A 57671-nucleotide genomic window follows, 5' to 3' on the forward strand; every position below is an offset into this window, starting at 1 on the left:
CCAGTTGCCAGGCCATAAGGTGTCGGAATACATCGCCAGCCTGCGCTTTTCCGTGCCGGGCGTGGGCTTGATTTCGCCGCCGCCGCACCACGACATCTATTCGATCGAAGATCTGGCGCAGCTGATCCATGACTTGAAGAACGCCAACCCGCGCGCCTCGATTTCCGTGAAACTGGTGTCGGAAGTGGGCATCGGTACGGTGGCTGCCGGCGTCACCAAGGCGAAAGCCGACCACGTGGTCGTCGCCGGCCACGACGGCGGCACGGGCGCGTCGCCATTGTCGTCCGTAAAACATGCGGGCACGCCGTGGGAGCTGGGTCTGGCTGAAACGCAACAAACGCTGGTCTTGAACGGCTTGCGCAGCCGCATCCGCGTGCAAGCCGACGGCCAGATGAAGACGGGCCGCGACGTGGTCATCGCCGCTTTGCTGGGCGCCGATGAGATCGGCTTCGCCACGGCGCCGCTGGTGGTCGAAGGCTGCATCATGATGCGCAAATGCCACTTGAATACGTGCCCGGTGGGCGTGGCCACGCAAGATCCCGTGCTGCGCGCCAAGTTCTCGGGCAAGCCCGAGTATGTCGTCAATTACTTCTTCTTCGTTGCCGAGGAAGCCCGTCAATTGATGGCGCAGCTGGGCATCCGCACGTATGACGAGCTGATCGGCCGCGTCGATCTGCTGGACAAATCCAAGGCGATTTCGCACTGGAAGGCGCAGGGGCTGGACTTCTCGGCCATCTTCTACAAGCCGGAAACCCCGGATGGCCAGGCCTGTCGCCACGTGGAATTCCAGGACCATGCGCTGGAAAAGGCGCTGGACCACAAGCTGATCGCGCAAGCGCGCGCGGCGCTGGAAAAGGGCGAGCGCGTCTCCTTCATTTCGCCCGTGCGCAACCTGAACCGCACGGTGGGCACCATGCTGTCCGGCGAAGTGGCGAAGAAATACGGCCATGCCGGCTTGCCGGACGACACCATCCACATCCAGCTGCAAGGCACGGCGGGCCAGTCGGCCTGCGCCTTCCTGGCGCACGGCATCACCATCGACCTGGTGGGCGAGGGCAACGATTACGTGGGTAAAGGTTTATCCGGCGGGCGCATCATCGTGCGGCCGAATACGGAATTCCGTGGCTGGGCGGTGGACAACATCATCATCGGCAATACGGTGCTGTACGGCGCCATTGCCGGCGAAGCCTTCTTCAATGGCGTGGCGGGCGAACGCTTTGCCGTGCGCAACTCGGGCGCCACCACGGTGGTCGAGGGCCTGGGCGACCATGGTTGCGAATACATGACGGGCGGCACGGTGGTGGTCCTGGGCAACACGGGACGCAATTTCGCGGCCGGCATGTCGGGCGGCATCGCCTATGTGTATGACCCGGCGGGCGACTTTGCCAGCAAGTGCAACACGGCCATGGTCAGCCTGGACAAGGTCGTCTCCGCGGCGGAACAGCATCTGGACCGCGACGCCTGGCATACGCAGCACCGCGACGGCGTGCCGGAAGCGGATGAAGTCATCCTCAAGCGCCTGATCGAGCGTCACTTCAAGCACACGGGCAGCACCCGCGCCCGCGTCTTGCTGGACGACTGGGCCGCGGCGCGCGGCAAGTTCGTGAAAGTCTTCCCGAACGAATACAAGCGCGCGCTGATTGAAATGGCTGCCGATGCCGCCATGGAAGTCCAAGCCGTCGCCGCCTGAGCCAGCCAAGATCAATCGCATAGAGCAATGACAGGGAGCGGCCCGGCCGCTCCCAGCCAGCAAATACAAAGGAAACATCGTGGGTAAAATTACCGGCTTCATGGAATTCAAGCGCCAGGACGAACACTATCTGGAGCCTGCCGCGCGTCTGAAGAACTACAAGGAATTCGTGCTGCACTTGTCCGACGCGCAAGCGACCGTACAAGGCGCGCGCTGCATGGATTGCGGCATTCCCTTCTGCACCACGGGTTGTCCCGTGAATAACATCATTCCCGACTGGAATGACCTGGTGTACCGCGGCGCCTACCGCGAAGCGCTCGACATCTTGCATTCGACCAACAACTTCCCGGAGTTTACGGGCCGCATCTGCCCGGCGCCGTGCGAATCGGCCTGCACCCTGGGCATCCACGAAGATCCGGTCGGCATCAAGTCCATCGAACATAAAATCATCGACATGGGCTGGGAGCACGGCTGGGTCACGCCGCAGCCGGCAGGCTTCAGTACCGGCAAGAAAGTGGCCATCGTCGGTTCCGGCCCTGCCGGCCTGGCGGCGGCGCAGCAGCTGGCGCGCGCCGGCCATGCCGTCACCGTGTTCGAGAAGAGCGACCGGGTCGGTGGTTTGTTGCGCTATGGCATCCCCGACTTCAAGATGGAAAAGTCGCACATCGACTTGCGCGTGAAACAGATGGAAGCCGAAGGCGTGGTGTTCCGTACCAGCGTACTGGTGGGCAAGGATTTCCCTGCCCACGTGAACAACTGGGCCAAGGAAACCATTTTCCCGGAAGACCTGGAAAAAGAATTCGACGCCGTCATCATGGCCGGCGGCGCCGAGCAGCCGCGCGACTTGCCCGTGCCGGGCCGCGAGCTGAAAGGCGTGCATTTCGCCATGGATTTCCTGCCGCTGCAAAACAAGGTCAACGCGGGCGACAAGCTCAAGGACCAGATCAAGGCCACGGGCAAGCACGTGGTGGTGATCGGCGGCGGCGACACGGGTTCCGACTGCGTCGGCACGTCGAACCGCCATGGCGCCGCCTCGGTGGCCCAGTTCGAACTGATGCCGCAGCCGCCGGAACAGGAAAACAAGCCGCTGGTCTGGCCGTACTGGCCGACCAAGCTGCGCACCTCGTCTTCGCACGAGGAAGGCTGCGAGCGCGACTGGGCCGTGGCCACCAAGCGTTTCGAAGGCAAGGGCGGCAAGGTGGAAAAGCTGATCGCCTGCCGGGTCGAATGGAAAGACGGCAAGATGAGCGAAGTGCCGAACTCGGAATTCGAGATGAAGGCGGACCTGGTCTTCCTGGCCATGGGTTTTGTTTCCCCTGTACAACAGGTGCTGGAAGCGTTCGGCGTCGACACGGATGCGCGCGGCAACGTCAAGGCGACAACAGACGGCGCCGGCTGTTATCAGACCTCGGTGGCCAAGGTGTTTGCCGCCGGCGACATGCGCCGCGGCCAGTCGCTGGTGGTGTGGGCCATCCGCGAAGGGCGCCAGTGCGCGCGCGCCGTCGATGAGTTCCTGATGGGGGCTTCCCTGCTGCCGCGCTAAAATTAACGAGCAATTGGTCGTTTTTTTGCCAGGGCCACGGCGCGGAATGCGGCGTGGCCCTTGTTATTTTTACTTGTCAAGTCAATAGCTGTGAACATCGCCGGACAGGGACGCGATGTGCGGGCCAAATTTCCACTACAATATCTGACTTTCGATTCATTAGTGTTGTATTCTTCCCCTTTACGGGGCTGTCCCGAGGGGTGTCTCAGCAGAGGTTGGCGTTTCTGCACTACAATACGCCATTAAAATAGTGAGCTTCGTCGTGCCAAATCTTGTTGAGATCCGTGATTTACACTTTGCCTATGGAGAACGTTCGATTTTATCGGGCCTTCAAATGGATTTCCCACGTGGAAAAGTTGTGGCCGTCATGGGTGGCTCCGGCAGTGGCAAGACGACCGTATTGCGCCTGATCGGCGGGCAGCTGCGTCCCAGTTCCGGTTCCGTGAATGTCGACGGCCAGATCGTGCATACGCTGGGGACCGATGAGCTGTATCAGCTGCGCCGCAAGATGGGCATGCTGTTCCAGCACGGCGCTTTGTTTACAGACTTGACGGCGTTCGAGAACGTGGCGTTCCCCCTGCGCGAACACACGGACTTGAATGAAGAGCTGATCCGTACCCTGGTGCTGATGAAGCTGCACGCCGTGGGACTGCGCAATGCGGCGCAACTGAAGCCGGCCGAGATCTCGGGCGGCATGGGCCGCCGCGTCGCGCTGGCGCGCGCCATCGCGCTCGACCCCGAACTGATCATGTATGACGAGCCGTTCGCCGGCCTGGACCCGATTTCCATGGGCGTGACGGCGAATTTGATCCGCAATCTGAACGATGCGCTGGGTTCCACGTCTATCCTGGTATCGCACGATGTGAAGGAGTGTTTCGCCATCGCTGATTATGTCTATTTTCTGTCATCGGGCAAGATTGTGGCGCACGGCACGCCGGCCGAGATGGCCGTGTCGACGCATCCGTACGTCAAGCAGTTCGTCAATGCCGAGGCCGATGGCCCCGTACCGTTCCATTACCCGGGCAAGTCGCTGGCCGACGACCTGGGCTTGCAGGCGGGGGGCGGCCGATGATCGCGCGTTTCCTGGCGGCGATCGGAGCATGGTTGCGCAATTCGGTACAAGACCTCGGCTTTGCCGTGCGCTCGTTTTTCATCATCATCGCCTCGTCGGGCGGCCTGTGGCGCCGTCCGCGCTTGGTGATTGAGCAACTGTTCTTTATCGGTAACCGCTCCTTGGTGATTACCGCCGTCTCCGGCCTGTTTGTCGGCATGGTGCTGGGTTTGCAAGGCTATTACACGCTGACCACGTATGGCGCCGAGCAGTCGCTGGGCTTGCTGGTGGCGCTGTCGCTGACGCGCGAACTGGGCCCCGTCGTCACGGCGCTGCTGTTTGCCGGCCGCGCCGGCACGTCGCTGACGGCGGAAATCGGCCTGATGAAGGCGGGCGAGCAATTGTCGGCCATGGAAATGATGGCCGTGAACCCGATCCAGCGCGTGCTGGCGCCCCGTTTCTGGGCCGGCGTGATCGCCATGCCGATCCTGGGCGCCATCTTCACGGCCGTCGGCATCATCGGCAGCTACCTGGTCGGCGTGGTGCTGATCGGCGTCGATGAAGGCTCGTTCTGGTCGCAGATGCAGGGCGGCGTGGATGTCTGGAAAGAAGTGGGCAATGGCACCATCAAGAGCCTGGTGTTCGGTATTGCGGTGACCTTCATCGCGCTGTTCCAGGGGTACCAGGCACAGCCGACGCCGGAAGACGTGTCCGGCGCCACCACGCGCACGGTGGTCATTTCATCGTTGATGGTGTGGTGGCTGGATTTCATGATGACGGCGTTGATGTTTAGCAAGTAATTGCCGATCAGCGACAAAACAGCGGGCCTGGGCAAGATGTTGCGCAGGCGGCAGCAAGTAAAAATTATTTAGGATTGTTTATGCAACGTAAATCTTTGGATGTCTGGGTCGGCTTGTTCGTCTTGCTGGGTGTGGCGGCATTGATGTTTCTGGCGCTCAAGGCCGGCAATATGAGCTCGCTGTCTTTCAGCAAGACGTATACCATTAGTGCCAAGTTCGACAATATTGGCGGCCTCAAGCCGCAGGCGCCTGTCAAGGGCGCTGGCGTGGTGGTGGGGCGCGTGGCGGAGATCCGCTTTGACGACAAGACGTATCAGGCGCTGGTGAAACTCGACATCGAAGATGGCTACAAATTTCCGAAAGACAGCTCGGCCAAGATTTTGACGGCCGGTTTGCTGGGTGAGCAATATATCGGCCTGGAAGCAGGCGGCGATCTGGCGAACCTGGCGGAGGGCGACAAGATCGCCCGTACTCAATCGGCCACAGTGCTGGAAGACCTGATCAATCAGTTCATCTACAGCAAGGCAGCGGAAGGAAAGGACAGCAAATGAGCGAGTCGACCAAACAATCCCAAGGCAGCCTGGCGCGTATCGGCCTGGCCCTGGCCATCGCCGCCAGCGTGAGCGCTTGCGCCACCGGCACCAATCCGCGCGACCCGCTCGAGGGTTACAACCGCGCCATGTTCAAGTTCAACGACACCGTCGACCAGGTGGCCCTGAAACCGGTCGCCACGGCTTACAAGACCGTCACGCCATCGTTCGTGCAAACGGGTGTGGGCAATTTCTTCGGCAACTTGTCCGATGTGTGGAGCGCCGTGAACAACTTGCTGCAAGGCAAGGGTGAGGCGGGCTTGCAAGACGTCGTGCGCGTCAGCATGAACTCGACCTTCGGCATCTTCGGCCTGATCGACATCGCGTCGCAGGCGGGCATTCCGAAGCATAACGAAGACTTTGGCCAGACCCTGGGCTGGTATGGCGTCCAGCCTGGTCCGTACGTGATGCTGCCGCTGCTGGGCCCATCGACCGTGCGCGACACGGTGGCCCTGCCGCTCGATATCACGGGCGACCCATGGCGCTACAAGGAGCCTGTCTCGGTGCGCAATATCGGCACGGTGACGCGCGTGGTCGACAAGCGCGCCGCGCTGCTCGACGCGACCAACCTGATGGAAGCGGCCGCGCTGGACCGTTATGAATTCATCCGCGACGGCTTCCTGCAGGCGCGCGAAAGCAAGGTGTTCGATGGCGATACGGACCGCCGCGACCGCAAAGTGCCAAAAAACGACACCAGCGATTACGAGCCGGCCTATGAGGCGCAACCGCAGCCTGTCCCAGCGGAAACGCCGCCTGCGACGGCCGCGGCCGATGTGGCGCCGGCGGACCTCGTAACATCTGGTAGCAATACCGTGGCTTCCCAGGCTAGGCCTCAGGAGTAAACTGCGGTAAAGAAACACCACGGCTGCGATCGACGCCAGCCGGTGCATAGCAACACCATGAAAGGTAGAACCATGAAATTGATGAAACAACTGCTGGCGATGGCCACCATCGCCTTTGCCACCGCCGCCCAGGCCGCTCCCGCCGTGGAAGCGCCGGACGTCTTGGTCAAACGCATCAGCCAGGACGTGATCGAGACGGCCAAGAACGACAAGGCCATCCAGGCTGGCGATATCAAGCGCGTCACCGAATTGGTGGAAAGCAAGATCCTGCCGTACGTGGATTTCCAGCGCATGACGGCCCTGGCCGCCGGCCGCTTCTGGCGCGACGCCACGCCGGACCAGCAAAAACAGCTGTCCAGCGAATTCCGTACCCTGCTGATCTACACGTATTCGGGCGCCTTGTCGCAGATCAAGAACGAAACCGTGGAATTCAAGCCGCTGCGCGCCGACCCGGCCGACACGGAAGTGGAAGTGCGCTCGCAGGTGAACGTGGCGCGCGGCGAACCCGTGCCCCTGAACTACCGCGTGGCGAAAACCCCATCCGGCTGGAAGATCTATGACATCAACGTGCTGGGCGCGTGGCTGGTGGAAACGTACAAAAGCAGCTTCGCCAGCGAGATCAGCAAGGGCGGCATCGATGGCCTGATCAAGACCTTGCAGGCAAAAAACAAGGCCCTGGCCAGCCGTCCCGCTGCCAAAGCCAAATAATCGGCTATCATATAGCTCCTGACCCAGCTCCAGACCAGCGCAGCCCGACGCCATGCCCGACTCTCTCGACACCTTGCAGTCCCTGACTTCCCTGACCGTGCACAATGCCACTTCGGCATTGGAGCAGGGTCTGGACGCCATCCGCTCGGGTCAGACGAAGTTTGACTTGCGCAACGTCAAGGCCGTCGATTCGGCAGCCGTCTCCGTCATGCTGACGTGGCAGCGCGCCGCGCAGGATGCCGGCGGCGTGCTGGAGCTGAAAAACCTGCCGGACAACCTGAAAAACCTCACCAAGCTGTATGGCGTCTGCTCGCTCGTTTCGAGCACGTTGACGACCGACGACTGCGCCAGCGCCGGCGGCCACGCCGAACGCAGCCCGTCCGACCTGCATCATCATTGATCCTGTCCCACTCCCCGCATCAGCAGTAGCTTTCAAGCCGGCAGGCCAGCAGCGCCGCCGGATTGATCTCCAAGTGTTCCACGAAGTTTCCAACTATAATTGACTGTTGCGCCACCCTCTGCGGAAGGGGCGCCCTGCACCGGCCAGCCGGCCTGCATTGCACCGGCAACTGGCGCATCACACCAGACGCATTACACTTGAAACAAGCACATGACCGCAATTCAAATAACGAATGTAGAAAAGAGCTATAAATCGCTCAAGGCGCTGGGCGGCGTGTCGCTGGCCATCGAAGAAGGCGAGTTTTTCGGCCTGCTCGGCCCGAACGGCGCCGGCAAGACCACCCTCATTTCCATCATCGCCGGCCTGATACGCCCCGACGCGGGCACCGTCAAGATCCATGGCCACGACGTGGTCACGGACTTCCGCAATGCGCGCCGCAACCTGGGCGTGGTGCCGCAGGAGCTGGTGTTCGACCCGTTTTTCACCGTGCGCGAAACCCTGCGCCTGCAGTCCGGCTATTTCGGCTTGCCGAACAACGACAAGTGGATCGACGAGGTCATGGAAAACCTCGACCTGACCGGCAAGGCCGACACCAACATGCGCGCCCTGTCCGGCGGCATGAAGCGCCGCGTGCTCGTGGCCCAGGCGCTGGTGCACAAGCCGCCCGTCATCGTGCTCGATGAGCCGACGGCCGGCGTCGACGTGGAATTGCGCCAGACCCTGTGGAAGTTCATCTCGCGCCTGAACCGCGAAGGCGGCCACACGGTCGTGCTGACCACGCACTATCTGGAAGAGGCGCAAGCCATGTGCCAACGCGTGGCCATGCTGAAAACCGGCAAGGTGGTGGCGCTCGACACCATGTCGGCCCTGATCCGCCGCATCGCCGGCTCGCAGCTGCAGCTGCACCTCAAGAATGGCAGCCTGCCGGCCGACCTGCAGCACCTGGTGCTGCACCCGGAAGAACAACAGGCGCCGAACAAGTTCAGCCTGCGCGTCAACGAATACAGCGAAGTCGAAAAAATCCTCGCCCGCCTGCGCGAAGCGGGCGCCGAGATCGATGAAATGCAATTGCAACAAGCCGACCTGGAAGATATCTTCTTGCAGATCATGGATAAAGGTACCGTATGATTTCGACAGGATTTCGCACCCTCGTCTACAAAGAGACGCTACGCTTCTGGAAAGTGGCGACGCAAACCGTGGCCGCGCCCGTGCTCACGTCGATGCTGTACCTGCTGGTGTTCGGCCATGTGCTCGACGGCCGCGTGGAGCCGAGCCCCGGCGTCAGCTACACGGCCTTCCTGATTCCCGGCCTGGTGATGATGAGCGTGCTGCAAAACGCGTTCGCCAATTCCTCGTCCTCGCTGATCCAGTCCAAGATCACGGGCAACCTCGTGTTCGTGCTGCTCACGCCTTTGTCGCACTGGGAAATCTTCTCGGCGTATGTACTCGCTTCCGTCGCGCGCGGCCTGGCCGTGGGCTTTGGCGTTTTCGCCATCACTTGCTGGTTCGCCGACCTGTCGTTCGTCGCGCCGCTGTGGATCGTCGTCTTCGCCTTTTTGGGCGCCGCCATGCTGGGCACCATGGGTTTGATCGCCGGCATCTGGGCCGAGAAATTCGACCAGCTGGCCGCCTTCCAGAACTTCCTGATCATGCCGGCCACCTTCTTGTCGGGCGTGTTCTATTCGATCCACTCGCTGCCGCCGTTCTGGCAGACGGTATCGCATCTGAACCCCTTCTTTTACATGATCGACGGTTTCCGCTACGGCTTCTTCGGCGTGTCCGACGTCAGCCCGTGGCTTAGCTTGTCCATCGTCGCCGGCTTCCTCGTGATCCTGGCGCTGGCGTCGATCCGCCTGCTGAAGAGCGGCTATCGTTTGCGACATTGATTACGACACTCATTGCGCCGTTGATTGCGGCACATCACATCACTACATTATTCAATATCAAGGACTTATCGTGACCACCACTCCAGAACTGATCCACGGCTATCTGTCAGCCGGCCTCGAATGCACGCACCTCGAAGTGGAGGGCGATGGCCAGCACTTCCAGGCCGTGATCGTTTCGCCCGCGTTTGCCGGCAAGCGCCTGATCCAGCGCCACCAGATCGTCTACGCGGCGCTGGGCGACCGCATGCGCGAAGAAATCCACGCGCTGTCGATGAAAACCCTGACACCTGAAGAATTCCAAGGATAAGCACATGGACAAGCTCCTCATCAACGGCGGCAACCGCCTGAACGGCGACATCGCCATCTCCGGCGCGAAAAACGCCGCCCTGCCCATCCTGTGCGCGGGTCTCCTGACCGCGGGCGACCTGGACCTGACGAACGTGCCGCACCTGCACGACGTGGCCACCATGTTGAAGCTGCTGGGCCAGACTGGCCTGAAAGTGCAGCAGGACGGCGACCGCGTCGTTCTCAACGGCAGCGCCATCGACACCCTGGAAGCGCCGTATGAACTGGTGAAAACCATGCGCGCCTCGATCCTCGTGCTGGGCCCCCTGCTGGCGCGCTTCGGCGAAGCCAAGGTCTCGCTGCCGGGCGGCTGCGCCATCGGTTCGCGCCCCGTCGACCAGCACATCAAGGGTCTGGAAGCGCTGGGCGCCGAGATCCGCATCGAAGCGGGCTACATCTACGCCAAGTGTGCCAAGCTGAAAGGCGCGCGCATCGTCACCGACATGATCACCGTCACCGGTACCGAGAACCTGCTGATGGCAGCGACCCTGGCCGAAGGCGAGACTATCCTGGAAAACGCCGCCTGCGAACCGGAAGTGACCGACCTGGCGCACCTGCTGGTGGCCATGGGCGCGAAGATCGACGGCATCGGCACCAGCCGCCTGGTGATCCAGGGCGTCGATACCCTGCACGGCGCCTCGCACGCGGTGATCGCCGACCGTATCGAAACGGGCACCTTCCTGTGCGCCGTGGCGGCCACCGGCGGCGATATCACCTTGCGCAACGTGCGCACCGATATCCTCGACGCGGCGCTCGACAAGCTGCGCGCCATGGGCCTGACGATGACCTTCGGCGCCGACTGGATCCGCGCCGAGATGTCGGCCCGTCCGAACCCCGTCAGCTTCCGCACCACGGAATATCCGGGCTTCCCGACCGACATGCAGGCGCAGTTCATGGCCGTCAACACCATCGCCAATGGCGCCAGCCGCGTCACCGAGACGATTTTCGAGAACCGCTTCATGCACGTGCAGGAAATGAACCGCCTGGGCGCCGACATCACCATCGAGGGCAACACGGCCATCATCGCCGGCGTCAAGCAGCTGCGCGGCGCGCCCGTGATGGCGACCGACCTGCGCGCCTCGGCGTCGCTGGTGATCGCGGCCCTGGCTGCCGATGGCGAAACCCTGATCGACCGCATCTATCACCTCGACCGCGGCTACGACCGCATGGAAGTGAAATTGTCGGCCGTCGGCGCGAACATCGTACGCATTAAATAACAAGGAACGAGCATGAACGGATCGAACACGGGCGACAATTCGCAGCTGATACTGGCGCTCTCGAAAGGCCGCATTTTTGAGGACACCATGCCGCTGCTGGAAGCGGCCGGCATCAAGGTGCTGGAAAACCCGGAGACCTCGCGCAAGCTGATTTTGGCCACCAACGATCCGAACGTGCGCGTCATCATCGTGCGCGCCAGCGATGTGCCGACCTACGTGCAGTACGGCGCGGCCGATTTCGGCGTGGCGGGCAAGGATGTCTTGCTGGAACACGGCGGCGAAGGCCTGTACCAGCCGATCGACCTGAATATCGCCTCTTGCCGCATGTCGGTGGCGGTGCAGGCCGGTTTTGACTACGAAAAGGCCGTGCACCAGGGCGCGCGCCTGCGCGTGGCCACCAAGTTCGTGCACACGGCGCGCGAGCATTTCGCCGCCAAGGGCGTGCACGTCGACCTGATCAAGCTGTATGGCTCGATGGAGCTGGCGCCCTTGGTGGGCCTGTCGGACGCCATCGTCGACCTGGTCAGCACGGGCAGCACTTTGCGCGCGAACAACCTCGTCGAGGTCGAGCACATCATGGAAATTTCGTCGCGCCTGGTGGTCAACCAGGCTGCGCTCAAGCTCAAGCGCGAGCGCTTGCAGCCGATCATCGAGGCGTTTGAACGCGCTTCGCAAGCCTAGATACCTTCAGTAGCAGAAAGCCGATTATGCCGATACAGATACGCAAGCTCGATTCAAGCCAGGATGGTTTCCAACAATCGCTCGATACGCTGCTGGCGTTCGAGGCGGGCACCGATGCAGCGATTGAAACGTCGGTCGCAAAAATCCTGGCCGATGTGAAAACGCGCGGCGATGCCGCCGTACTGGAATACACCAACCGTTTCGACCGCATCCCGCATGGCGGCGCGGCGGAAATGGCGGCGTTTGATATTTCGCAAGCCGAATTGCAGGCAGCCTTGAACGGCTTGCCGTCGGCCCAGCGTGAGGCGCTGCAGATCGCCGCGCAGCGCATCCGCGCCTTCCACGAACGCCAGCGCGAGGAATTGCGCGGCTTTACCTACACCGAGCCCGATGGCACGGTGCTGGGCCAGAAGATCACGCCGCTGGACCGGGTCGGCATCTACGTCCCGGGCGGCAAGGCCGCCTACCCGTCGTCCGTGCTGATGAACGCCATTCCCGCGCATGTGGCGGGCGTGGGCGAAATCATCATGGTCGTGCCGACGCCCGACGGCGTGAAAAACCAGATGGTGCTGGCCGCCGCCGCGATTGCCGGCGTGACGCGCGTGATCACCATCGGCGGCGCACAAGCCGTCGGCGCGCTGGCCTACGGCACGCAGACGATTGCCGCCGTGGACAAGATCGTCGGTCCCGGCAACGCCTACGTGGCCGCCGCCAAGCGCCGCGTGTTCGGCATCGTCGGCATCGACATGATCGCTGGACCGTCGGAAATCCTCGTGCTGTGCGACGGCACGACGGACCCCGACTGGGTCGCGATGGACCTGTTTTCGCAGGCCGAGCACGACGAACTGGCGCAAGCGATCCTGCTGTGCCCCGACGCCGATTACATCGCGCAAGTCGAGGAGAGCATCGCCAAGCTGCTGCCGACGATGCCGCGCCAGGCCACCATCAGCACGTCGCTGGCCGACCGCGGAGCGCTGATCAAGGTGCGCAGCATGGCAGAAGCGTGCGAGATCGCCAATGCCATCGCCGCGGAACACCTGGAAATCTCGGCGGAAAACCCGCAGCAGTGGGCCGAGCAGATCCGCCACGCGGGCGCCATGTTCCTGGGCCGCTTTTCGTCCGAATCGCTGGGCGACTATTGCTGCGGTCCCAACCACGTGCTGCCGACCTCGCGCACGGCGCGCTTTTCGTCGCCGCTGGGCGTGTACGACTTCCAGAAGCGCTCGTCCATCATCCACGTCAGTGAAGCGGGCGCGCAAACCCTGGGCCGCGTCGCCGCCACCCTGGCGTATGGCGAAGGCTTGCAGGCGCACGCGCGCAGCGCCGAACTGCGTCTGAAGCCGCAGCCATGACGAAGTTGGCGGAGCAGCCGGACTGGGTCAACCGGGTCTATTGCGAAGATGCGCTGGCGGGGCTGGCGCGCATTCCCGATGGCTCGGTGGACCTGATCCTGACGGATCCGCCGTACAACCTGGGCAAGGATTACGGCAATGCCTCGGACCAGCAGTCGGTGGCCGACTACCTGCGCTGGACGGAGCAGTGGATCGATGCGGCGCTGCCCAAGCTGAAAGCCAACGGCAGTCTGTATATCTTCCTGACCTGGCGCTATTCGCCGGAGATCTTCGTCATGCTGAAACAGCGCATGGCGATGATGAATGAAATCATCTGGGACCGCCGCGTGCCGTCCATGGGCGGCAGCGTGCGCAGCTTTTCATCGGTGCACGACACCATCGGCTTCTTCGTCAAGCGCAAGGATTACTACTTCGACCTTGACGCGGTGCGCATCGCCTACGACGCGGCCACCAAGAAAGCCCGTTCGCGCTCGATCTTCATCGGCGCCAAATGGCTGGAAGTGGGCTACAACCCGAAAGACTTGTGGAGCGTGTCGCGCCTGCACAAGGAACACCCGGAACGGGCCGACCACCCGACGCAAAAGCCGCTCGAAATCATCGAGCGCATGCTCAAGGCTTCGTGCCCGCCCGGCGGCGTGGTGCTCGACCTGTTCATGGGCAGCGGCACCACGGCCCTGGCGGCGAAGCGCTGCGGGCGCGATTTCGTCGGCTTTGAGCTGAATCCCGATTACTGCGCCATCATCGAACAGCGATTGGCGGCGCTGGCGCAGGAGCTGGCCGAACCGGCCGTGCCGAAGGCGGAAAAGAAGGCGCCGGCCAAGCGCCGCGCCGCCGCCGCCGTGCCCAAGGCCGCCAAGGCGGCCAGTAAAAAACCGGCTGCCGTGAAAAAACCGCCCGCCGCGAAAAAAGCGCCGGCCCGCAAGGCGCGCAGCGCCGCCGTGCCGGAAGACGTCGTCATTTAGTCTCCATTTAATTCCATCAGGAGTGTTTGCAGCATGTCTTTCCTCGATCAGTTAATCAGCAACACCGTGCGGTCCGATGTGCGGGCCGTCAAAAGCTATCAGGTAGCCGATGCCAGCGGTTACATCAAACTCGATGCGATGGAAAATCCGTATCCGCTGCCGGCGCAGCTGCGCGAAGAGCTGGGCGCGCGCCTGGCCGGCGTGGCGCTGAACCGCTATCCGCCGTCGTACGCCAGCCTGCAGGCGGCCATCTGCGCCAAGCTGGGCGTGCCCGCCGGCTTCGACGTCATACTGGGCAACGGCTCCGATGAGCTCATTTCCATCCTGGCCATGGCGTGCGCCCACCAGGAGCCGGGCAAGCGCGCCGTGCTGCTGGCGCCCGTGCCGGCCTTCGTCATGTATGCGCGCTCGGCGCAGTTCGCCGGCATGGATTTCGTCGGCGTGCCCTTGAAGAGTGATTTCAGCCTGGACATGGACGCCATGCTGGCGGCCATCGAACAGCATCGCCCGGCGCTGGTATTCCTCGCCTATCCGAACAACCCGACGGGCAACCTGTTTGCCAGCGCCGACATCGAACGCATCCTGGCCGCCCTGGGCGACACGGGCATCGCCGTCGTCGACGAAGCGTACGAGCCGTTCGCGCAGCACAGCTTCATGGGCCGCCTGCCCGAGTTCGAGAACCTGGTGGTGATGCGCACCGTGTCGAAACTGGGCCTGGCCGGCATCCGCCTCGGCTACATGTCGGCCGCGCCGGCCCTGCTGGCGCAATTTGAAAAAGTGCGCCCGCCGTATAACGTGAATGTGCTGACGCAGACAGCGGCCGAATTCGCGCTCGACCACCTCGATGTGTTGAATGCCCAGGCGGATCTGCTCAACAGCGCGCGCGATACGCTGGCGCTGCGCCTGGCGGAGCTGCCGGGCGTGACCGTGTTTCCCTCGAAGGCAAATTTTCTTCTGATTCGTGTGGCTGATTCCGACGATGTTTGCGCAAAACTGCTTGCCCGCAGGGTTTTAATTAAAAATATGAGTAAAATGCATGCTGCGCTGGCCAATTGCCTGCGCATCAGCGTCAGCACCCCGGAAGAGAATTCCCTTTTTTACGATGCCTTCAAGGCATCCCTCGTTTAGCCTATCGCCAGAGCCTCCCATGAACCGCACCGCAGAAATCACGCGCAACACCAATGAGACGCAAGTTCGCGTCGCCCTCAACCTCGATGGCACGGGCCAGCAAAAGCTCAATACCGGCGTGCCCTTCCTCGACCATATGCTGGATCAGATCGCCCGCCACGGCTTGATCGACCTGGATATCGAAGCGACGGGCGACGTGCATATCGACAACCACCATACGGTGGAAGACGTGGGCATCACCCTGGGCATGGCCGTGGCCAAGGCTATCGGCGACAAGAAGGGCATCCGCCGCTACGGTCATGCGTACGTGCCGCTGGACGAGGCGCTGTCGCGCGTGGTGCTCGATTTTTCGGGCCGCCCGGGCATCGAATACCACATCCCGTTTACGCGCGCCAGGATCGCCGGCTTCGATGTCGACCTGACGCTGGAATTTTTCCGCGGCTTCGTCAACCATGCGGGCGTGACATTGCATATCGACAACTTGCGCGGTACGAATGCCCACCATCAATGCGAAACCGTGTTCAAGGCCTTTGGCCGCGCGCTGCGCATGGCTGCCGAGCTCGACGAGCGCGCGGCCGGCATCATTCCATCGACCAAGGGCAGCCTGTAAGCGCCGCTCTCGCTATATTGTAGATTCCGGGATCAAACATGAATAAAATTGTGGTGGTGGATTACGGCATGGGCAACCTGCGCTCGGTGGCGCAGGCCCTGCGCGCCGTGGCGCCGGAAGCCGACGTGCGCATTTCCGGATTGGCGCAAGACATCGACAGCGCTGACCGCATCGTCTTGCCGGGCCAGGGCGCCATGCCCGACTGCATGCGCAGCCTGCGCGAATCGGGCGTGCTCGAAGCGCTGCTGCGCGCTGCCGACAGCAAGCCCGTGCTGGGCGTGTGCATCGGCGAGCAAATGTTGTTCGACGGTAGCGAAGAGGGCGATGCGGCCGGTTTGGGCTTGCTGCCAGGCAAAGTCGTGCGCTTCCAGCTCGACGGCCAGGTGCAGGAAGACGGCTCGCGCTTCAAGGTGCCGCAAATGGGCTGGAACCAAGTACGGCAAACGGCGTCCCATGTCATGTGGGATGGTATCGCCGACAACGCCTATTTTTACTTTGTGCACAGCTATTTTGCTCAACCTCAAGAAGCGGCGCACACGGTGGGCGAGACTGTCTATGGCGCGCCGTTTGCTTGTGCCGTCGCCCGTGATAATATTTTCGCGACACAGTTTCACCCTGAAAAAAGCGCTGCCGCTGGCTTGCAGCTGTACAAGAACTTCGTTCACTGGCAACCTTAACGTTAGCTACCCGGCTTTTTTTCCGCCTCTCACTCACTCTAAATCACACTGACCATGCTGCTCATTCCCGCCATCGACCTGAAAGACGGTCACTGCGTACGCCTGAAACAAGGCGATATGGAACTTGCCACCGTATTTTCCGAAGACCCGGCCGAGATGGCCCGCCATTGGCTGATGCAAGGCGCGCGCCGGCTGCACCTGGTCGACCTGAACGGCGCCTTTGCCGGCAAGCCGAAGAACGAAGGCGCCGTGAAAGCCATCCTGAAGGCCGTGCAAGATTTCGCCGTGGAAAATGACATCGAGGAAATCCCCGTGCAGCTGGGCGGCGGCATCCGCGACCTCGACACCATCGAGCGCTACCTCGACGCCGGCATCACCTACATCATCATCGGCACGGCGGCCGTGAAAAGCCCCGGCTTCCTGCACGATGCCTGCGGTGCCTTCCCGGGCCACATCATCGTCGGCCTCGACGCCAAAGATGGCAAAGTGGCAACGGATGGCTGGAGCAAGATGTCGGGCCACGAAGTGATCGACCTGGCGAAAAAATTCGAAGCCTACGGCGTCGAATCGATCATCTACACGGACATCGGCCGCGACGGCATGATGGGCGGCATCAATATCGAGGCCACCGTCAAGCTGGCGCAAGCCGTCAAGATCCCCGTCATCGCTTCGGGCGGCCTGCACAATATCGGCGACGTGGAAGCGCTGTGCGCGGTCCAGGCCGAAGGCATCGAAGGCGTGATCTGCGGCCGTTCCATCTATGAAGGCACGATCGACCTGGCGCAGGCGCAGGAACGCGCCGACGAACTGACCGACGCCGCCGTTTAAGCCAGCCCGGCCGGGGTGTGCGCGTGCACGCCCTGGCCTGGCGACAATCTGGATACCATCATGCTTGCAAAACGTATCATCCCCTGCCTGGACGTGACCAATGGCCGCGTTGTCAAAGGCGTCAATTTCACGGAATTGCGCGACGCCGGCGACCCGGTGGAAATTGCCCGCCGTTATGACGAGCAGGGCGCCGATGAAATCACCTTCCTCGACATTACCGCCTCGAGCGACAACCGCGGCCTGATCTTCGACATCATCGAAGCCGTGGCGTCGCAAGTGTTCATTCCGCTGACCGTGGGCGGCGGCGTGCGCGTGGTGGAAGACGTACGCCGGCTGCTCAACGCGGGCGCCGACAAGGTCAGCATCAACACCTCGGCCGTGACGAATCCCCAACTCGTGTACGAGGCGTCGCAAAAGCATGGCTCGCAGTGCATCGTCGTCGCCATCGACGCCAAGCAAGTGTTGCCCGGTAAGTGGGAAGTGTTTACCCATGGCGGACGCACTGCCACGGGCCTGGACGCCTTTGACTGGGCGCGTAAAATGGAAAGCCTGGGCGCCGGCGAAATCTTGCTCACCAGCATGGACCGCGACGGCACCAAGGTGGGCTTCGACCTGGGCCTGACGCGCGGCGTGTCCGACGCCGTCAGCATCCCCGTCATCGCTTCGGGAGGCGTGGGCGGCTTGCAAGACCTGGTCGATGGCATCAAGGTGGGCCGCGCGGACGCCGTGTTGGCCGCCAGCATCTTCCACTATGGCCAGCACACGGTGCAGGAAGCCAAGCAGTTCATGGCGCAGCAGGGCATTCCCATGCGCCTGGCGTAAATAAAATAGTACCCGGGATACAGAACATGCAAAACGGAACCATCGTAGCAAGCAATGCCAAGTGGCTGAAAAAGGTCAAATGGGACGAGCACGGCCTGGTGCCCGTGATCGCGCAGGAAGCGGGCAGCAACGACGTGCTGATGTTCGCCTGGATGAACCGCGACGCGCTGGCGCGCACGGTGGAACTGGGCGAAGCCGTGTACTGGAGCCGTTCGCGCAAGAAACTGTGGCACAAGGGCGAAGAATCCGGCCACACGCAAAAGGTGCTGGAAATCCGCCTCGATTGCGATGAAGACGTGGTCTTGCTGAAAATCGAACAAGCCGGCGGCATCGCCTGCCATACGGGCCGCCATTCGTGCTTCTTCCAGAAATTCGAAGGCGACGAAAAAACGGGCGAATGGCAAGTCACCGACCCCGTCCTGAAAGACCCCGAGACGATTTACGCGGAAAGCAAGAGCAAATGAGTGAAACGTTAAAACGCCTGGCCGCCGTGATCGAATCGCGCAAGCTGGCCAACGGCGGCGACCCCGCCACCTCCTATGTCGCGCGCCTGTTTGCCAAGGGCGATGACGCCATCCTGAAAAAAATCGGCGAAGAAGCGACGGAAACGGTGATGGCCGCCAAGGATGCGCGTCGCGACAACGACCCGTCGAAGGTCTTGTACGAATGCGCCGACCTGTGGTTTCACAGCTTGGTGATGCTGGCGCAGTTCGACCTGACGCCGCAGCAGGTGCTCGACGAGCTGGCGCGCCGCGAAGGCTTGTCCGGCCTGGAAGAAAAGGCGGCACGCAAGGATGAGCTGCGCGACGCCGGCGAAACAGACAAACATTGATCTATTGGAGCGTGCGTGGATAACTGTATTTTTTGCAAGATTGCTGCAAAACAAATTCCCTCGACCATCGTGTATGAAGACGAGGACTTGCTGGCCTTCAAGGACATCAACCCGGCCGCCCCCGTGCATTTGCTGTTGATCCCGAAGCGCCACGTGGCCAGCCTGTCCGACTGCGATGACAGCCAGACGGAGATGCTGGGCAAGCTGCTGCGCCTGGCGCCGAAGCTCGCTGCCGAGTTCGGCTGCGCCGTCACGTATGACGCCGATGGCGCGCCTGCCGGCGGCTTCAAGACCATGATCAACAGCGGCCCGAACGGCGGGCAAGAGGTGTATCACCTGCACATGCATGTGTACGGCGGTCCCCGCCCCTGGCGCGGTCAACACTGATTTCGCTGCGCGCCGGGTTCGCGTGTATACTACCGGCATTGGTCGACGCTATTCGGGCACCGTCCCGCAAGGAGAATGTGATGGGTTCATTGAGTATTTGGCACTGGGTGATCGTTCTGGTCATTGTGATGCTGGTCTTCGGCACCAAGAAACTGGGCAATATCGGCGGTGATATCGGCAAGGCCGTCAAAGGCTTCAAGGATGGCGTCAAGGGCGAAGATGACGCCCCGGCAGCCAATACCCCTCCTGCTGCGCCATCGCAAGTGGCCGACAAAAGCACCATCGACGTCGAAACGAAAGAGAAAAGCAAGTTCTGATAGCGTGGCGGGGCGCTTGCCTCGTCCGGTAACAGCCCTTGTCCGCTTATGATCGATCTCGGTCTCTCTAAAATCGCCATCATCGGCGTGGTTGCGTTGATAGTCATCGGCCCTGAAAAGTTGCCGAGAGTGGCGCGCATGGCCGGTACCCTGTATGGCCGCGCGCAACGCTATCTGAACCAGGTGAAATCCGAAGTCTCGCGCGAAATTGAAATGGAAGAGCTGAAAAACCTGCAGAAGGAAGTGCAGGATGCGGCCCATTCCGTCAAGCAAAGCGTGGAGAAATCCATGCATGGCGTGGAAAACTCGATCTCCGGCAACCTGGCCGAGGTGGAAAGCGCCTGGCGCGGCGATGCCAGTGCGTATGAGGGGCAGCACGACGCCCATGAAGCCATGCTGCGCGCCACCAACGATGACCTGGCCCGCAAGGCGCGCGAATTCCGCCGCAAGAAGCTGGTGCGCAATTCCGCCATCCCCGGCTGGTACAAGCAGCGCCATGGCGGCAAGCTGCACGTGCAGTCGGCGGCCGCCCGCGTGGCGCGCTTTCGTCCGCGCGCCAGTTCCTCCTCCTTTTACTCATGAGTAGCAAATCTCCGGTGGAAGAAACCTTTATCTCGCATCTGGTCGAGCTGCGCAACCGCCTGGTCAAGGCCTCGATCGGTATCGCCGTCGTCTGCGCCGTGCTGTTTTACTGGCCCGGGCCTTCGCATATCTACGATTTTATTGCGGCGCCGATGATCGCCTCGCTGCCGGCCGGCTCGAAAATGATCGCCACCGGCGTCATTTCGCCGTTCCTGGTGCCGATGAAAGTGACCCTGGTGATCGCCTTCATCGTCGCCTTGCCCTGGGTGCTGTACCAGATGTGGGCCTTCATCGCCCCCGGCCTGTATACGCATGAAAAGCGCCTGATCGCACCGCTGGTGATTTCGTCGTCCCTGCTGTTCATGGCCGGCGTGGCCTTCTGCTATTTCTTTGTGTTTGGCCGCGTGTTCCACTTCATCAGCGATTTCTCTCCCTCGTCGATCGCCGTCACGCCCGATATCGAAAACTACCTCGATTTCGTCATGTCGATGTGCCTGGCCTTTGGCGCCACCTTCGAGGTACCGGTGGTGGTGGTGATCCTCGTGCGCATGGGGCTCGTTTCCATCGCGAAACTCAAGGAAGTGCGTCCCTATATCATCGTCGGCGCCTTCGTGATCGCCGCCATCGTCACACCGCCGGACGTGGTCAGCCAGTTCTCGCTGGCCATCCCGATGTGCCTGCTGTTCGAGCTGGGCCTGTTGGTGGCGCCCATCTTCGTTAGGGCCACCCAGGCGCCGGAAGAAGCGTCCTAGACGCAAGCTGGCACGTGCAAGATACGCAGGCAAAAGCCGCTGACCTCCTTCCGGAGCAGCGGCTTTTTCATGGTTGCGCAAGTGAGTGCGTGCTTACTGCAGCATCAGCTTGCTGAGGATGCCCAGGTTGAGCAGGATCAGGGTGCTCATCATCCAGTACACGTGTTTCATGTCGGCGCCATGGCGCAAGTCCATGCGTTCCAGGCGGGCGTCGAATTTTTGCTCCAGTGCATCTATTCTGGTATCGAATTTCAGTTCCAGCGCATCCACTCTGGTATCGACCTTTTGCGCCACCAGCTTGATTTCCCCCAGCAGATTGCGCTCCATCGCCGCCAGCTCGCCATGCACGACCACGGCCGAACCCAGTACTTCACCCAGCGCCGTCGCATGCGCTTCCGCCTGTTGCGTGGGCACGCCGGCCGAGGCGAGGCGTTTGGCGTAATCGAGGGTGTCGAACTGGATGGGCATATGCATGGACGCTCCTGTATCCAGCCTAGCAGGAAAATCGGCAATTGCCAGTGAGGAGTGCGGTGGCGCCTGCCTTCACAGCAGATTAACGACTATGGGCCGCGACGGTTTGCGCTGGCGCAAATGCTGACGCAAAGGCAAAAAAAAGGGCGCCGCGGCACCCTTTGCAAGCTGACGGCGAGCGCCAGTTAATTCATCAATTCCTTGATGACTTTCACGGGCGCGCTGCCGTAGCTGAGGAATTGCTCATGGAAATCCTTCAGCACGAATTTGTTGCCCAGCGCTTGCTTGCGCTGTTCGCGCAAGTCCATGATTTCGCTGTAGCCGCTGAAATAGCTGGTCAGTTGCACCGAGCTCAGCTGCACGCGGCGCCATTTTTCCTTGGCTTCACGCTGGGTCTGGAAGGCTTGGCGCGTCAGCAGGTCGAGCGCCTGCGCTTCCGTCATGCCCTGCACGTGCACGCTGTAGTCGAGGATGGTATTGGTGACGCTGCGCAAGTTCCACTTCGAATACATCAGCCACATTTCCGGCGCGTTATTGCCATAGCCGGACTCGAGCATCATGCGTTCGCCATACACGGCCCAGCCTTCGATCATGGCGCCATTGCCGAAGATGGACTTGACCAGCGACGGCGACTTGTTGGCGTACACGAGCTGCGTGTAGTGGCCGGGGATGGCTTCGTGGATATTCAGGATCTGCAAGATCCAGTGGTTGTACTCGCGCAAGCTGCTTTCCGCCTGTTCCGGCGTTTCGCCGTCGAGCGGCGTCACGTTGTAATAGGTGCGGTCTTGCGGGCGATACGGGCCGGGCGCTTCGATGCTGGCGCCGGCCACGCCGCGCTGGTAGGCGGGCGTTTCGCGCACGACCAGGGGCTTTTTCGGGTCCATCGTCAGCAGGTTGTGGCTGGTTACCCATTCCTGCAACTCGGGAATCTGGCGGCGGATTTCCGGTACGAAATCGGCAGGCGCCACATGATTGCTGGACAGCTTGTCGATCACCATGCCGATCTTTGCCGTGCGGTCCGCCGGCTTGGCCGTGGCGCCCATGGTTTTCACCCACAGCTCGTCGGACAGGCTATCCATGTGCTCGAGCAGCTTTTCGCGCGCGGCCAGGGCTTTCTGGTACATCTGCTCGGCGCTCACGCTGGCCTGGATATCGTAGGCGAATTTCTGCTCATACAACTCCTTGCCGATGCGGAAGGAGCGCGCGTTGCCGTTCTGCGCCAGCGCGGCATCCTGTTCCGTCAGCCACGCGGCGTAGCCTTGCACGGCCGTGCGGGCCGCGGCGATGCGGACGGTGTACAGCTGTTTTTCCACCGGCGTCAGGATGGAGCCCTGTGCCGTCTTGTTCAGGTCGTCAAGCACGCTGAGCACGCCGGCGCTCTGGGCGATGGCCAGCTGCGTGTGTTCGCGCGTGGGGTGATTGATACTGGCGCGCGCGGCCGCATAGTATTGCGGCACGCTGGCGATGCGCTTGAGCAAGGTGCGCAGGCGCTGCGGCTGGGCCGCGTATTCCGTGTTCAGGATGAAGTCGATGGAACCGGCCACGTTGTATTGGGCGGGATTCCATTCGAATTCGCGGAAGGTGGTCAGATACCAGCGGTCCGATTGCAGTTTATTCGTCAGCAAGGCCAGGTCGGTACGTTGCTTGTCCGACATTTTGCTCGCATTCAGCTTGCCGAATTTACCCAGCCATTCTTCGATGAAGGCCAGTTGCTTCTGGCGGCTGGCCGCGTCGGGAATGCTCAGGTTGGCGGCGCCATCGTATTTGCCGACCGAAATCGCGCTTTCCGGATCCAGGCGCCACAGGGCCGTAAGGAACTGGCCGCTGAGGTTATTCATGGAGCGGTCGCTGCTGTTCTCGCTGGCGACGGCCGCTACCGTGGCTGCCGTGGCGGCGCTGACGACGGCCGCTTTCTTGCCGACGGTTTTTTTCTTGCTGCTGCTGGTGCTGGCCTTGCCTTGCTTCTGCGGCTTCTTGGCGGCGCTGGCCGGTGTCAGGGTAAAGGCCATCATCAATGCGGCGAGCGCAACTTTATTTTTTATCAGCATAGTTTATCTCTTGAATATTTTGCTGTTTGTCCTGATCAGAAAATAATAAACTGATAATATAAGTAACAAACAACTATTGAAAGGTTGGCCTTGCTTGCCTGGGCGGCCCAAAGATTAGCATTAATTGCCGCCGCTGCGCAGTTTTTTGCGCCGGGAGCGCGCCGCGCTAGACGACGATGGCGCTGCCGTGCAGCAATTCCTGGTGCCGCGCATTGATGGCCGCCACGGCATCCTTGCCGCGCGCCATGCCGGTGGCGTGGATTTCCGTTTCCTGCGTGTAGCGCTGGCTGACTCGTACCGTATAGGACTGGAACAGCCAGCTCCAGAAGTTCGTTTCATAGACGGCTTCATCCATGTCGCGCCATTTGACGCCCGTCAGTTTCTTTTTCCACGGCAAGATACCGGACGCCAGCCATACGCCCGCCTCATCAATGTACAGCTGATAGCTGCGGATGGTCAGCAGGCGGTAGCCGACGATCAGGGCCGAGCCGATCAGCACGACGAAGGCGGCGCGCGCGTTGTACTTGAAGGCCAGCGGCAGGGCGGCAAAGAACAGCAGCACGGCGATGAGGAAGGTGCTGACGTAGGCGGTCCAGGATTTGCCGCATAAAAAGGTGGCGCGCTGGCCGGCGCTGGTGGCGATATAGTCGGTCATGGCGTGGCATTAAAACAGGGAAAAACGATCATCGCATGGAACGCGGTGGCGCCGCTCATTTTTTCAATCTCATTGATTCAACCCCTCCTGCAGCATGCCCAGCATGTCATTGGCCGACATGCGCGCGGCCGCGTCGCTGCCTTCCAGCAGGCTGTCGGCCAGGTCGCGCTTGTGCTGATGCAATTCGACGATGCCTTCCTCGATCGTGTGCTTCGCCACCAGCCGGTAAATGGTGACGGGGCGCAATTGCCCCATGCGGTGGGCGCGGTCCGACGCCTGGTCTTCCACGGCGGGGTTCCACCACGGGTCCATGTGGATCACGTAGTCGGCCGCCGTCAAATTGATGCCCATGCCGCCCGCCTTCAGGCTGATCAGGAAAACGTCGCCCTCGCCCGCCTGGAAGGCGTCGACGCGGCGCTTGCGTTCCTGCATGGGCGTGCTGCCATCGAGATACTGGTAACTGACGCCATGCTGCTCCAGGTGCTGGCGGATCAGGGTCAAATGGTCGACGAACTGGCTGAAGACGAGCACCTTGTGGCGGTTTTCCAGCAAGCCCGACAACAACTGGGCGAACGCCGCCAGCTTGCTGCTGGCCAAGCCCAGCTCGGGCGCCACCAGTTGCGGGTTGCAGCAGGCGCGGCGCAGCTTCATGATCTCGGCCAGGATCTGGATGGCTTTTTTCGACGCCGGCCCTTCCACCATGGCCAGTTTTTCCAGTGCTTCGCGACGCAAGGATTCGTACAGCGCCGTTTCCTGCGGCGACAATTCCACTTCCAGCACGATTTCCGTGCGCGACGGCAATTCCGACAGCACTTGCGTCTTCGTGCGGCGCAGGATGAATGGCGCGATCAGGCGGCGCAGCCGCAGGCGCGCGCCGGCCGCTGCCCGCTTGTCTTGATCTTTCTCAATGGGACCGGCGAAGCGTAAATTAAACTGGTCGAGGGTGCCCAGCAAACCGGGGTTGATGAAGCGGAACAGGTTCCACAATTCACCCAGGTGGTTTTCCAGTGGCGTGCCGCTGGCCACCATGCGGAAGTCCCCCTGCAGGGCCATCACGGCTTGCGAGCGCTTGGTGGCGCCATTCTTGATGGCTTGCGCTTCGTCGAGCACGATCGTATGCCAGCGCACGCCGGCAAACATAGTGGCTTCCTGTTGCAGCAAGCCATAGCTGGCCACCACCACGTCGAACGGCTGCAGTGTTTCCAGCATGTCGGCGCGGTCGCCGCTGCCGAACAATTTGATGTTCAAGGTGGGCGCGAAGCGCTGCGCTTCGCTGATCCAGTTCATGCATACGGATGTGGGGGCGACGACGAGAGTGGGGCCGTGCGGCGCGCGCGCCAGGATCAGCGCCAGCGCCTGCAAGGTCTTGCCGAGTCCCATGTCGTCGGCCAGGCAGGCGCCCACGCCCCAGTGCGCCAAGCGCGCCAGCCAGTTAAAACCGGCCAGCTGGTAGTCGCGCAAGTCCGCCTGCAAGGTGCTGGGCAGTTGCGGCTGATAGTCGTCGAGCGCGCGCAGGCGCAGCAAGTGTTCGCGCCACAGTTTGTCGGCCTTCACGCCGCCCGCATCGTTGGCCAGCTCTTCCAGCGCGAAGGCGGCCAGCGGGTGGATGTGCACGCCGTCGGCATGCGCCTCGCCATACGCGGCCAGTTCCGACAGGCGGCGGTGCAATTCGTCGCTGAGGGCGAGGAACTGGTTGTCGCCCAGGGCCACGAAGCGGCTTTTATTGTTCTGCATCAAGTCCAGCAGGGCGCGCAAATCCATCACCTTGTCTTCATCGATCTGCACTTCGCCGCTGGCGGCAAACCAGTCTTTCTCGCTCTTGATATTCAGGCGCATCTGGCCGCTGTCGATGCGTTTCGACACGCGCATGGTTTCGCCCTCGGGCCAGGCCAGCACCATGCCGTCCGGGTCCAGCGCCTGCAATTCCACCAGCAATTGCAAGCCCAGGGCAGGCTGGCCCAGCAGCCACTCGCCATGCTCTTCTTCCGCCTCTTCCAGCACCAGGCAGCGACCGATGAGCTGGCGCTGCGCTTCGCGCTCCGCGTTCAAGTCGCGCCGCGCTTGCACGGCCCGGCCCGCCACATCGGCAAACACGCTTTCGGCGCCGCTGCCCGGTGCGTAATAGGCGCCGTTGTCGAGCAATGGGCGCACCAGAATCTGCATTTTCAGACCCTGCTGGTAGGGCAGCAGATGCACGTGCAGGCGGTGGTCGGCCGTGATCGCTTCCGCATCGCCCGCGCCGCCGCCGATGTCTGATTGCACGGTAACCATGGACGAGATGGCGCCGATCGCCTGCATCACCTGTTTTTCCGCATGCAGGGGCACGGACAGGCCCAGGCCCACGATGGCGCCGATGCGCCGGTGCTCGTCGAGGATGTGCACCACGCGCAAACGCGTCGGCGTCTCGCGCTGCACCACCACATTGCTGCCGTTGTCGGGCAGCGGCGGCTGCATGCCCAGCCACAGCTGCCCCTCGTGCGACTTGATGAGGAGCTCGGGCGCGCCGGCGATCAGCTCCACGCGCGTGTCGGGGTGGTCGAGCCAGAACACGAGCGGGTGGCCCACCAGCAAGACGGCTGCCTTGTCCAGCTCGACTTCATAGCGGGGCGCCGACGAATAATATTGTTTAAAAGGCGCGATGCTGCCCGCCGCGCGCGCATCCTGCGGCGTGAGGAAATCGATGTCGCCCGCCTCCTCGGCCAGGCGTTTCAAGCCCATGGCGCGGCCCTTGCTCCAGCCGCCCCGCGCGTCGCGCTTCTGCTCGCGCACTTCCACGGCCGTCAGGCCGAAGCGCGGGTCGAACGCCACCAGCCACACGAGGCGCGAGACGCCGCCCAGCGCCTCGGCGGGTGCGTTCTGCTGCAGGTTGATCAGCGCGCTCAGCTGGCGCTGCCACGCTTCCTGGCGCTCGAACCACGGCGCCATGTCCGTCAAGCCGTGTTGCGCCCGTTTGGCCGTCGCATAGCGCTCCTGCTGCGGCTCGCCCATCAAGCCCAGCAAGCCGGCCGCCTGCGCCGCGATCAAATCGTAGCCGGCCGCGTCCGCTTGCTGCACCAGCGATCGCAGCTGGTCCTTGCGTTCGCTCAACTGCGGCAGCGCCAGCCAGTAGTACAACAAGGCTTGGAACAGCTGCGCCTGCAGTGCCGTTTCCCAGCTGCGCGTGGGGATGCTTTCCGCCGGCTGCACGCCGGCGCGCACCAGGCGCAGGGTATTGAGTTGCTGGTAGACGATGCTGTCGTGGTTCGGCTGCGCATGCAGGGCGATATCGAGGTAAGTTTCCGCGCTTTTCAGCAGCTTGGCGTCGTTGCTGCGCAGCAAGGCTAGCACGTACAAGTGGCCGCCGATGCCCGTGAAGCACAGCTTGCGCTTGCCTGTTTCCTTGCGCAAGCCCTTCAAGGCTGTCTCGAAGCCCGCCACGGCGTGCGCATGTTCGCCGCGCAACAGGGCGATGCTGCTGTCGAGAAACAGTACCTGCGGGCCCTGCTGGCCTGCCAGGTAGCGCGCAGCCGCATCGAGTTCGCCGCACAGCAGGGCGTCTTCGGCCAGGGCCAGCGGCAGGGCGGCGCCGATATGGTCGCCGGCCGCCGCCTGGCGCGCGTGGTGCGCGCGCGCGTACGCGCGGATGGCGTGCGCCGTGCCCGGCTCGCGCGGCGCATTGCCCAGCAGCACGGCGAGGATGTCATCCTGCAGTTGCGGCATGACGAAAGACAACATTTCCGGCTCGAACGGCCGGCCGAAGATTTCGATCAGCGGATGCAGCTGCTGCGCTTCATAGCACGCCATGCAGGCGGCCAGGATGGCGGCCACGTGGCGTACCTCGTCATTGCGCAGCAGGGCGATGCGCAGGCGCGCCACGCCTTGGCGGTAGCTGCGCAGCTCCACATAGCCATCCCAGTTGCGGCGCACGGGATTGATCAGCTCGATGGCCTGGCACAGGTCGCGAAACACCAGGTGTTCGATGGCCGCGCGCATGGCGGGCCAGCGCAGCCTCGCTTCGCAGGCGAAGCCCCGTCCCACGATTTCCGACGCCAGCGCCAGGCGTGTCAGCCGCAGCAGCATGTTCGTCACCACCAGCAGGGAAAACGGCGTGCCGTCCGGTTCGACGACATTGGCGCGCTGCAAGTGTTCATACACGGCATGCTTGCCCACCGGTTCGCCCGTGATCGCCAGCAGGGCCAGGATCATTTGCTCATGCTGCTCCAGTGCGGCGAACTCGTCCAACAGATGCTGGTCGACATTTTGCTCGGTCATGCGGGCAAATTGGCGATATGCACGGGAGGTTCGCCAGCCGCCACGGGCAGGCCGAACACGCGCTGGTAGAAATACAGTTCCGCGTCCAGGGTGCGCACGATGTTTTCCGCCTTGCGGAAGCCGTGGCCCTCGCCTTCGAGCGGGACATACGCGACGGGCACGCCGCGCGCCTGCAGGGCGTCGACCATCAGCTGCGACTGCTGCGGCGGCACCACCTTGTCATCGAGACCCTGGAAGAAGATCATCGGGCGCGACAGTTTATCCGTGTGGTGGATGGGCGAGCGCTCGCGGTACAGCGCCTCGGCTTGCGGCTGCGAAGCGATCAGGTAGTCGGTGTAGCGCGATTCGAACTTGTGCGAATCGTTGTCCAGGCCCTTCAGGTCGGATACGCCGTAGTAACTGGCGCCCGCCTTGAAGACGTCGTGGAAGGTCAGTGCGCACAGGGTCGTCAGGCCGCCCGCGCTGCCGCCGCGGATGATCAGGCGTTCCGGGTCGGCCAGGCCGTTGGCGGCCAGGTAGCGCGCGCCGGCGATGCAGTCTTCCACGTCGACGATGCCCCACTGCCCGCGCAGCGCGTCGCGGTACTCGCGGCCGAAGCCGCTGCTGCCGCCATAGTTGACGTCGAGCACGCCGATGCCTCGGCTGGTCCAGTACTGCGTCGCCAGTTTCAAGGTATTGCTGGCCATGCTGGTGGGGCCGCCGTGGCTGATGACGATGACGGGTGGCAACGTTCCTGCCGGCGCCTGCATGTCGCCATTCGTGGGCGCATAAAAGAAGGCGTGCGCCGTGCGGCCATTGTTGCTCGGATAGCTCAAGCTGCGCGGCACGGACAGGTAGCCGAGCGCAGGCAGGGCAGCGATCGACTGCGCCAGCACTTCCAGTTCATGGTTGGCCAAATCGATGCGCGCCAGTTCCAGCGCGATGGTGGGGCTGCCGCCCAGCAGCGCGACGAAGCCGGGGCCCACGCGCAGCTCGCGGATTTCCTGGTACGGGTGCGGTATCGGCTCCAGCTTGGCCGCCGCCACGTTCAATTGCGCCAGGTAGCTGATGCCGGCCTGGATATACGTGCAGACGATCTCGTCGTCGGACAGGAAACCGTACATGCTGCCGCCGAAAGTCCAGTGCGGCGTGGCAAATTCCGCTTCCATCGGGCACAGCGCCTCGATGTCGGCGCCGTGCAGGCGGTACAGGTTCCACCAGCCGCTGCTGTCGGACACGAAGTGCAGCAAGCCGTTCGGCGACCATTCCGGTTGGCAAATCGACTCGCGCGCGCCGCCGGCGATCAGGCGCGGCGAGCCGAGGCTGCCATCTGCCTGCACGTCGGCCAGCCACAGTTCCGTGCCTTGCCACGGCAGGCGCGGGTGGTCCCAGCTGATCCAGGCCAGCTGGCTGCCGTCCGGCGACAAACGCGGCGCCGCATAGAAATCGTGGCCGCGCGCCAGCACCGTTTCGCGCCCGTCGAAGCCGACGGCGGCCAGGCTGTTTTCCGGCAGGGCATGGCCTTCCTGCGGATGCTGTTCGCGCACGGCGATCAGGCGGGAACGGGCCGCATCGACGACGAAATCCGCATGGCGCGTGTTGCCGCCGGTGGTGAACGCTGCGGGCGCGGCGTCGCCGCTCACGCGGTACAGGCAATTGTCGGCGAAATGCGAAAAGTAGACGGTATCGCCGGCCACGGCATACGCGCCGCCGCCATATTCATGCACGCGGGTGCGCACATTGAAGGGTGCCGGCGTCAATTCATCGACGCGCGCGCCGCGCTGGCGCAGCAGGGTGTTGCGGCCCGCCTCGCTGGCGCGCCCGGCCAGCCAGAACACGTCGCCGTCATCCGCACCGCCCAGGGCCAGCTGCGTCAGCGGCGAGGCGCCGGCGGCGACGATGGCCGCGCTGATCGGCGATGGCCAGATGCCATAAGGGGTGCTGGATGCGGTCGAGGTCATGCGGGCTCCGTATAGTGAGGGGATCAAGGGCCGCCAGGCAGGGTCAAGGCGCGCGGCGGCGTGCATCATCATAATGGAAGGGCTGGCACAACGAAAGTCATCGCTGTGCGTGGCAAATGCTGCAAAGCGGCACCGGAATCAATGAAATGGCGGCGATTGGATGCGATAATACCGCTTCTCCAAGCTATTGATTGCCTTCCATGCCACAATTTGCTCCGCTCCAGAACGATACTTTCCTGCGCGCCTTGCTGCGCCAGCCGACCGAGCACACCCCAGTCTGGCTGATGCGCCAGGCAGGCCGCTATTTGCCCGAATACCGCGCCACGCGCGAGCGGGCCGGTTCCTTCCTGGGCCTGGCAAAGAATCCCGATTACGCCACGGAAGTGACCTTGCAGCCCCTGGAGCGTTTCCCGCTCGACGCGGCGATCCTGTTTTCCGACATCCTGACGGTGCCTGACGCCATGGGCCTGGGCCTGTATTTCGCCGATGGCGAAGGCCCGAAGTTCGAGCGCCCGCTGCGCACGGAACAGGACGTGAAGGCATTGCAAGTGCCGGACCTGGAATCGCTCGACTACGTCTTCAAGGCCGTCACGCAAATCCGCACGGAACTCAACGGCCGCGTGCCGCTGATCGGTTTTTCCGGCAGCCCGTGGACTCTGGCGTGCTACATGGTGGAAGGCGGCGGCTCGAAAGAGTTCCACACCATCAAGAAGATGCTGTACAACCGCCCGGACCTGATGCACCACATCCTGGCCATCAACGCCACTTCCGTGGCGCAGTACCTGAATGCGCAAATTGATGCCGGCGCGCAAGCCGTGATGATTTTCGATTCCTGGGGCGGTGCGCTGGCCGATGGCGCCTACCAGGAATTCTCGCTGGCCTATATGCAGCAAGTGGTGGCGCAATTGAAACGCGACAAGGATGGCGTGAAAATCCCTGCCATCGTGTTTACCAAGGGCGGCGGCCAGTGGATCGAGCAGATCGCCGACATCGGCGCCGATGCCGTGGGCCTGGACTGGACCGTCAACCTGACGCGCGCGCGCCAGCTGGTGGGCCATAAAGTGGGCTTGCAGGGCAATCTGGACCCGGCCATCCTGTTCGCCAGCCCCGAGCAGATCCGCGCCGAAGTGGCGAAAGTGCTCAACGCCTTCGGCGCGCCGTCGGAAGGCACGGGCCACGTGTTCAACCTGGGCCACGGTATTTCCCAGTTCACGCCGCCGGAATCGGTGGCAGCCATGGTGGAAGCCGTGCACAGCATGAGCCGCGCCATGCGCAGCGGCCAGTAAGTAGCCGTTTTCCCCTGGCGCAGGGGCAGAAAGGCAGGCTTTCCAGCGGAAGCCTGCCTTTTTCTTTGCTGCGCCTTCGCAAGAAATACCGACTTATGCACAATTTTTTTTGCTGCGGAAATAAGAGGCAGTCGAAAAGCCATGCCCGGGGATGCTCTGCAAGTGCTTGATTATTAAGACATAAAAAAAGCCTTGTTCGGCGGACTTTGTTGCTATTGATAAGGTTATTCTTTCGTTCGCCTGCCTTATTCCTTCATTGTCCACAAAGTTATCAACAGATTCTGTGGATAAAATTGAAAAGTATTTTGTTAACCGATACTTAGCGCCGATGTTCAGGTTTCACCTGAAGTGCATGTTGCACTGCATGATAATTGAACAATGTTTCGTCGCCCGGCAGGTAAAAACGAACGCTTGCCCGGCAATTGTCAACTTTGCAGCATGCCGCCGCCGGTTTTCCGGATCGGCCGCCGCAAAAGCGGGCTGATTTCTGTATAAATAAATTACAAATGGTTCAGTTATGCACAGCGGCGGAAATGCCCTGCGGTTTTCCAGCCTCCCGGGCGTCAATTTTTAAGTCGTTGATTTTAAATACTTAATTTTTCTTGCGTGCCGCTCTTGACGGCGATCGAAATTTTCTGTCCACATTTTTCTGAAAGTTAATTTTGCTTTGTCCACAAAGTTATCCACAGAATTTTCTTCAGGCAGGATGCCACACCATCCTGCCTGCCGTTAGGCGTTTGAGGGGCGAAACAAGTATCATGGCCCGCTGGCTTGATGCCGGACATCCCGCGCGCCATCGATTCTGCGGCGCGCTTTTTTATTGAGATAGGCCCTACCCCCATGTCGCAGTGCATTTTGACGTCGTGCATCCTGAACATCGCGCTCGACACGCCCTTGAACGCCCTGTTCGACTACCGCTGGAACGCGGCGGCGGATGCGGACGCTGCCGTGCCTCTGCCGCAAGTGGGGCAACTGGCGCTGGTGCCGTTCGGCCGGCGCGAAGTGATGGGGCTGATCGTCGGCGTGTCCGACAGCACCGACGTGCCCGCCGCGAAATTGAAGGACGTGCTGGCCGTGCGCAGCCAGCTGGCACCCCTGTCGGAGCAATGGCTGGCGCTGGCCGCCTTTGCCGCCGATTACTACCAGCGTCCGCTCGGTGAAGTGGCGCTGCCGGGCCTGCCGAAGAATTTGCGCGTGCTCACCACCGTGGCGCTCGACCGCGCCATCAAGAAGCTGGGCAAGCTGGCCGACGCACACGACGGCACGCCCCTGAACATGCCGGCCCTGAATGCTGCCCAGCAAGAGGCGGCCGACGCCATCGGCGGCGCGCAAGGCTTTAAACCGACCCTGCTGTACGGCGTGACGGGCAGCGGCAAGACGGAAGTGTATCTGCAGGCGTGCGCCCAGGTGCTGGCGCGCGAGGACGATGCGCAAATCCTGATCCTGGTGCCGGAAATCAACCTGACGCCCCAGCTGGAAGGCAATATCCGCGCGCGCTTTCCCGGCGTCATGCTGGCCACCCTGCACAGCAGCCTGTCCGAAGGCGAGCGCATGCTGCACTGGCTGGCCGCCCACCAGGGCCAGGCGCGCATCGTGCTCGGTACGCGATTGGCCATCCTGGCGTCCTTGCCGAAACTGAAACTGATCGTCATCGATGAAGAGCACGATCCTTCCTACAAGCAGCAGGAAGGCTTGCGCTATTCCGCGCGCGACCTGGCCGTGTGGCGCGCCTGGCAATTGCAGATACCCATCGTGCTCGGTTCGGCCACGCCGTCGCTGGAAAGCTGGCACCATGCACAGACGGGGCGCTACCGCAAGCTGGAGTTGCGCGAACGGGCCGTCAAGAATGCAGTGTTGCCGCGCGTCAAGATTCTCGACATGGAGCGCGACCGGCCGAAAGATGGCCTGACTTCGCATTTGGTAGCCGCCTTGAAACTGCGCATGGAGCGCGGTGAGCAGTCGCTGCTGTTCTTGAACCGGCGCGGCTATTCGCCCGTGATCTGCTGCGAATCGTGCGGCTGGATCAGCAATTGCACGCGCTGCACCTCGTTCATGGTGCTGCACAAGCCCGAACACCGGCTGCGCTGCCACCATTGCAGCCTGGAACTGCGCATTCCCCGCCATTGCCCCACGTGCGGCAACGTCGACCTGCAGCCGCTGGGACGCGGCACGCAGCGCGTGGAAGAGGGCTTGCAGCAATTGTTTCCAGAGGCGCGGATCTTGCGCATCGATGCCGATTCCACGCGCAAGAAGGGCAGCGCGCAGGAAGCGTTCGACACTGTGCACCGGGGCGAAGTGGATATCCTGATCGGCACGCAGATGGTGGCCAAGGGCCACGATTTCAAAAAGCTGACCTTGGTCGGCATTCTGAATCCGGACACGGCCCTGTTTTCCCAGGATTACCGGGCCAGCGAACGGCTGTTCGCCCAGTTGATGCAAGTGGCGGGCCGGGCAGGGCGCGCTGCGCAGACGGAAGGGGGCAGCGTGTCCGAAGTGCTGATCCAGACGCGCTATGCGCGCCATCCGCTGTACGACGCCGTCGTCAACCACGATTACGACCACTTCGCCACCACCTTGCTGGAAGAGCGGGCGCAGGCGGCGCTGCCGCCGTACCTGTTCCAGGCCCTGCTGCGCGCGGAAGCCCCGGAGCTGGCCACGGCCATCGAGTTCCTGCAGGCGGCCAAGGAATGCATGGAACACCCGCAGGTGACCATCAACGACCCAATTCCCATGAGCATGACGCGCGTCTACAACGTGGACCGCGCCCAGCTGCTGCTCGAGTCCGCCTCGCGTCCCGCCCTGCAAGCGTTTTTAAAGGAATGGCTGATGGCATTGCGCGCCATGAAGACGCGCGTGAAATGGTCGCTGGAAGTGGACCCGCTGGATATTTAAATCAATTCACTGAATTAGTTCAGATAGTCGCGCGCGGACTTGACGATCTGCTCGGACAGCAGCTTGGTAAACGGCGTGTCCAGGGTCCACGCATGCCAGCTCAGCGGTACGTCCAGAGTGCTGCCCGGCATCAGATCCACGAGACGGTCTGTTGCCAGCGCCTGCGCGGCCAGGCGCTGCGGCATCAAGCCGTAGGCGAGGCCATCCTGGACGCAGCCGCGGCGCGTCGCTTCCACGGGTAAGGTGTGGTGCGGAAACGGTTCACGCATGCTCAATTGTTCCGCGAGGAAACGCGCCAGCAAGCCGTGCTGGCCCACGACGGCCGGCGCCAGTTGCACCGCTTCGGCAATAAAACCGTCGCCGAACCAGTGGCCCGCAAACACGGGTGTGGCCACGCAGACATAGCGCAAGGTGCCCAGCGGCGTGACGCTGGTGGCGGCCGCCGCATCGATCGCTGTGCCCGACTCGGCCGCCACGCAGCCGAACACGGAGCCGTCGCGCACCATCTGCAAGGCGCTGTCGCTGTCGGCCAGGCGCACGTCGAGCTGGCAGCGCGGCGGCGCCAGCAGGGCGGACAAGGTGTCGGGGAACCACGTGGCCAGGCTGTCGGCATCGATGGCGATGGCGATTTCCGGCATGCTGACGCTGTTGCCCAGGTCGATGTCGAGCGATGCTTCCATCAGCTTGACGTTGCGGTGATGCACGATCAGGCGCTGGCCCAGGCCCGTCGGCACGGCTGGCTGGCCACGGATGATCAAGAGGCGCCCGCTGGCGTCTTCCAGCGCCTTGATGCGCTGCGAGACGGCCGACTGGGTGATGCCCAGCGCCAGGGCGGCCTTGTCGAAACTGCCATGGCTGGCGACGGCGTCCAGCACGGCCAGCGCGCGATAATCGAGTGATCCCATTAGCTCAGCTTATAAATTTTGAAAATGATTAGTTATACTAATGCATATATTGCTGCAAAGTAAAACCTTATTTTCAGCAAACGGGTAGTATCGAACGCTGTGAGCAACCTCAAACGGATGGACAGCGGCATGAAGACGATACGAGTGGATGTGGCCGTGATCGGCAGCGGCACGGCCGGCATGACGGCGCACAGGGCAGCGCGCATGCAGGGCAAGCGCGTGCTGATGATAGAAAGCGGGCCGTACGGCACGACGTGCGCCAGGGTGGGCTGTATGCCCAGCAAACTCCTGATCGCGGCGGCCGAGGCGGCCCATGCCGTGGCTGCCGCGCCGGCCTTTGGCGTGCATGCTGGCCCCGTGCGCATCGATGGCCGGCAAGTGATGGCCAGGGTGCGCAGCGAGCGCGACCGTTTTGTCGGCTTCGTGCTCGACGGCGTCAACGCCATTGCCGACGAAGAAAAACTGCGCGGCCATGCGCGTTTTATTTCCCCCGGCACATTGCAGGTGGATGAACATACCTTGGTGGAAGCGGCCAGCGTGGTGATCGCCACCGGTTCCACGGCCATCGTGCCGCCCGAGTGGCAAGCGGCGGGAGACCGAGTCATCACCAGCGACGCCGTGTTCGAGTGGACGGACTTGCCCGCTTCCGTGGCCGTGGTCGGCAGCGGCGTCATCGGCCTGGAACTGGGCCAGGCGCTGGCACGTCTCGGCGTGCGCGTGACCCTGTTTGCGCGTGGCAATAAAGTCGCGCAGCTGACGGACCCGCTGGTGCTGCGCGAGGCGGACGCCGTGCTGGCGCGCGAACTCGATATCCGTTTCATGACCGGCGTCGCGCACGTGGCAAAAACGCCCGACGGCAAGGGCATCCTGCTCACCAGCCGCGATGCCGCGGGCGTGGAAAAAACCGAGCAGTTCGAGTATCTGCTGGCCGCCGTCGGCCGCCGCCCGAACGTGGACAAGATCGGCCTGGAAACGGCGCAAATCGAGCTCGACCGTCACGGTGTCCCCCTGCATGATGCGCACACCATGCAGTGCGGCAAGAGCGCCATCTTCATCGCCGGCGATGCCGACAATGCACTGCCGCTGCTGCCCGAAGCGGCCGACGAGGGCCGCATCGCGGGCGACAACGCGGCGCGCTTTCCGGACGTCAAACCGGGCTTGCGCCGCACGCCCTTGACCATCGCCTTCACGGAGCCGCAGATCGCCACCCTGGGCGCGACATACCAGCAACTGTGCGTGAGCCACGCGGGCCGCTTCGCCGTCGGCGCCGTGTCGTTCGGCAACCAAGGCCGCAGCCGCGTGATGCTGCAGAACCAGGGCTTGCTGCGCGTGTATGCGGAATTCGGCAGCAAGCGCTTTCTCGGCGCCGAGCTGATCGGCCCACGGGCGGAACACCTGGGCCATTTGCTGGCCTGGGCGTGCCAGGCGCAGCTGACCGTGCCGGCCATGCTCGACATGCCGTTTTACCACCCCGTCATCGAGGAAGGCGTGCGCACGGCCTTGCGCGAACTGGCGCTGCACCTGGAAAAAGACCCGGAACACGCGCCCGGCTGCGCCGACTGCACCCCCGGCCCTTGAATGCAACTTTGCGATTTACATAATTTTGTAGACAAGCTCACATGATTGCGCGATCATCGCTGCCACATTGAAATATTGATTAAAGGCAAAAAACATTTCAATCGGTACATACCGCTGATGCCAGGATGGTAAAAACAGGCGGGTGCAGGCGATGATGGAGACGATGTGAAAATTCGGCGCATTTACGCAGGAGAACTCGCACTGGGCGTGGCCTTGCCCTGGGACGTGCACGGCGAAACGGGCGGCTTGCTGGCCAGGCTGGGCCATGTCATCAGCAGCGAAAACCAGATCGAATTGCTGCTGGCGCGCGGCGTCATCGCCGATGCCAGTGCCGACGTGCCGCGCACGGCTACGGAAGCGCCGTCAGCCCTGCGCATGCTGAACCTCGTCACGGCGGGCCTGGCCCTCGTCTTGCCGGCCATTGCCGCCGGGCAAGCGGGCAGCCACCTGCCGCTGGCCGCGCTGGCGCAGCTGGTGGAAGAGGCGGTCGTGCTGGACGCCGACGTGGCGCTGGCCTGCATCTTGCACAATCAGGGCGCGGGGGACTTTGCCGTGCGCCACAGCGTTGACACGGCCGTCATCACGGCCTTGCTGGCGCGCGCCCTGAAACTCGATGAGGGCGTGATCCGCAGCCTGGTGCTGGCCGCGCTGAGCATGAATGTGGGCATGCTGGAACGCCATGCGGATTTTCAGCACAAGGCGGGGCCGCTGGATGCGCAGGAACGCGCCTATTTGCGCGCCCATCCGCAAGCCGGTGTCGACTTGCTGCGCGCGACGGGCGTGACGGACGCCGTCTGGCTGCAAGCCGTGTTGCAGCACCATGAAAATATCGATGGCAGCGGCTATCCGCTGGGCACGCAAGGCGAGGCGATCGGCATCGGCGCCCGCCTGATCATGCTGGCCGACCGCTATTGCGCGCGCGTCTCGAAGCGCAGCTACCGCCAGCCTTTGCTGCCGAACGTGGCCCTGCGCGAAATGTTGATGGCCGACAAGGCCACCCTGGATGCGCCGCTGGCGTCCTTGCTGGTGCGCGAGCTGGGTATCTACCCCATCGGCACTTTCGTGAAACTGCTGAATGGAGAAATCGGCGTCGTCACGCGCAAGGGCTTGAATGCCAGCACGCCCCACGTGCAATCGCTGATCGGCCCCCGCGGCGCGCGCCTGGACGTGCCGCTGCGGCGCGATACGCGCGTGGACTTGCACGCCATCCGCGAAGTGCTCAGCGCGGAGCAGGCGGGCTTGCAGTTCCGGCCCGACCAGCTATGGGGCCGCAGCGCCAGGGTGTAGAGCGCCTGGAAAGACGCCCATGGCGTTGTTGCATTGCCTAGCCGTACTTTCGTACTGCCTTCGGCAATGCGCCTAGCCCTGAGCGTTTTCCAGACACTCTCTACATGAATAGCTTAATTCAGCAAACCCGCATCGAGCCGCCCTTCGAGCGCCAGTTCGCGCATGATGCGCACGGTGTCGATGTCGGACTCCTTGTAGGCGGAGCGGCGGAAGTCGTCGTACAGGGCGTTGGCCGCATCGGTGGCCGCGTCGTGGCCGTCGTCGTACTGGAAGCGCACCCACAGGCTCGCTTCGTCGGGCATCTCGATGGTCATCACCAGCGAGGAGGCGCTGATATCCTTTTGCGCCGGCACTTCGTAGCGCACCTGCAGTTGCGGCACCAGCACCACCTTGTCGTTGATGACCAGTTCGCCATAGCGCAGGCTGCGCGCGAAACCGGCTTCGCTGCGCTCGCTGATCTGGCATTCGTCCAGGTGCGGCACGAACAGTTTCGGCGATTCGGCGCGCAAGACGAGGCCGCGCCAGACTTGCTCCAGGGTCAAGGTGTCGATCAGCGGATTCAAGGGATCGTTGATTTCAATCAGGTGTTCAAATTTCATGGGACTGCCATTCGGTAAGTGGGCGCGCAGGGGCGATATAGGCGGAATGGTACTCCAGGCGTGGCATCGCCGCACGCATTGCAGCGGCCCAGATGGCGGCATATGGCGATATATCAATGCCGTTGCCTGTTTTTCGGGTATGCGCCAGCGTGCAAAAGGCGGGCGCGACGCTGTTACAATGGGCTGCTGTTCCCTGCGGAAATACCCTGATGTCCAAAGCACCACAGTTCGGTCTGAATGCGCCCCAAAGCGAAGCGGTAACCTACCTCGACGGCCCCTGCCTGGTGCTGGCGGGCGCCGGCTCGGGCAAGACGCGCGTGATCACGCAAAAGATCGCCCATCTGATCGAAGACCGGGGCTATGACCCGCGCACCATCGCCGCCTTGACCTTCACCAACAAGGCGGCGCTGGAGATGCAGGAACGCATCGCCAAGCTGTTGAAACAGCCGCGCCAGGCCAAGCAGTTGACGGTGTCGACCTTCCACTCGCTGGGCGTGAAGATCCTGCGCCAGGAAGCCAATGGCGTGGGGCTGAAGGACCGCTTTTCCATCATGGACAGCGACGACTGTTTTTCCCTCGTGCAAGACCTCGCCATTACCACCGATAAACAGGTGATCCGTGGCATCCAGAACGCCATGTCCTTGTGGAAAAATGGCCTGATCGATCCGGATATGGCGCTGGCGCAAGCCAAGGATGAGGACGAGGCGAATGCGGCGCGCATCTACCGCAGCTATGTGGCAACGCTGTCCGCCTACCAGGCCGTCGATTTCGACGACTTGATCCGTTTGCCGGTGGAGCTGTTCCGCAACAACGGCCCCGTGCGCGACAAGTGGCAGCGCCGTTTGCGCTATCTGCTGGTCGATGAATACCAGGATACGAACACTTGCCAGTACGAACTGGTCAAACTGATGGTGACGGGCATCGGCAAGAAGCCGATGTTTACGGCCGTGGGCGACGATGACCAGGCGATCTACGCGTGGCGCGGCGCCACCGTGGAAAACCTGAAGACCCTGGAGACGGATTTCCCCGATTTGCGCGTGATCAAGCTGGAGCAAAATTACCGCTCCACCATGCGCGTGCTCAATGCGGCCAATGCCGTCATCGGCAACAATCCCAAATTGTTTGAAAAGTCGCTGTGGTCCGAGCACGGCCTGGGCGAGCCGATCAAGGTGCTGGGCATGCAGACGGACGAGCAGGAGGCGGAGCAGGTCGCCATCATGATCTCGGCCGACCATTTCGAGCGGAAAAACAAATTTTCCGATTACGCGATTTTGTACCGCGGCAACCACCAGGCGCGCATCATCGAGCAGTGTTTGCGCAAGGAACGCATCCCGTACACGATCTCTGGCGGCCAGAGTTTCTTCGACAAGGCCGAGATCAAGGACATCATCAGCTATCTGCGCCTGCTGGCGAACGAAGACGACGATCCGGCGTTCATCCGCGCCGTGACGACGCCGCGCCGGGGCGTGGGCCAGTCGACGCTGGAGGTCCTGGGCGCGTTTTCGGGCCAGTGGCAGTGCTCGCTGTTCCAGGCCGTTTTTAAAGGCGGCATCGAAGCCAAGCTGACGGACCGCCAGCTGGGGCCGCTGCGTGACTTCTGCAACTTCATCAACGACCTGGAATCGCGCGCCAGCCGCCCGGGCGCGGCCGGCAGCGGCGACAACGCGGCCGAAGTGCTGGACGACATGATGAAGGAAATCCACTACGAATCGTATCTGTACGATGCCTTCGAGGAACGCCAAGCGCAAAGCAAGTGGCAGAACGTGCTGGAATTCGTCAATTGGCTCAAGGAACGGGGCCGGGGCGGCAAGGACCGCGACGGGGAAGAAAAGAACGTGCTGGAATTGACGCAGATGGTGGCCCTGATGACCATGCTGGAAGGCAAGGACGAGGAGCAGGATGCCGTGCGCATGTCCACCCTGCACGCGTCGAAAGGCCTGGAATTTCCGCACGTATTCCTGGTTGGCGTGGAAGAGGGGATTCTGCCGCACAAGGGCGACGCGGATGCGCCGGCCGAAACCATCGCCGCGCGCATCCAGGAAGAGCGCCGCTTGATGTATGTGGGCATCACGCGCGCGCAGCGCACCTTGCACGTCACCTGGTGCAAGAAGCGCAAGCGGGCCGGCGAGCAAGTGCATTGCGACCCGTCGCGTTTCATCAAGGAAATGCAACTCGACGTGGGCGACGCCGTGCCCACGGAAGCGGAAGTGATTTCGCCGAAAGAACGGCTGGCGCGCATGAAGGCGCTGTTGGCCGCGCCGAAAGTGTAAGCGGCGTTCAGGCTTCCGCGGCGCCGTCCGGCGTGGCCTTCGGCACGATGGCCAGCTGCATGCCCAGCGCATCAAGCATTTTCAAGATGGTTTCGAAGCGCGGCTTGCTGCCTTCGCGCAAGGCTTTGTACGCGCCTTCACGCGTGATGTCGGCCCGGGCCGCCACCTTGCCCATGCCGTAGGCGCGCACCACGTCGTTCATGGCCGACTGGAACAGTTCGGCATTGCCGGTGGCGACGATTTCGCTCATGTAGGCGGCCACGGCGGCCTTGCTGGTCAGGTGTTGTGTCGGGTCAAATTTGCTCAGGCCCAATGCTTCCAGGTCGTCGAGGTCGAAGGTGTCGTGGTCGATGTCGTGGTTCATTTCTTTCGTACTCCTGTCGAGGGGCTTGCTGCTGCTTTCTTGAGGGCCGCCTGCCGGGCTTTCAGCTCCCGCAGGATGGCTTGCGCCTGCCTGATGTCGCGCTGCTGGCTGGATTTATTGCCGCCCAACAGCAGCAAGATCAGGGTGCCCCGGTTCGTTTCATGAAAATACACGCGCCAGCCCGGTCCCGTCTGTAAAAAACGCAGTTCGCACACGCCTTCGCCCACTGGCCGCCAGTCGCCCTTTTTACCGTGCTGCAAATGCTTGATGCGCGCATCGATGGCGGCGGCCGCCACATCGTGCAGGGAATCTTCCCAGCGCCGGTATTCGGCCGTCTTGCGCGTGTCGATCAGCAGTGGCTCGGTTGGTGTTGGTGTTGGTTCAACCATTGTAATCGTTTGTTCTCATTCGTCAAGCGGCTTGAACTCATGCAGGAAGAATAAACAGAAATCGGGGCCTGTCCGCGGTGAATGGAGGGAGTTTGTCCTGGCTCACGTCGCGGCGGCGGTAGAATGCCGCTTTCAGTCAGAAATGAGCAGAAGCACCATGGACAATGCAGAACAGATGGAAGTACGTTTCGTCGATATCGAAATCAAGCTGGCGCAGCAGGAAGACCTGGTCGAGTCGCTGAACCAGATGGTGTACCAGCAGGGCAAGCGCATCGACCAGCTGGAAGCCATGCTGCACAAGCTGGGCGAGCACGTGCGCGACGGGGCGCAGCAGGCGAATGGCGGGCTGGTCAACGAACGTCCGCCGCATTACTAAATAGGCATCGTGATGCGGGGCGCATGAAAACCGTTCATCACTGGCGGGCGCGCTACCATCGGTAGTTGCTGGTGACGCAAGTGTTTCAGGCTGTTATTATTTCAGGCTGGCCCGCGACACAATCGCGGCTCTCTTGCGTTCCTTGAAAGTAGACATGACCCGTCCAACAATGCTCGTCATCGCCGCCAGCCTGATGCTGGCGCCAGCCGCTTTTGCCGCGACCGCCACCACCGCGCCAACCACCGCCGCTACCGCAGCCGCGGCGCTGCCCGTTTCGAACCCGTTTGCGCAAGCCAGCAGCCTGCCATTCAACTACCCGCCGTTCGACAAGGTGCAGGACGCCGACTACGCGCCGGCCTTTACGGCAGGCATGGCCGCCAACCTGGCGGAAATCAATGCCATCGCGAACAACCCGAAAGCAGCCACGTTCGACAACACCATCGTGGCCATGGAACGCTCGGGCCAGCTGCTGAGCCGCGTGCGCACCGTGTTTTCCGTCATGTCCGGTTCGAACACGAATGACACGATCCAGGGCCTGGAACGCGAACTGGCGCCGAAAATGGCGGCCCACAGCGACGCGATCATGCTCAACGACAAATTGTTCAAGCGCATCGACACCCTGTACGCCAAGCGCGGCAAGCTGGGCCTGGATGCGGAATCGAAACGCTTGCTGGAACGCTATCACACGGACTTCGTGCGCGCGGGCGCCAAACTGTCGGCGGCGGACAAGGAAAAGCTGCGCGCCTACAACGGCCAGCTGGCTGCCCTGTCGACCAAGTTCGCACAGAACGTGCTGAAAGAATTGAACGCCTCGGCCGTCGTCGTCGATACGCGCGAAGAACTGGACGGCCTGTCGCCGGCCGCCATCGAGGTGGCCGCCGGCCTGGCCAAGAAGCGCGGCCTGGACGGTAAATACGTGATCGCCCTCGTCAACACGACGGGCCAGGCGCCGCTGTCGCTGCTGACCAATCGCGCCGTGCGCGAACGCATCATGGCCGCTTCGCAAGCGCGCGGCAGCCGTGGCGGCGAGTTCGACAACACCCAGGAAGTGCTGGAACTGGCGAAACTGCGCGCCGAACGTGCCGCGCTGATGGGCTACCCGAACTACGCGGCCTACTCGCTGGAAGACCAGACGGCGCACGACACGACCGCCGTGAACGCCTTGCTGGGCGAGCTGGCGAAGCCGGCCGTCGTCAATGCGCGCCGTGAAGCGGACGATATCCAGAAGGTTATCGATGCGGGCAAAGGCGGCTTCAAGGTAGGCGCCGCCGACTGGGCCTTCTATAGCGACAAGGTCCGCGCCGAACGCTACAACTTTGACGAAAATCAACTCAAACCGTACTTTGAAATGCACAGCGTGCTGACCAAGGGCGTGTTCTTTGCCGCAGGTAAATTGTACGGCTTGACCTTCAAGCAGCGCACCGACTTGCCTGTCTACACGTCCGACATGCTGGTGTACGACGTCTTCAATGAAGACGGCACGCAGCTGGCCATCTTTACCCTGGACCCTTACGCGCGCAGCAACAAGCGCGGCGGCGCCTGGGCGAATGCCTACGTGGGCCAGTCGACCTTGCTGAACCGCAAGCCGGTGATTGCGAATAACCTCAACATTCCGAAGCCGGAAGCGGGCCAGCCGACCCTGATGACGTTTGACGAAGTCAACACCATGTTCCACGAATTCGGCCATGCGCTGCACGGCATGTTCTCGAACGTGAAATACCCGCGCTTTGCCGGCACCAGCGTGCCGCGCGACTTCGTCGAATACCCGTCGCAAGTCAATGAAATGTGGGCGCTGTGGCCGGAAGTGTTGCAAAACTACGCCAAGCACTATCAGACGGGCGCGGCCATTCCGGCCGAGCTGCTGGCGAAAGTGACGGCGGCCGACAATTTCAACCAGGGCTATAAAACCACGGAATACCTGGCGTCGGCCCTGCTGGACCAGCGCTGGCACCAGCTGACCCCGGCACAGATCCCCACCGACGTGCTGGCGTTTGAAAAAACCGCCTTGAGCGACGCGGGCGTCGATTTCGCCCCGGCGCCGCCGCGCTACCGCACCACCTATTTCTCGCACGCGTTCGCGGGCGGCTATTCGGCCGGCTACTACGCGTATCTGTGGTCGGAAAAGCTCGACGCCGACACGGTCGAGTGGTTCAAGGAAAACGGCGGCCTGACGCGCAAGAACGGCGACTGGTTCCGCAATAAACTGCTGTCGCGCGGCGGCAGCGCCGATGCGCTCGACATCTACCGCAACTTCCGCGGCCGCGATGCGAAGATCGAGCCGCTGCTGGAACGCCGTGGCTTGAACGGCAAGTAATCCCCCGTCACCGGCCTGGCCGGTGCTGAACATCGATGGCCGCCCCGCAACGGGCGGCCATTTTTATTTGGCGATTCTGCTCGTAAACCGTGGTAAACCGCGCAGTTGGCGTGATGCACCACAGGATCGCCCATGTTGGATGACGCCTGTGTGACAGGCTGCTATGATCTGCCACTGGCCCGCGACGCGATCGCGGTTCTTCCCGCGCTTCCTGAAAGATGTCATGATCCGTCCACAACTGCTCGTCATCGCCGCCAGCGTCATGCTGGCCCACGCCGCCCCATCCGCCATGGCTGCCGCCACTGCAAAAACCGCGCCTGCCGCCGCCGTCAGCGCCCAGAACCCCCTGCTCAAAGCCAGTCCGCTGCCATTCCAGATGCCGCAGTTCGGCCTGATCAAGGATGAACACTACGCGCCGGCGTTTGCCGAAGGCATGAAACGCCAGTTGGCCGAAGTCAACGCGATCGCCAGCAACCGCCAGGCGCCCACGTTCGAGAACACCATCGTGGCCCTCGAGCGCACGGGACAATTGCTGCACCGCGTGCAAAGCATTTTCAGCAACATGACGTCGACCAACACGAACAGCGTGCTCGAAGCGGTGGAAGTGGACGTGTCGCCGAAGCTGGCCGCGCATGGCGACGCCATCACCCTGAATCCGAAACTGTTTAACCGCATCGACACCCTGTACGCCAAGCGCGACATGCTGGGCCTGGATGCCGAATCCTTGCGCCTGCTGGAACGCTATCATACGGATTTCGTGCGCGCCGGCGCCAAGCTGTCCGATGCGGACAAGGAAAAACTGAAAGCCTATAACGCCGAACAGGCGGGCCTGGAAACGGCCTTCGCGCAAAACGTGCTGAAGGAAACGAATGCCAAGAGCATCGTCGTCGACACGCGTCTTGAGCTGGCCGGCATGACGGACAGCGATATCGATACGGCCGCCACGGCAGCCAAGGAGCGCGGCTTGACGGGCAAGTTCGTCATCGCTCTCGTGAACACCAGCGGCCAGCCGCCGCTGGCGGTATTGACGGATCGCAAGACGCGCCAGCGCCTGATGGATGCGTCGCTGAACCGTGGCAGCCAGGGTGGCGAGTTCGACAATCGCGCCATCGTGCTGAAGCTGGCCAAGCTGCGCGCCGAACGGGCCACCTTGCTTGGCTACGCCAATTACGCCGCGTACTCGCTGGAAGACCAGACGGCCAAGACGACCACGGCCGTCAACACCCTGCTGTCGGAATTGGCGAAACCGGCCGTTGCCAATGCGCGCCGCGAAGCGGCCGACCTGCAGCAAATCGTCGATGCCGAGAAGGGCGGTTTCCAGGTGGCAGCAGCCGACTGGGCCATCTACACGGACAAGCTGCGCAAGCAGCGTTTCAATTTCGATGAAAACGAGCTGAAACCGTACCTGGAATTGAACAGCGTGCTGAACAACGGCGTCTTCTTTGCCGCGAACAAGTTGTATGGCATCAGCTTCAAAGAACGCAAGGACTTGCCGGTGTACAACCCGGACGTGCGCGTCTACGACGTGCTGGACGCGAACGGCAAGCCGCTGGCCCTGTTCATCGCCGACTTCTATGCGCGCGGCAACAAGCATGGCGGCGCGTGGATGAATGAATACGTGTCGCAGTCGATGCTGATGGGCACGCATCCCGTCGTCGCCAACCAGCTGAACATTCCGAAGCCGCCCGCCGGCCAGCCGACCTTGTTGACGTTCGATGAAGTGACGACCATGTTCCACGAATTCGGCCATGCGCTGCACGGCATGTTTTCGAACGTGAAATATCCGCGCTTTGCTGGTACCAGCGTGCCGAGCGACTTCGTCGAGTATCCATCGCAAGTCAATGAAATGTGGGCCGTGTGGCCGGAAGTGCTGCAAAACTATGCCAAGCACTACCAGAGCGGCGCGGCCATGCCGCAGGAATTGCTCGACAAGGTGACGGCGGCGAAGAAATTCAACCAGGGTTTCATGACGACGGAATACCTGTCGGCGGCCCTGCTGGACCAGCGCTGGCACCAGCTGGCGCCGAGCCAGGTCCCGACCGACGTGCTGGCCTTTGAAGCGGCCTCGCTGAAGGATGCGGGCGTTGACTACGCGCCCGTGCCGCCGCGTTACCGCACCAGCTACTTCTCGCACAGCTTCTCCGGCGGCTACTCGGCGGCGTATTACGCCTACCTGTGGTCGGAAAAGCTGGACGCGGAATCGGTCAACTGGTTCAAGGAAAACGGCGGCCTGACGCGCAAGAATGGCGACTGGTTCCGCAGCAAATTGCTGTCGCGCGGCGGCAGCGTCGATGCGCTGCAGCTGTTCCGCGACTTCCGCGGCCGTGATGCCACCGTGGAACCATTGCTGGAACGCCGTGGCTTGAACGCCAAGTAAGACGTCCCCATCAGAAGCTTGCGTTGCGTTGACCTGGCGCACGCAAGCTTTCCGTGCCGGCGGCGTAGAATTGAGTAAGATGTAAACAAGAAGGCAGTCGAAAGAGTATATGAGTCAGCAAGATTTGAATGGCATTACCCTGGAAGGTATCGTGACGCGCCTGCACGCCCACTACGGTTGGGACGGCTTGGCCAAGCACATCGATATCAATTGCTTCATCAGCGATCCCAGCATCAAGTCGAGCCTGAAGTTTTTGCGCAAGACCCCGTGGGCCAGGAGCAAGGTGGAACAATTGTTTCTGGACACGAAATTTACTGACTGACAGGAAAAAACATGGATAGCAAACTCAAGGAATCGCTGCAACAACTGCATTCGACGCTGGAAACCAGCGGCCCCGTCGATGAAGAACTGCATGGTTTGCTGCAAAAACTCGATGTCGACATCAAGTTGCTGATGGAAAAGCGTGCCGCGCAGGAGCAGGAAGAAGAGTCGACCACCTATGGGCTGGCCGAGCGCAGCCAGGAATTGTCGGCCAAGTTTGCCGTCAAGCATCCGAAACTGGAGCCGGCGCTGCGAGAACTTGGTGAGATTCTAGCCAATATGGGTATTTAATTTAACCCTAAAGCAACATCTGGGGTCAGACCCGCCGGGTCTGACCCCAAGGGCCTCTTTCTCCCAAGTAATTGAAAATTAAACGTTTTTTGTACTGAAATCCAACAGTAAAAAGCAGGCCGTCAGGTTGGAAATGGCCAATTCCGGTACAATCCGTACCCTATGAGCTCCCCTACCAATTTATTTGCGACCGTTCCCAAGCGGTCTGCCCGCGCTGCCGTGGCGCCTTTCCTGCCGATGTCGCGTGCCGAGATGGACACGCTGGGCTGGGACCAGTGCGACGTCATCCTCGTCACGGGCGACGCCTACATCGACCATCCGAGTTTCGGCATGGCCCTGGTGGGCCGCCTGCTCGAAGCGCAGGGTTACCGCGTCGGCATCATCAGCCAGCCGGACTGGCTGTCGGCCGACGCGTTCCGCATCCTCGGCAAGCCGCGCCTGTACTACGGCATTACCGCCGGCAACATGGATTCCATGGTCAACCAGTACACGGCCGACCGCAAGATCCGCTCCGACGACGCCTACACGGCGAACGCGGAACCGAACAAGCGCCCGGACCGCGCCGTCACCGTGTACGCCCAGCGCGCGCGCGAAGCGTATCCCGACGTGCCCATCGTCATCGGCAGCATCGAAGCGTCGCTGCGCCGCATCGCCCATTACGATTACTGGTCGGACAAGGTCCGCCGTTCCGTCTTGCCCGATTCCAAGGCTGATTTGTTGATCTTCGGCAATGCCGAGAGGGCGCTGGTCGACCTGACGCACCGCCTGGCTGCCGGCGAATCGATCAAGGATATCCGCAACTTGCGCGGTACGGCCTTCATGGTGCCGTCCGGCTGGCTGCCTGGCGACGACTGGGGCGTGCACAATTCCACCCGCGTCGACGTGCCCGGCAAGATCGATCCGCACTACAGCCCGTACGAGATGGTGCAGGAAGACAAGACCGCCTGCGCCACGGAAAATGCGTCGAAGTCGGCCGAAGTCATCAAGCCGATCCGCATCATGAGCCGCGAAGAACGCCTGGCCATGGCCAAGGAAAAGCACGACAAGACGGTGGTGCGCCTGCCCGCCTACGACGTCGTCAAGGATGACCCCGTCATGTATGCGCACGCTTCGCGCGTGTTCCACCTGGAATCGAATCCCGGCAATGCGCGCGCCATGGTGCAGGCGCACGGCGAACGCGACGTGTGGCTCAACCCGCCGCCGCTGCCGCTGGCCATGGACGAGATGGATGGCGTGTATGACATGAATTATGCGCGCGCCCCGCATCCGAGCTATGGCAAGGCGCATATTCCCGCCTGGGAAATGATCCGCTTCTCCGTCAACATCATGCGCGGCTGCTTCGGCGGCTGCACCTTCTGCTCGATCACGGAGCATGAAGGACGCATCATCCAGAGCCGTTCGGAACCGTCGATCCTGCGCGAAATCGAGCATATCCGCGATAAAACCAAAGGCTTTACGGGCACCATTTCCGATATGGGTGGTCCGACGGCGAATATGTACCGCCTCGCCTGCAAGGAAAAAGAGATCGAAGTCTCGTGCCGCCGGCTGTCCTGCGTCTACCCGTCCATCTGCGTCAACCTGGGCACGGACCACAGCAAGCTCATTTCCCTGTACCGCAAGGCGCGCGCCATTCCCGGCATCAAGAAAGTCTTGATCAGCTCGGGCTTGCGCTACGACCTGGCCGTGCGTTCGCCCGAGTACGTGAAGGAACTGGTCACGCACCACGTCGGCGGTTTGCTGAAGATTGCTCCTGAGCACACGGAAGAGGGCACCTTGTCGAAGATGATGAAGCCAGGCATCGGTGCGTATGACGAGTTCAAGGAAATGTTCGACCGTTTCTCCCTGGAAGCAGGCAAGAAGCAGTATTTGATTCCCTACTTCATCGCCGCCCATCCGGGCACGACGGACGTGGACATGCTGAACCTGGCCCTGTGGCTGAAGAAAAACAATTTCAAATTGGATCAGGTGCAAACCTTCATGCCCACGCCGATGGCCATGGCGACGACCATGTATCACACGCGCAAGAATCCTTTGCGCAAGGTCACGGCAGACTCGGAAGTGGTGGAAACGGCGCGCAGCGGCAAGATCCGCCGCACCCATAAAGCGTTCCTGCGCTACCAGGACCCGGCCAACTGGCCGATCCTGCGCGAAGCGCTGGTCAACATGGGCCGTGGCGACTTGATTGGCAATGGCGACAAGCATTTGATTCCTGCCTGGACTTCGTCCGAGTCGGGCGGCCTGGCCGCCGGCGAACGCAGCCGCCAGACGCATGGCGCCGGCACGCCGGACAAGTTCAAGGTTATGCCGGGCAAGAACCGTATCGCCCTGGGCGGCACGGCCGCGGCGCCGAAGGCGACCGCCGTCGAGTCGAAGGTGCGTCCATCGATCTTGTCGACCATCAAGACGAAGGCCAAGCCGGCCGCCGTGCCGATGGGCCGTGGCAGCAAGCCGCCAGCCAAGGGCGGCCATGCCGCGCCGGCACGGGGCGGACGCAAGTAAGCGGTCCTCGGCACCCCGGGCATCGCCTGAAAACCCGGCAACGCACACAGCGTTGCCGGGTTTTTTGTTATCTGCGCACCAGCATGGGGCGGCGCACGGCCGTGATGGCGGAATTTTTACCAATATTTAAAAAATGAATAGAGCAAAAGGCAATTTTCCCTTGTGGCAACTTGGTGTTTGAAAATATACTCGTTGAATATTTAGCCGTACGGCAACAATGCTGCCATTCTGGCAAGCGCCAGCGTACGCGCCTTCCAGCGTTTAGATGAAAAGAGATGCCAATTGAAATGCCTTTCCTGCCAGGCCGAGAATAAGCCGGGCGCAAAATTCTGCTCTTCCTGCGGCACGACGTTTGCCGTTGCTCCTGCCGCCGCCGCTCCCGTGCCAGGCAAAGCCTGCGGCCAGTGCGGCCATGATTGCAAGCCGGATGCCAAGTTCTGCCCCAAGTGCGCATTCAGCTTTGCCGTGGCGCCCGTTGCCGCAGCGGTGCCGCCGCCGCTGCCGGAAGCGGTCATCGAGCCGGTCATCGCACCCGTTATCGAGCCGGTCATCGAGGCTGCGATCGCACCCGTGATCGAGCCGCTTATCGAGCCCGTCACTGAGCCCGTCATTGCATCCATACCCGTGCCTGAGCCGGAACCTGAGCCTGCCCCAGTGCCAGCGCCAGTGGCGGAGCCTGTCGCGCCGCCAGCGCCAGTGCTGGAAAAGCGCCGTGCCGTTCCTGGCGCCGCAGCGGAACCTGTTCCCGCGCCCGCAGCGGCATCCGACAGCCCGGCCGGTGGCAGCCGCATCAAGCTGATCGTCGCAGCCGTCGCGGCGGTAGTGGTAGTGGGTGCGGCAGGCGGATACTATTACCTGTCAGCCAAGCCTGCCGAACCCGCGCCAATCCCCACGCCGACGCTTCCCGCCGAAGAAACGACGGCTGCCGCCGAGCAGCCGCTGGCCATCAGCGACCCTGCGCTCGATGGCGCCACGACGGCCGACCATGCCGCGACACCTGCTGCCGAGCCTGAGCCTGAGCCAGCGGCAGCCCCCGCACCGGTTCCTGCTCCGGCACCGGCGCCGGCGCCAGTACCGGCACCTGTCGCGGAAAAACCCGCCAAGCCCGTCAAGGTGACGCCGCCGGCCGCGCCTGTTAGCAAGCCTTCCGGTCTCGAAAGCGTGATCACGGACAGCCTGTCGGAAGCGAGCCACTGCATGAGCCAGCGCAAATACGACTGTGCCATTGCCAACGCGAATGCCGTGTTGCGCATGGACACGGGCAACCGCTACGCGCTCGACATCAAGCGCAAGGCGAAAGAAGCGCAAGACAAGGCGCTGTCGCAAATCCAGATCGAGTAAGCCGCGCTGCTTGCCTTCCCCCTATTTTGATCTTTCCGGAGAATAACGTGAAAAACCTGAAACAAATGGCCAAGCCCCTGGTGGCGATGCTGGTCGTGTCCTCGATGCTGGCCGGTTGCGCCGCGCCGGGCGGCCCTGGCGCCACCGGCAATACCACCACCGCCGGCACGGAAGCGGCCAGCGGCGAATGCAATACGGCCATGCTGGCCGGCATCGGCGCCGTCGTGGGCGGCTTGCTGGGCGGTGGCAACAATACCGTGCGCGGCGCGGCCCTGGGCGCCAGCCTGGGCGCGCTCGCTTGCGTGGCCTTGAATTATCAAAGCCAGCAAGTCAAGACGGCGCAGCAGGTGCAGACCGACTACAAGGTGGCCAACAAGGGCAAGCTGCCCGAGCAGTCGACCCTGGTGAAATACGAGACGGGCTTTACGCCGTCCTCCGTGCGTCCGGGCCAGAAGGCGCAGACCAATTCGTATATCGAAGTGGCGGCCGGCACGCGCGATCCGAACCCGCTGGTGGAAGAGGAATTGAGCCTGTACAAGCCAAATGGCGACTTGATCAAAACCGTGCGCAAGGTGGTCAGCAGCAATAACGGCAGCGGCGCCTACAAGGGCGGCTTCTCGATTCCCATGCCCGAAGGCGTGCCGCAGGGCATTTACCCGGTGCGCACGGCCCTGTACCTGAATAGCAAGCGCGTCGGTGGCCAGGACGTCAAGCTGCAGATCGTCCAGCGCCAGGCGCCGGCATCCGAGCTGCAACTGGCGCAGGCCTACTAACACCGTGTTACCACGGGGCGGCCAGGCAGGCCGTCCCCTTTCGATTTCCCCCTTTCAGGCTAGACATGACCATTTCCACAGAAGCAGCTAAACCTCTTCCCTTTTCCTCCGCCGTGGGTTCGCTGATCGAAGCGACCGACGCCATCAGGAACTTCCGCGCGATTGCCTTGCTGGCCCTGACCTTCATCGGCGCCGTGCTCGTCGGTGGCGTGCTGACGATGCTTGCCGGCGGCATGAGCAGCGCGCTGCTGGCCTTCCTGGGCGCCTTGATGGCCTTCCTTGTGATGTTTTACGGTTCCAATGCCGTGGGCATCCTGCTGATGCGCGATGCGCAAGGCCAGCCGGGCATGAGCCTGGTGGATGCCGTGCTCGTTTCGCTGTACACGAGCCACCGCCTGATCGCGGTCGTCTTCCTTGAATTTCTGATCGTGCTGGCGGCCATGATCGCCATCGCCATCATCTTGTTCGTCTGCAAGATCCCCGTGCTCGGCCCCGTGCTGTACGCGGTCGTCTTCCCGCTGTCGGCCATCGTGCTGGGCGTGCTGGTGTTTGCACTGTTTTACGTGATGCTGCCGCTGGCCGGCCCTGCCGCCTGGTCGGGCGCCAGCGTGTTCCAGATCATTGCCCGCCTGAACCAGATCGTGCGCACCAAGCTGGTGTCCGTGATCTTGCTGGAAGTGCTGCTGTTCCTGATCACCGCGTTTGTGGCCCTGCTGATCTTTGGCGTGCTCGGTACCGGCGTGTCGCTCACCACGGGCATGTCGGCTGGCATCCTCAGCCTGGGCGAGATGAATATGTATGCGCTGGCTGCGGGCCTGGGTCGCGGCGGCTCCGGTTCCGGCTACATCGTCGCAGCCGGCCTGGGCGGCGGCTTGCTGATGGCGGCCGCGGCCGTAGTGCCTGGCCTGATCTTTACCAAGGGCGTGTGCATCATTTACCTGGACGCCACGCGCAATGTCGATTTCAGCGCTTCGGAAGCGAGCCTGAACGACGGCCTGGCCACGGTCAAGAAAAAAGCCGAGGAAGCGCGCGAGCGCGCGCGTGCCCTGGCCGAGCAGGCGAGCGCCCCCGCCGCGCCAGCCGCTGCCGCTGCACCGGCCGCCGCGCCGGTTGACAGCCTGCAGTGCCCAAGCTGCAAGGCACCGGTCGCATCCGATGATGTGTTTTGCGGCGAATGCGCGCATAAACTCAAGTAAAGGCACGCCATGGCTCACTTCTGCACCCAATGCGGCACCGCCCATGTTCCCGGCGCGCGTTTTTGCGATGAATGCGGCAAGGCCGTGAACGCCGCGCCGTCGCCCGCACCTGCGCCGTCGCCCGTCGCGCCCGTCAAGCCGGCCGGCGTGCAGCGGCGCCACCTCCTCCTTGCCGGCGGCGTGCTGGCGGTGGTCGTCGTGGCCGGTGGCGCGCTGGCGTGGCTGCTGGCGCCAGAGGCGGCCTCGTCCAGCAGTTTCAGCCGTGCCATCGATGCCCACCTGGCGGCCGACGAGGCGGTGCGCGACAAGTTGCTGTGCCTTGCCAACTTGCCGTACCAGAAGGAAGAGATCCGCGTGGCGTCGTACGACAGTCCTACCCGGCAATGGCTGGATATCCTCGTGCGTAGCGGACTGTACAGCGCACCCGTCGAACAAAGCAGCGGCGGCTGGGTTGCGCAATCGCAATTCGTCTACGCGCTGGCCGCACCGGGCAAGGCGGCCTTGCGCGGCGACAAGCTGTGCGTGGCCAAGGGCGTGAAAGTGGCCAAGGTCAGCGGCTACGATCAGGTGCGCGACCTGGGCGAACAGCAAGTGGCGATGGCCAAGGCCACCCTGGCGTTGACCGATGAGGCGGCGTGGTTCGCCAAGTCGCCGGACCGCGCATTGATCCTGCAACGCTTGCCGGACGGCGACCTGGAAGTGCGGCTGCCGCTGGCGCTGGTCGACAAGCAGTGGCAAGTCATCGACCAAGCGCAGATGAGCCAGGCGGCCATGACCGGCGTGATGGGCAAAGCGCGGGCAGGGCAGGGCGCGGGCATGCTGGACAAGCTGAAAAGCGTGTTCAGCTTTGGCGGCCACCCGGCCGTGGGAAAATGGCAGGCGGCGATGGGCAATGTCCTGGAATTTACACGCGACAGCGTGATCAATAACGGGACTTCGACCAGGGCCACCTTCACCACCAACGGCAATACCGTGACGATCGCACCGGAAGGCGCGGGCGAAACGGCCATGGACATTATCGTCAGCGACGATGGCAGCACGGCGCAGATCAGCATGGGCGGCATGCGGGTGACGACCCTGCGCCGCATGCGCGATTAGGCAGCTGTCCAGGCGGCGCAGCTTGCCGCCTTGCAGCATTCCAGAAGCCCGGCCATGCCGGGTTTTTTTACGCCGCCGGCCAGACAGGGGAGGCAGGTATTTATCTTGACATCAAGATAGTTCGCGCCCACACTGGTCTTTTATCTTAATGTCGAGATAGTTTCATGGCCTCTTCCTTTGCCCGCCCCGCCTGGGGCGATATTCTGCTCACGGCGCTGGCGCCCCTGATCTGGGGTTCCACGTATATCGTCACGTCCGAACTGCTGCCGCCGCACCGGCCCTTCACGGCGGCCCTGATCCGCGTGTTGCCGGCCGGCTTGCTGTTGCTGCTGATCATGCGGCGCCTGCCCGCGCGGCGCGACTGGGTCCGCGTGCTGATCCTGTCCGCGCTGAATATCGGCGTGTTCCAGGCGCTGCTGTTCGTCGCCGCCTACCGCTTGCCGGGCGGCCTGGCGGCCGTGGTGGGGGCCATCCAGCCGCTGCTGGTGATGGGGCTCGCCTGGGGCGTGGAAGGACGCCGCCCGGCCCGCCTGGCCCTGGGCGCCAGCGTGCTGGGCGTGGCCGGCATGGGCGTCTTGCTGTTGTCGCCGCGCACGGTGTGGGAACCCATCGGCATCGCCGCCGCGCTGGGCGGCACGGCCTGCATGGCGGCCGGCACCTATCTGACGCGGCGCTGGAAGCCGGACTTGCCCGTGCTGGCGCTGACGGGCTGGCAATTGCTGCTCGGCGGCCTGATGCTGGCGCCCGTCGCCTGGCTGGCCGACGCGCCCTTGCCGGCACTGTCCTGGCAGCAAGTCCTGGCCTACGCCTACCTGTGCCTGGCCGGCGCCCTGCTGGCGTATGCCTTGTGGTTCCGCGGCATCGCCCGCCTGTCGCCCGTGGCCGTGTCCTCGCTGGGCTTGCTCAGCCCCCTGATGGCCGTCGTGCTGGGCTGGGCCTTGCTGGGCCAGGCCATGACGGGCTGGTCGATGCTGGGCTTGCTGCTGGTGCTGGCCAGCGTGCTGGCCGTGCAGTGGGCCAGCGCCCGTCCCGCAACAAAGTCCTGACTTCCGCGTATTTCCCTCCGGCAGGCTGATGGCATCAGCCTGCCTGTTTCCCTCTGGGCGCTCCCTTTTTGCTGCACCGCACATACAGTTTTGCTTGCACTGATATGGGGCATTGAGGCACTATTCGCTTCGCGCAAACGTTTGCGCGCAACGAATTTCCTAAAAAGCATGCAGTACACGTGCTTGACCAACAACTCTGGAGACGCTCATGACATCCCGTATTCGCCTGAAAATGATTGCCGCCGCTGTCCTGGTATGTGCCTTGCCCGCCGTGCCGGCGATGGCGCAGACACCTGCCAAACCAAAGGTGGCGCTGGTGATGAAGTCGCTCGCCAATGAATTTTTCCTGACCATGGAAAATGGCGCCAAGGCGCATCAGAAGGCGAATGCCGCCAAGTACGACCTGCTGTCGAACGGCATCAAGGATGAAACGGATACGTCGAGCCAGATCAAGCTGGTCGAGCAAATGATCGTCTCGCGCGTCAACGCGCTGGTGATCGCGCCGGCCGACTCGAAAGCGCTGGTGCCAGTGCTGAAGAAAGCCATCGACGCGGGCATCATCGTCGTCAATATCGACAACAAGCTCGACGCGGGCGCCCTGAAAGAGAAGGGCATCACCGTGCCGTTCGTCGGCCCGGACAACCGCAAGGGCGCCAAGGTGGTCGGCGACTACCTGGCGCAGCAAATCAAGAAGGGCGACCCCGTCGGCATCATCGAAGGCGTGTCCACCACCTACAATGCGCAGCAGCGCACCCTGGGTTTCCAGGATGCCATGACGGCAGCCGGTGCGAAAGTCGTCAGCGTGCAGTCGGGCCAGTGGGAAATCGCCCCCGCCAACACGGTGGCGGCCGCCATGCTGAACGCCAATCCGAATATCAAGGCTTTGCTGTGCGGTAACGACAACATGGCCATCGGCGCCATTTCCGCCATCAAGGCGGCCGGCAAGACGGGCAAAGTGCTCGTCGTCGGCTACGACAACATCAACGCCATCAAGCCGATGCTGGCCGATGGCCGCGTGCTGGCTACCGCCGACCAGTTCGGTTCGCAACAAGCCGTGTTCGGCATCGAGACCGTGCTGAAAGCCCTGGCGCAGAAGAAGAAACAGGCCGAGCTTGGTGGCGTCATCGAAACCAAGGTCGAACTGGTCGCCAAGGGCGCCAAGTCCTGATCGTTTGATCCCGCCGGGGCCGGCGCCCGCTTGCTCACCGAGCAGGCGCCGCCGGCCCCGCCGCCACTACCGCGGAGTTTTATCATGCCCACCGACATTCCACCGGCGCCAGCCGCCATCCCCTTGTTAACGCTCGATAACATCGGCAAGTCCTATGTCGGCCCCGTCCTCGGTGGCGTGGGCCTGCGCTTCGCCCCTGGCCAGGTGCTGGCGCTGACGGGCGAAAACGGCGCGGGCAAGAGCACCTTGTCGAAAATCATCTGCGGCCTGGAGCAAGCCACCACGGGCACGATGTTGCTCGACGGCAAGCCATACCAGCCCGCCTCGCGCGGCGCCGCCGAGGCGCTGGGCATCCGCATGGTGATGCAGGAACTCAACCTGATTCCCACCCTGTCGATCGCGGAAAATCTGTACCTGAAGAATTTGCCGCAGCGTTTCGGCTTCATCGACCGCAACCGTCTTGAGCGCGACGCGCGCGAACAGATGGAAAAAGTGGGATTGGGCGGCCTCGACCCGTGGACCTTGGTCGGCGAACTGGGCATCGGCCACCAGCAAATGATCGAGATCGCGCGCAATTTAATTGGCGCTTGCCGCCTGCTGGTGCTCGATGAACCGACGGCCATGTTGACGCACCGCGAAGTGGAATTGCTGTTCCTGCAAATCGAACGCCTGAAAGCCGACGGCGTGTGCATCATCTATATTTCCCACCGCCTGGAAGAACTCAAGCGCGTGGCCGACCGCATCGCCGTGCTGCGCGACGGCCAGCTCGTGTGCGACGACGATATCGCGGGCCACTCCGCCGCCGACCTGGTCAGCCTGATGGTGGGCCGCTCGGCCGACGACGCCGTCGACCTGAGCGGCCGCGCCATCGGCGCACCGCTGCTGCGCGTGCGGGGCCTGGCGCGCGGCAAGGTCGTCAACCCGACCTCGTTCG

The 57671-nt window shown here is 62.6% G+C and carries 53 protein-coding genes and 1 pseudogene (2 of these 54 cut by a window edge); 45 read left to right on the forward strand and 9 right to left on the reverse strand.

The window, feature by feature from the left end; all coding sequences use genetic code 11:
• From O3299_RS24370 to tatC, 26 genes are all read left to right on the forward strand, one after another.
• On the forward strand, positions 1 to 1690 hold the end of the coding sequence (locus tag O3299_RS24370; RefSeq protein ID WP_099666074.1) for a glutamate synthase-related protein. The gene continues 3011 nt to the left of window position 1, outside the view; only the last 1690 of its 4701 coding nucleotides appear in the window; its start codon lies off the left edge, out of view; it ends in the stop codon at positions 1688 to 1690.
• Positions 1691 to 1769: 79 nt separating this feature from the next.
• A complete protein-coding gene (locus O3299_RS24375) occupies positions 1770 to 3233 on the forward strand; it encodes a glutamate synthase subunit beta (protein ID WP_070257787.1) in 1464 nt (487 codons plus the stop codon).
• Between the two features lie 262 nt (positions 3234 to 3495).
• A complete protein-coding gene (locus O3299_RS24380; RefSeq protein WP_034753922.1) occupies positions 3496 to 4305 on the forward strand; it encodes an ABC transporter ATP-binding protein in 810 nt (269 codons plus the stop codon).
• Positions 4302 to 5084, forward strand: a complete 783-nt coding sequence (gene mlaE / locus O3299_RS24385; RefSeq protein WP_034780952.1) for a lipid asymmetry maintenance ABC transporter permease subunit MlaE — start codon at positions 4302 to 4304, stop codon at positions 5082 to 5084. Before O3299_RS24380 ends, mlaE begins: the two co-directional genes overlap by 4 nt.
• Positions 5085 to 5164: 80 nt before the next feature.
• Positions 5165 to 5635, forward strand: a complete 471-nt coding sequence (mlaD, locus tag O3299_RS24390; protein ID WP_070346035.1) for an outer membrane lipid asymmetry maintenance protein MlaD — start codon at positions 5165 to 5167, stop codon at positions 5633 to 5635.
• Positions 5632 to 6516, forward strand: a complete 885-nt coding sequence (locus O3299_RS24395) for a VacJ family lipoprotein (RefSeq protein ID WP_099666075.1) — start codon at positions 5632 to 5634, stop codon at positions 6514 to 6516. Before mlaD ends, O3299_RS24395 begins: the two co-directional genes overlap by 4 nt.
• Positions 6517 to 6588: 72 nt before the next feature.
• Positions 6589 to 7224 (forward strand): phospholipid-binding protein MlaC, encoded by a 636-nt coding sequence (locus O3299_RS24400; protein ID WP_099666076.1) that lies wholly within the window; start codon positions 6589 to 6591, stop codon positions 7222 to 7224.
• Between the two features lie 52 nt (positions 7225 to 7276).
• Positions 7277 to 7624: a lipid asymmetry maintenance protein MlaB gene (locus O3299_RS24405; RefSeq protein WP_077398229.1), complete on the forward strand. Its 348-nt coding sequence runs from the start codon at positions 7277 to 7279 to the stop codon at positions 7622 to 7624.
• Between the two features lie 210 nt (positions 7625 to 7834).
• Complete coding sequence (locus O3299_RS24410) at positions 7835 to 8752, forward strand: ABC transporter ATP-binding protein (protein WP_077398228.1); 918 nt, start codon at positions 7835 to 7837, stop codon at positions 8750 to 8752.
• Positions 8749 to 9510 (forward strand): ABC transporter permease, encoded by a 762-nt coding sequence (locus O3299_RS24415; protein WP_099379209.1) that lies wholly within the window; start codon positions 8749 to 8751, stop codon positions 9508 to 9510. The genes O3299_RS24410 and O3299_RS24415 overlap by 4 nt, the downstream gene beginning before the upstream one ends.
• Positions 9511 to 9580: 70 nt before the next feature.
• Positions 9581 to 9817 carry a BolA family protein gene (locus O3299_RS24420; RefSeq protein WP_034753824.1) on the forward strand — a complete coding sequence of 79 codons (237 nt, stop codon included), beginning with the start codon at positions 9581 to 9583 and terminating at the stop codon, positions 9815 to 9817.
• 4 nt (positions 9818 to 9821) lie between these two features.
• Positions 9822 to 11072 carry a UDP-N-acetylglucosamine 1-carboxyvinyltransferase gene (murA, locus tag O3299_RS24425; RefSeq protein ID WP_099666078.1) on the forward strand — a complete coding sequence of 417 codons (1251 nt, stop codon included), beginning with the start codon at positions 9822 to 9824 and terminating at the stop codon, positions 11070 to 11072.
• A gap of 12 nt (positions 11073 to 11084) precedes the next feature.
• The gene (gene hisG / locus O3299_RS24430; RefSeq protein WP_077398226.1) at positions 11085 to 11753 is read left to right on the forward strand and encodes an ATP phosphoribosyltransferase; all 669 of its coding nucleotides are present in this window, start codon (positions 11085 to 11087) and stop codon (positions 11751 to 11753) included.
• A gap of 26 nt (positions 11754 to 11779) precedes the next feature.
• On the forward strand, positions 11780 to 13105 hold the full coding sequence (gene hisD, locus O3299_RS24435) for a histidinol dehydrogenase (RefSeq protein ID WP_077398225.1): 1326 nt from the start codon (positions 11780 to 11782) through the stop codon (positions 13103 to 13105).
• Complete coding sequence (locus tag O3299_RS24440) at positions 13102 to 14067, forward strand: site-specific DNA-methyltransferase (RefSeq protein ID WP_305063380.1); 966 nt, start codon at positions 13102 to 13104, stop codon at positions 14065 to 14067. The genes hisD and O3299_RS24440 overlap by 4 nt, the downstream gene beginning before the upstream one ends.
• 33 nt (positions 14068 to 14100) lie before the next feature.
• Complete coding sequence (gene hisC, locus O3299_RS24445) at positions 14101 to 15195, forward strand: histidinol-phosphate transaminase (RefSeq protein WP_305054672.1); 1095 nt, start codon at positions 14101 to 14103, stop codon at positions 15193 to 15195.
• A 19-nt stretch (positions 15196 to 15214) separates the two neighbouring features.
• Complete coding sequence (gene hisB / locus O3299_RS24450; RefSeq protein ID WP_305063381.1) at positions 15215 to 15805, forward strand: imidazoleglycerol-phosphate dehydratase HisB; 591 nt, start codon at positions 15215 to 15217, stop codon at positions 15803 to 15805.
• A 38-nt stretch (positions 15806 to 15843) separates the two neighbouring features.
• Positions 15844 to 16482, forward strand: a complete 639-nt coding sequence (gene hisH / locus O3299_RS24455; RefSeq protein ID WP_099666081.1) for an imidazole glycerol phosphate synthase subunit HisH — start codon at positions 15844 to 15846, stop codon at positions 16480 to 16482.
• 54 nt (positions 16483 to 16536) lie between these two features.
• Entirely contained in the window at positions 16537 to 17310 is a 774-nt protein-coding gene (gene hisA, locus O3299_RS24460; protein WP_070219639.1) for a 1-(5-phosphoribosyl)-5-[(5-phosphoribosylamino)methylideneamino]imidazole-4-carboxamide isomerase, read from the forward strand.
• A gap of 60 nt (positions 17311 to 17370) precedes the next feature.
• Positions 17371 to 18132, forward strand: a complete 762-nt coding sequence (gene hisF, locus O3299_RS24465) for an imidazole glycerol phosphate synthase subunit HisF (protein ID WP_305054674.1) — start codon at positions 17371 to 17373, stop codon at positions 18130 to 18132.
• 26 nt (positions 18133 to 18158) lie between these two features.
• Positions 18159 to 18596 carry a phosphoribosyl-AMP cyclohydrolase gene (gene hisI / locus O3299_RS24470; protein WP_034753847.1) on the forward strand — a complete coding sequence of 146 codons (438 nt, stop codon included), beginning with the start codon at positions 18159 to 18161 and terminating at the stop codon, positions 18594 to 18596.
• Positions 18593 to 18964 carry a phosphoribosyl-ATP diphosphatase gene (locus O3299_RS24475; protein ID WP_034753849.1) on the forward strand — a complete coding sequence of 124 codons (372 nt, stop codon included), beginning with the start codon at positions 18593 to 18595 and terminating at the stop codon, positions 18962 to 18964. The genes hisI and O3299_RS24475 overlap by 4 nt, the downstream gene beginning before the upstream one ends.
• Positions 18965 to 18979: 15 nt before the next feature.
• Complete coding sequence (locus tag O3299_RS24480; protein WP_305063382.1) at positions 18980 to 19351, forward strand: histidine triad nucleotide-binding protein; 372 nt, start codon at positions 18980 to 18982, stop codon at positions 19349 to 19351.
• An 80-nt stretch (positions 19352 to 19431) separates the two neighbouring features.
• A complete protein-coding gene (gene tatA, locus O3299_RS24485) occupies positions 19432 to 19668 on the forward strand; it encodes a Sec-independent protein translocase subunit TatA (RefSeq protein ID WP_034780931.1) in 237 nt (78 codons plus the stop codon).
• 48 nt (positions 19669 to 19716) lie between these two features.
• Entirely contained in the window at positions 19717 to 20250 is a 534-nt protein-coding gene (gene tatB, locus O3299_RS24490) for a Sec-independent protein translocase protein TatB (RefSeq protein ID WP_099666084.1), read from the forward strand.
• Positions 20247 to 21002 (forward strand): twin-arginine translocase subunit TatC, encoded by a 756-nt coding sequence (gene tatC / locus O3299_RS24495; protein WP_289900548.1) that lies wholly within the window; start codon positions 20247 to 20249, stop codon positions 21000 to 21002. Before tatB ends, tatC begins: the two co-directional genes overlap by 4 nt.
• Before the next feature lie 93 nt (positions 21003 to 21095).
• Here the strand turns inward: tatC and O3299_RS24500 are convergent, their stop codons facing one another.
• The 5 genes from O3299_RS24500 to O3299_RS24520 all read right to left on the reverse strand — a co-directional run bounded on the left by O3299_RS24500 (position 21096) and on the right by O3299_RS24520 (position 30367).
• The gene (locus O3299_RS24500) at positions 21096 to 21476 is read right to left on the reverse strand and encodes a hypothetical protein (protein ID WP_099666085.1); all 381 of its coding nucleotides are present in this window, start codon (positions 21474 to 21476) and stop codon (positions 21096 to 21098) included.
• A gap of 182 nt (positions 21477 to 21658) precedes the next feature.
• A complete protein-coding gene (locus O3299_RS24505) occupies positions 21659 to 23518 on the reverse strand; it encodes a DUF885 domain-containing protein (RefSeq protein WP_305063467.1) in 1860 nt (619 codons plus the stop codon).
• Between the two features lie 169 nt (positions 23519 to 23687).
• Complete coding sequence (locus O3299_RS24510) at positions 23688 to 24176, reverse strand: hypothetical protein (RefSeq protein WP_289907022.1); 489 nt, start codon at positions 24174 to 24176, stop codon at positions 23688 to 23690.
• 69 nt (positions 24177 to 24245) lie between these two features.
• Positions 24246 to 28427, reverse strand: a complete 4182-nt coding sequence (locus tag O3299_RS24515; protein ID WP_305063383.1) for a DEAD/DEAH box helicase — start codon at positions 28425 to 28427, stop codon at positions 24246 to 24248.
• Positions 28424 to 30367 (reverse strand): S9 family peptidase, encoded by a 1944-nt coding sequence (locus tag O3299_RS24520; RefSeq protein WP_305063384.1) that lies wholly within the window; start codon positions 30365 to 30367, stop codon positions 28424 to 28426. The genes O3299_RS24515 and O3299_RS24520 overlap by 4 nt, the downstream gene beginning before the upstream one ends.
• Before the next feature lie 200 nt (positions 30368 to 30567).
• Between O3299_RS24520 and hemE the strand changes: the two genes are divergently transcribed.
• Both hemE and O3299_RS24530 read left to right on the forward strand, forming a co-directional pair.
• Positions 30568 to 31653 (forward strand): uroporphyrinogen decarboxylase, encoded by a 1086-nt coding sequence (gene hemE / locus O3299_RS24525; RefSeq protein WP_099666089.1) that lies wholly within the window; start codon positions 30568 to 30570, stop codon positions 31651 to 31653.
• An 840-nt stretch (positions 31654 to 32493) separates the two neighbouring features.
• Entirely contained in the window at positions 32494 to 34545 is a 2052-nt protein-coding gene (locus O3299_RS24530) for a primosomal protein N' (RefSeq protein ID WP_289919849.1), read from the forward strand.
• Positions 34546 to 34559: 14 nt separating this feature from the next.
• Here O3299_RS24530 and O3299_RS24535 read toward each other — a convergent pair whose 3' ends face one another.
• Positions 34560 to 35450, reverse strand: coding sequence for an ArgP/LysG family DNA-binding transcriptional regulator (locus tag O3299_RS24535; RefSeq protein WP_034780913.1), 891 nt, complete (start codon positions 35448 to 35450; stop codon positions 34560 to 34562).
• 129 nt (positions 35451 to 35579) lie between these two features.
• On the opposite strand from O3299_RS24535, the gene O3299_RS24540 reads away from it, so the two are divergent.
• Both O3299_RS24540 and O3299_RS24545 read left to right on the forward strand, forming a co-directional pair.
• Positions 35580 to 37028: a dihydrolipoyl dehydrogenase gene (locus O3299_RS24540; protein ID WP_251351550.1), complete on the forward strand. Its 1449-nt coding sequence runs from the start codon at positions 35580 to 35582 to the stop codon at positions 37026 to 37028.
• 165 nt (positions 37029 to 37193) lie between these two features.
• On the forward strand, positions 37194 to 38315 hold the full coding sequence (locus O3299_RS24545) for an HD-GYP domain-containing protein (protein ID WP_305063385.1): 1122 nt from the start codon (positions 37194 to 37196) through the stop codon (positions 38313 to 38315).
• Positions 38316 to 38428: 113 nt separating this feature from the next.
• On the opposite strand, the gene O3299_RS24550 is transcribed toward O3299_RS24545, so the two are convergent.
• A complete protein-coding gene (locus O3299_RS24550) occupies positions 38429 to 38914 on the reverse strand; it encodes an SRPBCC family protein (RefSeq protein ID WP_305054679.1) in 486 nt (161 codons plus the stop codon).
• Positions 38915 to 39123: 209 nt separating this feature from the next.
• Here O3299_RS24550 and O3299_RS24555 point away from each other — a divergent pair, with 209 nt between their 5' ends.
• Complete coding sequence (locus tag O3299_RS24555) at positions 39124 to 41184, forward strand: UvrD-helicase domain-containing protein (RefSeq protein WP_077398209.1); 2061 nt, start codon at positions 39124 to 39126, stop codon at positions 41182 to 41184.
• A 7-nt stretch (positions 41185 to 41191) separates the two neighbouring features.
• Here O3299_RS24555 and O3299_RS24560 read toward each other — a convergent pair whose 3' ends face one another.
• Together O3299_RS24560 and O3299_RS24565 are read right to left on the reverse strand one after the other, a co-directional pair.
• Positions 41192 to 41548 (reverse strand): addiction module antidote protein, encoded by a 357-nt coding sequence (locus tag O3299_RS24560; RefSeq protein WP_099666093.1) that lies wholly within the window; start codon positions 41546 to 41548, stop codon positions 41192 to 41194.
• Positions 41545 to 41937, reverse strand: coding sequence for a type II toxin-antitoxin system RelE/ParE family toxin (locus O3299_RS24565; protein ID WP_251351553.1), 393 nt, complete (start codon positions 41935 to 41937; stop codon positions 41545 to 41547). The genes O3299_RS24560 and O3299_RS24565 overlap by 4 nt, the downstream gene beginning before the upstream one ends.
• A 157-nt stretch (positions 41938 to 42094) precedes the next feature.
• Here O3299_RS24565 and O3299_RS24570 point away from each other — a divergent pair, with 157 nt between their 5' ends.
• The 14 genes and pseudogenes from O3299_RS24570 to O3299_RS24635 form a co-directional block, all read left to right on the forward strand.
• The gene (locus O3299_RS24570) at positions 42095 to 42313 is read left to right on the forward strand and encodes a SlyX family protein (protein ID WP_034753936.1); all 219 of its coding nucleotides are present in this window, start codon (positions 42095 to 42097) and stop codon (positions 42311 to 42313) included.
• A 169-nt stretch (positions 42314 to 42482) separates the two neighbouring features.
• Entirely contained in the window at positions 42483 to 44627 is a 2145-nt protein-coding gene (locus tag O3299_RS24575) for a M3 family metallopeptidase (protein WP_370385312.1), read from the forward strand.
• A 223-nt stretch (positions 44628 to 44850) separates the two neighbouring features.
• Positions 44851 to 47004: a M3 family metallopeptidase gene (locus O3299_RS24580; protein WP_305063387.1), complete on the forward strand. Its 2154-nt coding sequence runs from the start codon at positions 44851 to 44853 to the stop codon at positions 47002 to 47004.
• Positions 47005 to 47113: 109 nt separating this feature from the next.
• Complete coding sequence (locus tag O3299_RS24585; protein ID WP_305063388.1) at positions 47114 to 47326, forward strand: VF530 family protein; 213 nt, start codon at positions 47114 to 47116, stop codon at positions 47324 to 47326.
• 11 nt (positions 47327 to 47337) lie between these two features.
• Positions 47338 to 47616 (forward strand): DUF4404 family protein, encoded by a 279-nt coding sequence (locus O3299_RS24590; RefSeq protein WP_034753883.1) that lies wholly within the window; start codon positions 47338 to 47340, stop codon positions 47614 to 47616.
• A 237-nt stretch (positions 47617 to 47853) separates the two neighbouring features.
• Positions 47854 to 50115, forward strand: coding sequence for a YgiQ family radical SAM protein (locus O3299_RS24595; protein WP_305063468.1), 2262 nt, complete (start codon positions 47854 to 47856; stop codon positions 50113 to 50115).
• Between the two features lie 282 nt (positions 50116 to 50397).
• Positions 50398 to 50505, forward strand: a pseudogene (locus O3299_RS28105) (zinc-ribbon domain-containing protein); the annotation flags it as partial.
• 276 nt (positions 50506 to 50781) lie between these two features.
• Complete coding sequence (locus tag O3299_RS24605) at positions 50782 to 51456, forward strand: hypothetical protein (protein ID WP_305063390.1); 675 nt, start codon at positions 50782 to 50784, stop codon at positions 51454 to 51456.
• Positions 51457 to 51503: 47 nt separating this feature from the next.
• On the forward strand, positions 51504 to 52229 hold the full coding sequence (locus tag O3299_RS24610; RefSeq protein ID WP_289900538.1) for a hypothetical protein: 726 nt from the start codon (positions 51504 to 51506) through the stop codon (positions 52227 to 52229).
• A gap of 65 nt (positions 52230 to 52294) precedes the next feature.
• Positions 52295 to 53425 (forward strand): zinc ribbon domain-containing protein, encoded by a 1131-nt coding sequence (locus O3299_RS24615; protein WP_143451411.1) that lies wholly within the window; start codon positions 52295 to 52297, stop codon positions 53423 to 53425.
• A gap of 9 nt (positions 53426 to 53434) precedes the next feature.
• Positions 53435 to 54523 carry a zinc ribbon domain-containing protein gene (locus O3299_RS24620; RefSeq protein ID WP_305063391.1) on the forward strand — a complete coding sequence of 363 codons (1089 nt, stop codon included), beginning with the start codon at positions 53435 to 53437 and terminating at the stop codon, positions 54521 to 54523.
• 164 nt (positions 54524 to 54687) lie between these two features.
• A complete protein-coding gene (locus O3299_RS24625) occupies positions 54688 to 55569 on the forward strand; it encodes an EamA family transporter (protein ID WP_305063392.1) in 882 nt (293 codons plus the stop codon).
• A 208-nt stretch (positions 55570 to 55777) separates the two neighbouring features.
• Entirely contained in the window at positions 55778 to 56737 is a 960-nt protein-coding gene (locus O3299_RS24630) for a sugar ABC transporter substrate-binding protein (RefSeq protein ID WP_369811642.1), read from the forward strand.
• Between the two features lie 84 nt (positions 56738 to 56821).
• Positions 56822 to 57671, forward strand: partial view of a sugar ABC transporter ATP-binding protein gene (locus tag O3299_RS24635; protein ID WP_305063393.1) — the 5' portion only. 701 nt of this gene lie beyond the right edge of the window; only the first 850 of its 1551 coding nucleotides appear in the window; it begins with the start codon at positions 56822 to 56824; its stop codon lies off the right edge, out of view.

The organism is Janthinobacterium sp. SUN176 (assembly GCF_030587335.1).
Lineage (GTDB): Bacteria > Pseudomonadota > Gammaproteobacteria > Burkholderiales > Burkholderiaceae_D > Janthinobacterium > Janthinobacterium kumbetense.

What these genes read in the sequence shown, in the direction of transcription:
- O3299_RS24630 (WP_369811642.1), top strand. Translation starts at nt 55,778, where the DNA reads ATGACATCCCGTATTCGCCTGAAAATGATTGCCGCCGCTGTCCTGGTA.
- O3299_RS24540 (WP_251351550.1), top strand. Translation starts at nt 35,580, where the DNA reads ATGAAGACGATACGAGTGGATGTGGCCGTGATCGGCAGCGGCACGGCC.
- O3299_RS24620 (WP_305063391.1), top strand. Translation starts at nt 53,435, where the DNA reads ATGGCTCACTTCTGCACCCAATGCGGCACCGCCCATGTTCCCGGCGCG.
- O3299_RS24410 (WP_077398228.1), top strand. Translation starts at nt 7,835, where the DNA reads ATGACCGCAATTCAAATAACGAATGTAGAAAAGAGCTATAAATCGCTC.
- tatB (WP_099666084.1), top strand. Translation starts at nt 19,717, where the DNA reads ATGATCGATCTCGGTCTCTCTAAAATCGCCATCATCGGCGTGGTTGCG.
- O3299_RS24510 (WP_289907022.1), bottom strand. Translation starts at nt 24,176, where the DNA reads ATGACCGACTATATCGCCACCAGCGCCGGCCAGCGCGCCACCTTTTTA.
- O3299_RS24570 (WP_034753936.1), top strand. Translation starts at nt 42,095, where the DNA reads ATGGACAATGCAGAACAGATGGAAGTACGTTTCGTCGATATCGAAATC.
- hisH (WP_099666081.1), top strand. Translation starts at nt 15,844, where the DNA reads ATGAATAAAATTGTGGTGGTGGATTACGGCATGGGCAACCTGCGCTCG.
- O3299_RS24405 (WP_077398229.1), top strand. Translation starts at nt 7,277, where the DNA reads ATGCCCGACTCTCTCGACACCTTGCAGTCCCTGACTTCCCTGACCGTG.
- hisC (WP_305054672.1), top strand. Translation starts at nt 14,101, where the DNA reads ATGTCTTTCCTCGATCAGTTAATCAGCAACACCGTGCGGTCCGATGTG.
- O3299_RS24575 (WP_370385312.1), top strand. Translation starts at nt 42,483, where the DNA reads ATGCTCGTCATCGCCGCCAGCCTGATGCTGGCGCCAGCCGCTTTTGCC.
- O3299_RS24530 (WP_289919849.1), top strand. Translation starts at nt 32,494, where the DNA reads ATGTCGCAGTGCATTTTGACGTCGTGCATCCTGAACATCGCGCTCGAC.
- hisB (WP_305063381.1), top strand. Translation starts at nt 15,215, where the DNA reads ATGAACCGCACCGCAGAAATCACGCGCAACACCAATGAGACGCAAGTT.
- O3299_RS24475 (WP_034753849.1), top strand. Translation starts at nt 18,593, where the DNA reads ATGAGTGAAACGTTAAAACGCCTGGCCGCCGTGATCGAATCGCGCAAG.
- O3299_RS24565 (WP_251351553.1), bottom strand. Translation starts at nt 41,937, where the DNA reads ATGGTTGAACCAACACCAACACCAACCGAGCCACTGCTGATCGACACG.
- hisD (WP_077398225.1), top strand. Translation starts at nt 11,780, where the DNA reads ATGCCGATACAGATACGCAAGCTCGATTCAAGCCAGGATGGTTTCCAA.
- O3299_RS24515 (WP_305063383.1), bottom strand. Translation starts at nt 28,427, where the DNA reads ATGACCGAGCAAAATGTCGACCAGCATCTGTTGGACGAGTTCGCCGCA.
- O3299_RS24440 (WP_305063380.1), top strand. Translation starts at nt 13,102, where the DNA reads ATGACGAAGTTGGCGGAGCAGCCGGACTGGGTCAACCGGGTCTATTGC.
- hisA (WP_070219639.1), top strand. Translation starts at nt 16,537, where the DNA reads ATGCTGCTCATTCCCGCCATCGACCTGAAAGACGGTCACTGCGTACGC.
- O3299_RS24395 (WP_099666075.1), top strand. Translation starts at nt 5,632, where the DNA reads ATGAGCGAGTCGACCAAACAATCCCAAGGCAGCCTGGCGCGTATCGGC.
- O3299_RS24590 (WP_034753883.1), top strand. Translation starts at nt 47,338, where the DNA reads ATGGATAGCAAACTCAAGGAATCGCTGCAACAACTGCATTCGACGCTG.
- O3299_RS24595 (WP_305063468.1), top strand. Translation starts at nt 47,854, where the DNA reads ATGTCGCGTGCCGAGATGGACACGCTGGGCTGGGACCAGTGCGACGTC.
- mlaE (WP_034780952.1), top strand. Translation starts at nt 4,302, where the DNA reads ATGATCGCGCGTTTCCTGGCGGCGATCGGAGCATGGTTGCGCAATTCG.
- mlaD (WP_070346035.1), top strand. Translation starts at nt 5,165, where the DNA reads ATGCAACGTAAATCTTTGGATGTCTGGGTCGGCTTGTTCGTCTTGCTG.
- O3299_RS24500 (WP_099666085.1), bottom strand. Translation starts at nt 21,476, where the DNA reads ATGCATATGCCCATCCAGTTCGACACCCTCGATTACGCCAAACGCCTC.
- O3299_RS24520 (WP_305063384.1), bottom strand. Translation starts at nt 30,367, where the DNA reads ATGACCTCGACCGCATCCAGCACCCCTTATGGCATCTGGCCATCGCCG.
- O3299_RS24585 (WP_305063388.1), top strand. Translation starts at nt 47,114, where the DNA reads ATGAGTCAGCAAGATTTGAATGGCATTACCCTGGAAGGTATCGTGACG.
- hisG (WP_077398226.1), top strand. Translation starts at nt 11,085, where the DNA reads ATGAACGGATCGAACACGGGCGACAATTCGCAGCTGATACTGGCGCTC.
- hisI (WP_034753847.1), top strand. Translation starts at nt 18,159, where the DNA reads ATGCAAAACGGAACCATCGTAGCAAGCAATGCCAAGTGGCTGAAAAAG.
- O3299_RS24400 (WP_099666076.1), top strand. Translation starts at nt 6,589, where the DNA reads ATGAAATTGATGAAACAACTGCTGGCGATGGCCACCATCGCCTTTGCC.
- O3299_RS24625 (WP_305063392.1), top strand. Translation starts at nt 54,688, where the DNA reads ATGGCCTCTTCCTTTGCCCGCCCCGCCTGGGGCGATATTCTGCTCACG.
- O3299_RS24580 (WP_305063387.1), top strand. Translation starts at nt 44,851, where the DNA reads ATGATCCGTCCACAACTGCTCGTCATCGCCGCCAGCGTCATGCTGGCC.
- O3299_RS24415 (WP_099379209.1), top strand. Translation starts at nt 8,749, where the DNA reads ATGATTTCGACAGGATTTCGCACCCTCGTCTACAAAGAGACGCTACGC.
- tatA (WP_034780931.1), top strand. Translation starts at nt 19,432, where the DNA reads ATGGGTTCATTGAGTATTTGGCACTGGGTGATCGTTCTGGTCATTGTG.
- hisF (WP_305054674.1), top strand. Translation starts at nt 17,371, where the DNA reads ATGCTTGCAAAACGTATCATCCCCTGCCTGGACGTGACCAATGGCCGC.
- hemE (WP_099666089.1), top strand. Translation starts at nt 30,568, where the DNA reads ATGCCACAATTTGCTCCGCTCCAGAACGATACTTTCCTGCGCGCCTTG.
- O3299_RS24560 (WP_099666093.1), bottom strand. Translation starts at nt 41,548, where the DNA reads ATGAACCACGACATCGACCACGACACCTTCGACCTCGACGACCTGGAA.
- O3299_RS24550 (WP_305054679.1), bottom strand. Translation starts at nt 38,914, where the DNA reads ATGAAATTTGAACACCTGATTGAAATCAACGATCCCTTGAATCCGCTG.
- O3299_RS24535 (WP_034780913.1), bottom strand. Translation starts at nt 35,450, where the DNA reads ATGGGATCACTCGATTATCGCGCGCTGGCCGTGCTGGACGCCGTCGCC.
- murA (WP_099666078.1), top strand. Translation starts at nt 9,822, where the DNA reads ATGGACAAGCTCCTCATCAACGGCGGCAACCGCCTGAACGGCGACATC.
- O3299_RS24615 (WP_143451411.1), top strand. Translation starts at nt 52,295, where the DNA reads ATGACCATTTCCACAGAAGCAGCTAAACCTCTTCCCTTTTCCTCCGCC.
- O3299_RS24555 (WP_077398209.1), top strand. Translation starts at nt 39,124, where the DNA reads ATGTCCAAAGCACCACAGTTCGGTCTGAATGCGCCCCAAAGCGAAGCG.
- tatC (WP_289900548.1), top strand. Translation starts at nt 20,247, where the DNA reads ATGAGTAGCAAATCTCCGGTGGAAGAAACCTTTATCTCGCATCTGGTC.